Genomic DNA, 57,671 nt, shown 5'->3' with positions numbered 1-57,671 from the left:
ATCATGCTGTCATACTGCTCCGCGACGCGTTTCATCACCCAAACAGTAATCATCGCACCGATGAGCATTACCACTAAACCCGCAGTTACCGCAGAAATAAGTTTTGCCTTAACACTTTTCATTCTGAGTATCCCTAATTATGAAAAGATTGTTACATAAAGATAGAACAGGAATAGTGGTGCTACAAATCAATGCAGTATCAAGGGTGAAAAACCGTTATTGCACTTTGATTTACAATGTAAAACTTATGACATTCGTCATCATCACAGAGTCACAAATATCTGCTAGGATAGGTTCGCAAGAGAATAAAGGAATAATACCTGCGGAGCAGGTTTTTAGCGGAGTAAGTAGATGTCGGCGTTTTTTCGCTATCCGACGGCTTGGTTGGTAACAACCATTTTCACTTGGTTAGCCGTTGCAATACCAAGTTTGATTTATGCTCAGCAAAAAGCACAATGGCTGCCTTGGGTACAGCATATCGGTGTTTTGGTCCTCGTGCTTTTATGTATCAATGAATCCGAAAAGTACTATGGCTACAAGGTTAGATATTCAATGCTGTTTGTATTGGCGCTTTTGATCCAGTCAATTAACCTTACTTCCCCCGCCGCAATTCATCTCATTTACAACGTAAAACTCGTTGGGATCCTTGCTTTTTATGTTCCTTTAAGTTTTGCGCTTGGGTATATCCTAATTACCTCCTGCTTATATGTTGCGTCGCAATACTTTTTTTGGGGACATGGTTTTGAATATCTCAACGCTGTGTTATTTGCTTGTTTTCAGTTATTTGCGTACGTGGTCTGTAAAAGAATGCAAAAAGAACAAGAAGCCAAAGAAGCGCTACAACTCGCCCACAGCCAGCTATCTGCAACGCAATCTCTGTTAAGCCAAAGTATTGCTAAACAAGAGCGGCTTCAATTAGCACGAGAGTTACATGACGACGTTGGACATCAAATAACCAGTCTAATTGTAAATTTAGATGTCGCAAGACGAACTGCGGCTGCACCATTAACCGAGCTATTAGATAGCTGTTATTTGCAAGCTAAAGACACCCTAAAATGTATTCGCGATTTAGTCAGCGACAAGCGTAGCAACGAGCATATCGATCTCCATGATGCATTGCTGAGGCTCACTGAATCTATCCCTCGTCTTAACATTGAACTCGACTATGAACATCACCCGTTACTCGAGAAACTAAGTTATGCCAATTGCATCCTAAAATGCTGCCAAGAAGCCATCACCAATACCTTGAAGCACGCCAAGGCGGATAAAATGCAAGTACGAGTGTATTGTCAACAAGGACTAAAAGTACAAATAAGCGACAACGGCATTACCTTAAATAGTATTCGATTTGGAAATGGTCTGGCTGGTATGCAGGAACGGATCCAAGAACTCGGCGGCAGTCTTGATGTGTCAACTCATCAAGGCGTAACATTAACTATCCATTTTGGGACGACAAATGGCTAAAATATCAGTTTACCTAGTCGATGATCAGGCGCTTGTGCGCCAGGGTATGCAAGCACTGCTTTCGCTAAGTGGTGACATTGTTTGTTCTGGAAGTTGTGGCAGCGGCAGTGAGTTCATCCAACAGGTTCAATTAAACCAAATTACAGCTGACATTGTGCTTTTAGATATGCGAATGCCTGAGCTAGATGGTGTCGATGTACTCACCGAGCTTTTGCCTTTGGCAATCAACTTTAAAGTCATAATCCTCACTACCTTCAACGACACTGCAAAGCTAAAATTAGCCCTTGAGCTTGGTGCTAAAGGCTGTCTTCTTAAGGACGTGGACTTAGAAGAGTTAATTGATGCCGTTCGACAAGTCCATCAAGGTGAACTCATCATCCAAGATGAGCTTGCTGAGACCTTACTAAAACCTGACCCCACTTTAGATAAGCTCACCACACGAGAAAAGGATATTTTAAAACTAATCGCGAAAGGATATTCCAATAAGGAAATCGCCAATACTTTATATAAAGCGGAAGGTACCATCCGTAACTCGGTTTCTTGCTTGCTCGCAAAACTACAGGTACGAGACAGAACACAAGCAACACTAAAAGCTAAAGCGCTCGGCTTCGGGGATTGATATTGCTACACTGCCATATCGCCATTTGCGGAGCCGTTTTTGAACAACCCAAATTTACCACTAGTTTATCACGCTAATTACTCATTCAATTTTGATCCAAAGCACCGCTTCGTGATGAGTAAATTTGCACGTTTATACCAAGAAGTAGATGCATTAGGGCTCATTCACAACAATGTTTATAGCCCAGAACCCGGCAACCCATCGCCACTAGAAAGCGTGCACTGCGAGCAATATGTTTGGGACTTATGGCGTAATCAACTCGACGCTAAAATGATGCGCCATATAGGTCTACCTTGGTCAGAGCAGCTTATGGCACGTACTTTTACTGCGCCTCTTGGAACGCTAAAAACTGCAGAACTTGCGCTTAAACACGGTATTGCATGCCATTTAGCCGGTGGCACGCACCACGCACATTATGATTTTGGCTCTGGTTTTTGCATGGTAAACGATCTCGCCTTTACGGCCACACATCTGCTCGAAAATAATCAAATCACCAATGCCCTCATTTTTGACTTGGATGTTCATCAAGGCGACGGCACTGCCGCTATGCTAAAGCACAACCCGTATGTTTATACCTGCTCGATCCACTGCGAGAAAAACTTTCCGTTTCGTAAACATGCTAGCGATTTAGATATTGGCTTAGAAGTAGGGATCAGTGACACACACTACCTAGAAATAGTCGCACATACGCTTGAGTCATTATTGGTTGATCTAAATCCAGATATTGTGCTGTACGACGCTGGTGTCGATGTTTGGCAAGGTGATAACTTAGGTAAATTGGATATCTCATGGCTTGGCATTGCGAAACGAGATGCACTGGTGCTGACCTTATGCCAAAAGCATGGTGTCCCTGTCGCGACCGTAATTGGTGGCGGATACGATAAAGATCACCAAAGATTAGCAAAGCGCCACGCGATTGTAGTGCAACAAGCTGCAAAACTTTAAAAAAATGATGATCTTTTTATTTTGCTCATTCGTTTATCTTTATGAAGGGTTTGATTGGTGTAACACCTTTAGTTAATTTCCCCTTCACCATGGCACTGATTAGGCGCACCGTGTTGTGCGCTTTTCTTCTTACTCTCCAAAAACACACATTCATCAATATTTAAAAAACATTTAATTTACACGAACAGCTCCTCCTGTTAATGTACCCACTTCGCTAACTAAAACAAGGAATTAGTATGAAAACCAAACTTGCGATAATCGCTTCATTATTTGCTGCGAACTCTGCATACGCTACTGTGGAGTTGTACTCAGGTGCGAATAACTGTGCTTTAGACACGAAACTAGAAGCAGCTGCTTTCACTAAACATGCAAATGCAGTTGGTAACTTAGAGGCGTTAACACAAAAACACGGTGAACAAGCGGGCGCCACGGGAAATGGCTACTTTATTTTCAATCCTGCCTACTTAAGAACAGAGCGTTACTTCAACTGTAGCGTGCCGCTAAATGCCAATATTGGCCAATTTACGCTAACCGTTCATGGAACAACTAAAGGACTAACTGGTACTAATGCCTTCTGTTTGATTTCAAAAATTCGTAAAGTGAGCGACGGCGGTATAGATAAATGGTTCAAGTTTAGAGAGACAGGTAAAGGTTTCGATTGGACTGATATATCTGATCCAAACGTAGCAGAAGAGCAATTTGTTAGCTACACCACAATGTTAGACAATAACTACGAAAGTGGCGCTGTTTTGGACTTCAAGTGCAGAACAACATGGGATAAAGGCAGTGTGGCAGTTGGTCAAATTGAGCTTAGCTACTAATATTGATTAGTACGCTGTCACTATGGGCAACCTTTCCCTGAGGATTGCCCATTACGGTCCAACAAATTCTTGATTATGCTTTGCCAGTGCACGCCTAATTCGGTCTATGAGCATCGGATCTGTATCCTTGCTAAATGCCATACATCCACGCTGCTGACTTGCCTTAGTGACTTCTAAAAGCGGTGTAACTTCTTCATCGTTAAGCCCAGCGGCTTTAAGCTCCTCACTCATGATGTATTCCGTTGACATTACAAGGTCTATCCGCCCTTTGAAAAAGAGTTTGTAAAAGCTTTTGGAATCGGCAGCAACAACCAAATGATCTCCTTGAGTAAACCCGTGTTGAATCAAAAAATCATAATAAATATTGCCTTTTACTACTGCAGAAGTGTATTGCTTGGCATCTTCCAATGAAGCAACTTGAATATCTTTGCGCGTTTTAAGTTTGAAGAAATACACGCCCACAGGGCGGATCAAAGGACATGCCCATTCGTAGTCAGCTTCACGCTCTGCGGTACGATAAATAGAGTAAATCATTGTATTTGGGCGCTCTTTGGCAATTTTCATTGCCCGTACCCAAGGGTAAACTTTTATCTCGTAGTCAATCTCAGCAACAGCAAGCACTTCCCTTACCTTTTTTGTTGCTCTCCCAACAACCTCACCTTTGTCATTGGTGAAGTTGTACGGCTTCCACTCTTCGGTTACCACGAGTAGATCTTTTGCAAAGGCACTCAAACTCGTTAAAGAGAGTATAATCAGGCTATAAATCGCTAATTTTATTACATAAGCCAATATTTCTTCTCCGCTTTTTGCAATTCCACCTTAACTCATGCACCATATTAAGAATATAAAGTTTCAAGAACATCAATATGAAAAGCATAGTACTATTTATCCTTCTCGTCGCTTGTAGTTTTACGAGCATGGCGAATGAACAGGCAACGTCAAAAAAGCCGACAGAAAACCAACAACAACAAGCTTTATCACAATTACAAGAGCCCATGTATAGGCCCTTAATTGAGCGTTATATTCTTGATGAATTAAGAGCAGTCAGAGAAGATCAAATGCGCTTACGAGCTGATATAGAGAAAAAAATCAGCCACTCTCAGCTAGATACTGCAGATCGCGCAATTACCTACACCACAGATACCATCAATAATGTGCTCTTTTTGATCACAGCAGCTGCGTCTATCTTAGTTGTCGTTGGTTGGACTTCTTTTAGAGATATTAAGAGTAAAGTAGAAGATATCGTTAGCCTGCGCGTTGGCACGATCACCGACGAATATGAAAAGCGCCTTCAGGTTATTGAAGAGAAATTACGCGAACGTTCTGAGGAAATCCTCAATAACCAGAAGAAAATATCTATAACGAATGAAGTACACTCTCTGTGGATGCGGGCAAATCTTGAGAGTGACATGAATTCTAAAATTGAAATTTACGATGAGATCCTAAATCGCAAACCGGAAGATGTTGAGGCGATTGCCTACAAAGCCGATGCGTTATTAGAGCTTGGTCAAACCAACACTGCAATTGCTTTGTGTAATCAAGCATTAGAAATTGACAGTGACTATGGCTATGCCTATTGGCAGCGCGCGTGTGCTTACTCCATGCTATATAAGCATGCAGATGCGATGGCCGACATCCGTATGGCTTTAGAATATGCGCCTAACTTAAAGAACGAGTTACAACACGAGCCAGCGTTTGCAAGTCTTGCAGATAACCAGAGCTTTAACGAGCTGGTGAATAGTTAAGTTGTTTTAGCAGCTCGATTTGTAATTGTGTAATCACGTCGAGCTGCTTTTTAGAGATAACCAACGGATTTTCAATTTGATGGATTGTAGCCCCTTGCAAATTAAAGTGTTTTTTCAGCTCAACCATCATATTACTATCGTAGAAAAGTGCAGCCAAAGAGCCGTCTGCAAATGCTTGCGCTAAACCATATTCCAGACGTTTATGCAGTTTAATATCGTCTTTACGGACATAGAAGTACACCATTGAAGGGTAGAGTAGCAGGTTTTTCTCACCATAAGTCACTTGCTTGTTATCAAACGCCTTAAGCTCAGGCACTAACTCAATGACACCTCGTGGAAAAATTTTACCAGCGCTATTTGCAAGCACTCTGTAAACTGCCAACCCATCAACATATTTCTCTACCGTAAAACCCGCTTTTTCAAAAATCTGAACGTCAGGCCAGTCCTGCCCCAAGACGACGTTGAACTTTTGTAGCTCAGCTAATGATAAATGCACATTCAACTTGCCGCTGTCGGCCACGTTCATTGCCATTGCCCTTATACCAAAGCTGCCAAACGCGATGGGAATGGCCACCGGCTTTGCTTGAGTGTCTCTCGCGGCTGTTGAGACCGTCCAGAACACATCGACATTGTGCTTTAGCAATTCCTTAAATTGCCTTGACTGATTAATTGGTAAATCAATCGGCTCTATCCAGTACTCGCCATATTGCTCTCTTGACTTATCTAAAGCTAAACGCAAGACTGACAAAAAATATTGGTTCTGCGGTGTGCCATTTTCTTCTGCTGCGTCCACGACCCTAATGACCTTTGGCTCTGCAGAAACAGTATTCGCGGTTACCAGCAATAATAAGCATAAGAGATACATAACACGAGCCTGCATAGGATCACCAATATTGCTCAACGGTGATATGCCCAGGCTTGGCTCGCCTATGGCGTTCGTACCCCATACTCTGCAACTGAGCACTTAGCTCTTTCACCATTTCGGGGTTACCACAAAGCATAAAATGACTATTATCCGGAAACTGCTTATAGCCTAGGTAGGTTAATAATTGCTTGTTTTCTATCAGTTCAGTGACTCGGCCTTGGCAACCGCTCTCAGGTTGTTCCCGTGTAACAAGCGGTACATAAGTAAAGCCATCTCTTTGTTGTTGCAACTGCTCAAGCTCTTCACGGTAACACAAATCTACATTTAGGCGCACACCATGAATAAGGATCACCTGTTTAACCCTCTGCCACACGTCACCTTCTCTGAGCATAGACAAAAATGGGCCAACCGCCGTACCTGTACTTATCATCCAAAGCGTATCGCAAGGTGGTAGTTCATCTAGTATAAAAAAACCGTTTGCTTGGTAAGCTACATTGAGCTCATCACCGACTTGTAGCTGATGTAAAGGCACTGAAAGGTTGCCATCGGGCACTTCAACTAACAACACTTCATGAATTGGTTCTGACGGCGGGTTTACAAAAGAATATGCTCGCGCGATGCGCTTTTCCCCTTGTTGCAAACTCAATTTAGTATATTGACCAGCCTTAAACGGTGCGATATCCGCTTTAAATCTGATACTGAATAATGTGGGCGTCCAATGTGTGATTTCGACGATTTCTCCTTTTACCCATTGCGACATTATTTCTCCAAAACTCACAAGCCGTATTTATTTAACGATAACATAACCATGGCAAAAAAATTGGCTTTGTCAAAGTTTCGGGCACCAGGTTTTTCCTAATTCAACAGGAAGCGGATCTCTGACGATGATCTGTGAAGTGACTTTGGGCAGCGACAGATTAAACTTGTCGATATGCGCATTCACCATGGACGCATATCCTGCATTTGCAGCGCCGAGCGAATAGGCTTTCATTGTTGTCGACACGGTTACGGCTTGTTTGTTTTGCTCTAGCTGTTGTACCAGCTCCCGCAACCAACCAAGATAATTCTGATTATCTTCTATTAGGGAAGGTTCCGCAGCAATATTAGCAAGCGCTTTGTGATAGCTGGAGAAGTCAGAGTTGAGTACGTATATCCCAAGACTATTGATTGACACTTGTTTCACGGCTCTATAGTTGTCATCTTTTGCGTAATGGGTCGCCGCGTTAATAAAATAGCTAAGTGCTTCATCAGCCTCTCCTTTTGCAAAGGTTGCATTACCAAGTGCAGTTAACAGCCCTGCTTGCATAAAATTTGGCAACCGTTCTTGATCCACACTTTTTAAAAGGTTATATCCGACAGCTGGCTGACCAATCCGAGTATAGGCAATTGCTATATTCACTTTTAATGCAGACTTGTGCTGGGAGCTGACTGAAGCATTCATAGCACATCGATAATGCCAAATCGCTTGCTCATTTTGATTACGACGACGATAGCCTACACCTATATTAGTCAGAATTTTCGCCTTATCTTGGTCCGCAAAAATCTTGAAGGGTGGTGCTTTAAGCGTATCTAGTGCCTTAATAAAAATGGCGTTATTGAATGTGCTGGCACTTGCTCTAATTGCTTGATAATGAAGTTGATATAAATCTTGAACCGGAAGATCTTCCTGAGCAATCGCGTTTTGGTATACCTTAAGCGCTTCACCAGGCGAATTTTTGACCAACAACTCGAATTCATCTAAGTCAACTTCAGCATTCGCCATCAACGCTAAAAAGCCTATAACAAGAATCGTCATCACCCAACACCAGCACTTTACTATTAGAAAAACTCTACCACCTTTATGCAGTTTAAACTAGTCAAGGTTATTTAAGACGGGGCCAGATCAAAAAAAAAGCCGCTTCAAGCGGCTTTTTTGGGTGTGATTCGCGTTGTTTTAGGCGTGTCTCCAAAACTCTGCGATTACGTTACCAAGGAACTTTTTTAAATTGTATTAAATTGACTCTAGCGCTATTTTAACCATTTCATTGAACGTGCTTTGACGCTCTTCTGGCGGCGTTGCTTCACCAGTAATAACATGGTCACTTACTGTGAATAGTGCCATCGCTTTGGCGCCATATTCAGCCGCTACGCCATATAAACCAGCTGTTTCCATATCAACAGCCATGACGCCTAGCTTGTCTAATTCTTTATAAAATTCACCATCGGCTTGATAGAAAGTATCTGTAGTGAAAACATTACCAACTTTTGCTTCAATACCTAAACGGCGAGCAGCGTTTACGCCATTTTCTAACAAACCAAAATCAGCAATTGCAGCGAAGTCATAGCCACGTACACGAGCACGATTCACATTTGAGTCTGTGCTCGCGCCTTGCGCAAAGATCACATCGCGGATCTTGATGTCTTGACTAATACCACCACATGTACCGATGCGGATCAGGTTCTTAACACCAAAGCTAACAATAAGCTCACGAGCGTAGATTGACATAGATGGAATACCCATGCCTGAACCCATGATGCTCACTGGCTTACCATTGTAAGTACCAGTAAAACCAAACATGTTGCGAACGTCAGTTACCTGACGAGCATCTTCCAAAAAGTTTTCAGCAATGTATTTTGCTCTTAGTGGATCGCCCGGCATTAATACCGTTTCTGCAAAATCACCTGGCTTTGCGCTAATGTGTGGAGTGCTCATATTGTTTCCTTTAGTTAGGCTTTTATCTCGGCCTTAAAGCCTTCACCGTACTGCGTTGCATCTAAATCAAACCACTGGGCAAGCGTTTGACCTATGTCAGCAAAACTTTGTCTCTCTCCTAACGGAGTATTGTTCATACCCGGTGTATATGCCAATACGGGCACGTACTCTCGCGTATGATCTGTACCTTCTGCGGTTGGGTCACAACCGTGGTCGGCAGTCACTAAAAGTAAATCGCCAGCTTTTAGTTTGGCAATAATTTCCGGTAAAAATGCGTCAAATTCAGCAAGTGCTTCTGCATATCCCACTGCATTTCTGCGGTGACCAAACTTTTCGTCGAAGTCGACTAAGTTGGTGAAGATAAGGCTGTGGTCTGGCGCTGTCTCCATCACTTCGCTTGTCTTTGCTAGCAGATTCAAAAGACCAGGCGCTTTGTGCTTTTGCGTGATCCCTTGATGCGCATAAATATCTGCAATTTTACCAATACTAATTACTTCGCCACCGTCATTGGCTAGCTTATCTAGCACAGTCGGCGAAGGTGGTAATACCGAATAGTCTCGGCGATTACCTGTACGAATAAAGTCGGCACTTGAAGTGCCTATAAATGGCCGCGCAATCACTCGTCCTATATTCATTTCATCAAGCAGTGCCCGTGCGATTTCACATACTTGATAAAGCTTGTCAAGTCCGAACGATTGTTCATGAGCGGCTATTTGAAAGACGCTATCAACTGAGGTGTAACAAATCGGCTTACCGCTTTGCACGTGTTCTTCACCCAGCTGTTCTAAAATCGTTGTGCCCGATGCGTAACAGTTACCCAAAATGCCAGGGATGTCTGCACGTTTGCACAATTCATCTATAAATTCTTGTGGGAAACATGGGTTAGTATTTGGGAAGTAACCCCACTCAAACAATACTGGCACCCCTGCCATTTCCCAGTGGCCAGACGGTGTGTCTTTACCACTCGATAATTCTTTTGCATATCCCCAAGCAGCACTTGGTTCTATGGTTTGCGCCACAGCGCAAGTTTCTTTACCTGCAGCTTCACACGCTGCAATGAGGCCTAGTTTAGAAAGATTAGGTAAGTCTAACGCTTGTCCTTTTTCTTCTTTATACGCCTGCAATAAATGAGCGAGAGTATTAGCGCCTACGTCACCAAACTTTTCTGCGTCCGGTGCTGCGCCAATGCCTAGGCTATCCGCCATTAAAATGATTGCTCTTGCCATAGATACCTCTCTATACTGCTCAGGCTGTTATTTATTCTTAAATACATGGTTACCTTAAGCGTTGGTTACTTTATGTTTGGTTAAAAAAATCGTACAGGACATAAGTCCGCTGTCATAAAATAGTCACAAAATTCACGAAAAGCTGCGATCTTGCTAATTTGGCTCTGTCACCCTTAAGCGGACATAAGTCCTGTTTTGAGTCCGCCAAACCCGTTAAATTTGCTCATTAAGCGAGGCAAAAGAGATTAATCGTGTCTTTTTTGCTATTGTGATCTTCCAACATAAACAACTGCTGGGTGTGAACTTTAGTGACACGAACTATTATAGCCATAGCTGGCGCATCTGCGTCTGGTAAGTCTCTTTTTAGTCAAACGATCTACAACGAATTAGTGAATGAGCTTGCCTCAGGCACTATCGCGGTAATCGAAGAGGACGCCTATTATAAAGATCAATCGCATTTACCTATAGAGCATCGTACTCAAACGAATTATGATCATCCTGATGCGTTTGAACACGAGTTGTTACGCAAGCATTTAACTAAGCTTCGCCTAGGTGAATCCGTAGAGGTTCCTACCTACGATTACGGACAGCATACACGTAGTGATAAAACCCGAATAGTAAACCCTGCTAAGATACTAATCGTTGAGGGTATATTACTACTGAGCGATCCTGCATTAAGTGAAGAGTTTGATATCAAGGTGTTCATTGATACACCTTTGGATATTTGTTTGCTGCGTCGCATGCAAAGAGATATAGAGCACAGAGGAAGAAGTCTGTCATCTGTGGTAGAACAATATCAGGCGACGGTAAGACCGATGTTTTATCAGTTTATCGAGCCATCCAAGCATAATGCCGACTTGGTTGTGACCCGTGGCGGTATGAATCGCGTTGCGATTGATATTATTAAAAGTAAAATAAAATATTTGCTACAAGAATAACGGGAAATTGGCATGACAACAATTATGAGCTTAGTGGGCATGATGATGCTCCTAGGCGTAGCATTTGCGTGTTCAACAAATCGCAGTGCTATTAATAAGCGTACCGTAGGCGTTGCATTTTTATTGCAAGTCCTTATTGGTGGCTTTGTACTCTTTATTGAAGCGGGCAAAAATGTATTAGCTTCAATGTCTAGCGCGGTTGCCAAAGTGATTAGCTATGCTAACGACGGTATCGGTTTCTTGTTCGGGCCATTAGCCAAACAAGACTCGCTAGGGTTTATCTTTGCGATTCAGGTGTTACCAGTGATCGTGTTCTTCTCAGCACTCGTTGCTGTGTTGTATCACCTTGGTATCATGAACTGGATCATTAAAATTTTAGGTGGTGGCTTGCAAAAGCTGCTACAAACGTCACGACCAGAGTCGCTTTCAGCTACGGCAAATATTTTTGTCGGTCAAACGGAAGCCCCTTTGATCGTAAAACCGTTTATTCCAAAAATGACGCAATCAGAGTTGTTTGCAGTTATGGTTGGCGGTTTGGCGACGGTGGCAGGCTCCGTTATGGCGGGCTATGTGGCGATTGGTGTTGAGCTTAAATATCTCATTGCCGCGAGCTTTATGGCAGCCCCGGGTGGCTTCTTAATGGCAAAAATGATTGTGCCAGAAACCGAGAAGCCACACGAAAATCTATCTGATGTAGATAGTGGTGATGATAAACCAGTAAACGTAATTGATGCTGCAGCATCTGGTGCATCAAGCGGTATGCACTTAGCACTGAACGTAGGTGCGATGCTACTTGCGTTTGTGGCACTTATTGCGCTACTAAACGGTCTACTAGGCAGTATTGGTGGAATTTTTGATTACCCAACACTGACGCTACAAGAAATTTTAGGCTACGTCTTTGCCCCTGTTGCTTGGCTACTTGGGGTACCTTGGTCGGAAGCCGTGACGGCAGGTAGTTTTATCGGCCAAAAATTGGTGGTTAACGAGTTTGTTGCCTACCTAGATTATATGAATTATCGCGATACGTTGAGCACGCACACTCAAGCGATTGTCACATTTGCTTTATGTGGATTTGCTAACTTATCGTCGATTGCCATCTTACTAGGCGGACTTGGTGGTATGGCCCCAAGTCGTAGAAAGGATATCGCTCGCCTAGGGCTCAGAGCAGTGTTAGCAGGGTCTATGGCTAACCTCATGAGTGCAGCAATTGCAGGTTTCTTCCTCTCGCTAGCTTAGAAACTTATTGAGATAAGCCGCAGTTGCAAAACAATTGGTTGGTTGCTTTAAGGGGTTAAAGTGACCACACTAACTTGAACGATACTTCACCAAAGGGCCTTTTAGGCCCTTTTATCGTTTCTGAGAAACGCTTTTTTGACAGCACCATGTTAAGTGACCAGCACCTCTCACCTACAGCTCCTTCATCGCTTTTGGTGGAAATATCTTTTCTTGTAACCCAGTTACTAGGCTGACTCCAAGCAAGACTAAAATACTGCCAAGGATTGTGTTAGCACCGATTTGCTCTTGCAAAAAGAGATGCCCCCATAAAATCCCAAACACTGGAATTAAAAAGGTAACGGATAAAGCAGACGCAGCGCCAAGATCCTCGACTAATTTAAAATAGAGAATATAGGCAAAACCCGTGCATAATATGCCAAGTCCAACTACTGCACTTATCACTGTAGAGTCAGGCGTTTCTCTCATTGGCATAAACCAAATAAAAGGCAATACCAATAGGGCAGAGCCCCATAAGTTACCATGGGCATGATTAAATGCGCTCATTTTTGGTGCCGTTTTGGTGTAATGAGAGGCCACTGCATAGCTCAGAGTCGCACACAGCGTTGCAATAATAGGTAACCATGCACCTTCGTTCAATACGGTGCTATCCAACCCAACTAGCGTGATAACACCTGCAATCCCAAATCCACAACCTAGCCACACCGACTTTTGAGTCGGCACTTTTAGCCAAAACACACTGATTATCACACCCCAAAATGGCGCGGTTGAATTTAAAATTGAGAGCATAGAAGCATCAAGCGTTTGCACTGCATAAGCGAATAACATAAAAGGTAACGCTGAGTTAAACAGTCCGAGGATTAAAAAGTGCTTTTTGTACTGCCAAAAATGTAAATTACGCTTTAATACTAAAGCAACCGCGGCGAGCGTTAGCGCACCAAATAAGACTCGAAATTCAATGAGTACAGCAGGACCAAGGACACCAGCAGCCACTTTCATAAATAAAAATGAGCCACCCCAAATTGCAGCAAGTAACACTAAACCAAGAAACCCTTTCACTCCATACTCCAAGGTTAATATTAATGGAGCTTTACCTTACGCCGATATATAAATACAGCACAAGCCATTTTTGGTACTGTCATTAGGATGTGTTTAACTTTCTTTGAGAAAGAGGGAAAGGCTAAAACTTAAGGTATAGAATGAGACTCGCTTTTTACGCAATGATAGTCGCTTTGCTTATCCTCACAGGATGTAGCAAAAGGCAAACTCTAGCGCCAACAGAGCAAATACAATTGACTCAGTTGCCGGTTAGTCTCGCCCAACTTTCTAGTGACGCTGCGCTAACCTTACTACTCATTAACGATCATTTACTACAAGTATGGGATAACCAAAGCCAACAGCTGATTAGACAAATCGAAGGAAGTAAATACCAACTTACTTTTCGTGACGCTTTAATAGCGCCGAGCAAGCGCAGTATTCTGAGTATTTCGGACACCCAACTCAACATCTGGCAATTGCACTCAAACGAAGTTGTCAGTTATCCATTACCTGGGTTTGACTCGTTTATCCGCGTTACCAAAGCCCTGTGGTCCAGCGACGAGCAGTTTATCGTCCTTGGCTACAATGACGGCAGCATACTACTTTTGAGTTTAGATGAGCAAATCATCACCAGAATAAACCTTCATGAAAGCAGCATTACACATTTGATTTTTAATCGTAACTTGACCTCGCTCTACTCGGCCTCTTTAGACGGTCACGCTAAAAAGCTTGAGTTAACTAGTAAAGAAGTCACTGTAGATTATGAGCTGCCTCATCGTATTACCAGTTTGGCATTATCGCAAAATGAAAACTGGCTGTTCGTATCAGACGCCCTGCAAGACCAAAAATTCATTGATACGCGCACAGGTCAAGCAGTGTTATCTCTATCCTATCCTCAGCGCTTCAAGTTTTTTCGAAGTGCACAGTTCGTCGCTAACGACAAGTTTCTGCTAACCACCTCTTCCAAGGGATATATTTCGCTATGGGAATTAACGTTGGGAAAAGAAATTGTCAGTTGGCCAATAGCACAACTGAATCTGGGCAGCACCGTTTATGATGTACACATCTCCGATAGTAATGTGCTTACGACGATAAGTTCAGATGGGGTATTGGAAAAGTGGGCCTTAACACCTATATTGTTTGATTATTAGAGACAAAAAAAGGTAGCATTCGTCGATAAGAAAAAATAATAAATACATCTATGGAACACTCAAATTTTGACAATCAATCGCACTGTTTAAATTGCCAAACTCAACTTGTTGGCGAGTACTGCTCAGGTTGCGGACAGAAAAAAGCGTCGAGATTGACCTTTAAACACTTACGCATTTTGCTTCAAAGCGCAATGCTTGAACTCGAGTCCCCCTTTTTTAAATTGCTTTTTGGATTATTACTTCGACCTTTTAAGACCATTCTTGGATACTTAAATGGACAGAGAAGTCGCTTTGGTAATCCCTTCAAGTTTAGTTTTATTCTACTCACCGTGATCGTGCTTGCCTCGCACCTACTTGAAATCAGCTTCATATCCAGCAGTCAACTTTTGGAATCGAAAGAGCAGCTCAAATGGCAATCTGAAATCGCACTATATGAAGCAACGCACATTTATCGCGTCTTTATTCTGGCATTCTTACTCGGATTAGCCGCTAAGCTAGTGTATCGTTCTGCGCCCTACATAATGCTGGAGTACGCTATAGGACACCTACTCATTCTAACCCTAAGCATACTGATATTCTCAATTCCACTAATGCTGGGTATCTTCAGCGAGCAGCTTTACGCAATTTTTTCGCTCTTATTTTCTGGTTTGTACAGCATAATACTGAACTATAAAATGGCAGAAAATGAGCTAATAAAGTGGAAAAATTGGGGTAAGGCAATGCTTGCCTACGCGATAGGATCGATACTATTTTCTGGTATTCTCACATTTTTATTTGGGGTGTACAGTGGTTTTACTCACAAGATTTGATCTGCATGAGAGTTATTTAGCTATGCCTTAGACAAGGCTGAGCTTGTCTAAGGCATAGCAATTAATACTACTGTTTTAGCTGTGCTTTTGCAGCCTCAACCTTTTCAAAATCAAGACCTAATTCGTTAACTGCTTCTTTGATCAATGCAGGGTTTTGCATTACCAAGCCCATCAACTGTTGAAGCTTTTCGGGTGGAATTCCTAGTTGCTGAATAGTCGCCATCGCCATCATTGGGTTTTCAGTCAGCTGGGTAAATACCGCTTGGATCTGTTCATCCGAAATATTGTGCTCTTTAAGTAATGCAATGATTGGGTTCATCTTGTTTCCTAACTATTTTTTACTAATCGTGCGGCGTAAAAACCGTCAAATTCTGAATTTACTCCTGGAAGTAAACGTAGTGAGTCTTCTAACTGCCAATTGGGGTTATTTGCCAAAAAGCGTTCAACCTGCTGCTCATTTTCAGAAGGAAGAATTGAACAAGTTGCATACACCAGTTTGCCACCCACCTTACACATTTGACTGTAACGCGCTAGAATATCGGTTTGCAAAGCAATAAGTGTGTCTAAATTTTGCGAATTCAAGTGCCACTTTGCATCTGGATTCCGCTTTAATACACCAAGACCAGAGCACGGTACATCCAATAGCACGCGATCAAACTTCTCTTTTTGGCGCTTAATGGTTTTATTGTTTTGAATAACACGCGTTTCAGCAACATGCACACCAGCACGTTTCGCGCGTTGTTTCAGCGTTTCAAGCTTATGTTCATGGATGTCCATAGACAACAAGCGACCTTTATTCTCCATTAGCGCCGCTATATGCAAACTCTTACCACCAGCGCCTGCACAGGCATCAACCACTTTATGACCGGGCTGTATTTCTAAAAAAGGCACGATTTGCTGAGAACCTGCATCTTGCATTTCAAACCAACCCGCCTGAAATGCTTGAGAGCGGAACAGATGGCTATTGGACTCAACTTTTAGCGCAACATGAGAATCAAGCGCAACCTGTGAAACCTTGATCCCTTCTTTTGCCAGAGACTCTGTTACTGTCGCAATATCGCTTTTTAGGCTATTGACTCGCAAATATTGTTGGGCACTTTGATTTAGCGCGGATGCAACCGCAGGCCACTGCTCACCCAGTTGCTCATGCGCGACCTCGTTTAACCAATCAGGTAAAGATAAGCGAACAGCTTGAGGCGCCTGCTCAATTAAGCTTTGCAGCTTTTCCAGATTATAACGCTCGGTATCCACCCACTCTGGAAGCGGCTGCGCTGTAACAACTTGGCAAGTTAACCAGTAGCCAAAGCCATCTAGCGGCATTTCTTCATGCTCAAGTAGGTAAGCCAGTAACCGTTTAAAGCGGAAGATATGGTAATAATTGCTCACCACATACTGCCTTTCATCAAGGTTCCACTGAGGGTTGTTCTGTAGTAATTGAGTTAATGCTTTATCGGCATGAAGAGAAGTATCTAGCACATGTTCAATGCACTCAGACAGAGTTTGGACTAACGAGCGAGTTACAGACACGATATGGTCTCGATTATTGCTAAAACACTATTTTAGCGCGCATACCATGGGGCATCAATTGGAGTTTATGATCTTTGCCAGAGAATCTTAAAAGTTGTGGGGCAAATATAGTAAGCCCCACAGCTATTAGCTTATTTAACCTGAGGTTTGGATAAAAAACAAACTAACTCATTGTTTTTAAAATAATATTAAATTATTTCCTTGTCTAGCCAGAGAGTTTTAGGGGTAATTAGGCGAATTTACGCACCAATAGCTTGCTATTGGAAGTGAATTCAACGCAGTTAGCGCTAAAACTGGCTGCTAGAAAGGCATTAATTATCCGAAGCTCAGGTTATTTAGTTAACCGCTAACCAAGGGCCCGAGCCATCGGCAGTTGGGATATTTCCTTTGGTCCACCATTTGGCTTCGTAGATCACACCATTGTAGCTCGCTCTATCACCTTTTAAGTAAACCTTGTCGGCATCCCAAGCGGGTACACCGTCAACAGGCGGTTCAGTTGGGTTGGTTGGTAAGTCATCAACGACACGAACTTCAGGCCAGCTTGCGTGTGATTGATAAAAGTTTGTCACGCATTTCTCGTAGTCTCCCGGCACAAGTGCGGAATAAGCTGTTTGATATCCCACGAGTTTACACTCAAATGAATAACCTCCTGGGCGGTCTGCATAATAAGCCCAATCACCTTCCCAGTTGGTGTAAAGGACATCAGTCGCGCCGTCGAGGTTTAGGCTACCGTATGGTGTTTGCTGCCAACAGGTATTTTCTTCATCAGCTTCAATGGTGATGTTGTAATAATGCGAGAGCCCTTCCCAATAACGAATGCGGTTTACGGGCTGACCTTTGTCTTTATTTTGCGCGCCGCATTCAATACCACCATTGATAATATTAATCGTGGTACCAAAGCCATAACCAATCCCCGCCTCACTTTCACGCAATGATGGCGTCCAAGTTCTATCAATAACGTGTAACATTGCAGGTTTTGGCGCTTGCGGCGTTAAGAAAAACCAAATTGCAGACGCTAAATTTAGCCAAGAGTCTGCTACTAAACCAGGGTTGTTTAAAAGCACCGTTGCATCACCATTAAACATAACTTCACTAAATGCGCCATAGTTGAAGTGATATGAAAGCTGCTTAGCGCCTCGGCCAAAATATCCTTGTCCTGTCCCGCATGGCCAGCGGCGATTCTGCCAGTCATTTTGTCCACACCCCGTGGTATAGCCAGCTTGCCCTTCTGACCAACCCATTTCACGCACATGAACCAATGCTTGTTGCCACTCTTCTAACCCGAGAGGGTTATCAGAAGTATTGTCTTTGGCAATATGCCCCCCCGTTTCTTGGGCAAAATGCGCAAATGCAGTCACGATTGAGCGTTTACAGATTGCGTCGGCGTCTCTGCCATCAGTATAGTCGCCACAAAATGCGGGAAACTTACCAATAGCACGCAAAAAGCGCGTATAGGTGTATTCAGGCGCCGCCATTTGCGTCAGAAATTGCCACTGAGTTTGACCAAATACCCGCTCAGCTCTTTTTACATTATCTGGATTACTGGCAAGCCCAGGCGCAATGGCCTCTACAACGGTATTATCTCTTGTTTCCAGTGCTTTTGACCAAATCGCATACATAGGGTTATTGGTCTTCGCGCTCTGGGCATTATCCAACTCTATTCGAGAAACAATATAACCATTGGGGTTTTGTGGATCGGGTTGCGGACTCATGGCCATCACTTGACTTGCAGTTATGGCAAGCGAAACTGCGGTCGCTAATTTTAGACTGTTCATACTTTTCCTTTACATGTTGTTGTTAATAGTGGAACCCACCAATTCAACAATTATTAACAAAATGACATCGCTGTCAAATTTTGTTCACTTTTTATTCTTACAACATATGTAGTAACGTCCTCCAAAATCGATGAGTCTTAGCGTTTTTGGTACATGATCCAACGTGGTATGCTAGGGCCTGTTGACCTTTGCGGTTTGATTTTTGTTCTTCTGAGTGTGTTTTGGTCGCGACGCTCGACTTGCCGCCTAGTGATCTAGGAAAAAGTTGAGCAACAATGAACAAAGCGCACTCAGGTGAACCCAAAGGGCAGCGCTTGATTTGCATTTCTACTGTGTTCTCGCCTGACTCACATAGAATGACTATGCTACGCAGGCTCTGCCTTGTATAAATACCAATCAAACTGCTGCAAAAACAAACTTGAAAGATAAACAGGCCCTAGTCAAAATGCCTCACAGTAAATAACAACAACAGAGAGCCTATGAAAATTATTCCTTTACAACCAGAACATTTCGAGCGTGTTATCGCACTTGGCAATCTCGTTCATGGTGATAATTATCTTGATAACGCAGGCATTGAACAAATGCGCCAAAAAGGCTGTAAAGACGGTATAAATGCTTCCTTTGTTGCCTTAAGCGATGACGATGAGTTGCTCGGTTTTAGAACATCATATAGTGCTGGACAATGGCCTATAGATAAGTGGAGTTCACCGTCTTTGTGGCCTGTCGATCAAAATGACATGGCCTATTTTAAATGTATCGCGGTGTCACCGAACGCACAGGGCCAAGGTATTGGGCCTCAATTACTAAAACACGCAATAACAGCACTAAAACAACAAGGCGCAAGAGCTAGCGTTGCTCATCTTTGGAAACAGAGCCCAGGTAACGGTGCCGTTAAATACTTCACCAAAGCCGGTGGCAAACTGATCAAAGTCCATGATGATAAGTGGCTAGATGACTGTATTTATCACGGCTATGTTTGTACTATTTGTGGTACAGAATGTCACTGCCAAGCAGCAGAAATGGTATTGGAGTTTTAAGATGTCAGGGTTTGATCCTCTCACTCAGCCACATTGCCAAGGCCAAGCTTTTGCCAGTAGCTACTGGGCTGCAACCTGCCCTTTAGGTACCCCTAACCCTTCGCTAGATAAACCACTACAAGTAGATATCGCAGTGATCGGTGGCGGCTTTACGGGCTTACTTACCGCCTACCATTTAGCTACCACTCATCATCAAAGCGTTGCCCTATTTGAAGCCAATCAAGTAGGCTTTGGCGCGAGCGCGAGAAATGCGGGATTTGTGCTACCAAGTACGGGACGGCTTGGTTATGCGCAACTGGCCAAAAAATATGGTTTGGATGTCAGTAAATCCATATATCAAGAGTATAACAACGCCGTTGCTTTAGTCCGAGAACATATCAACGGCAATCACATTGATTGCAACGTGCAAGCATCTGGGTATTTGAAAGTTGCACACAATCAGCAAGCATTTTCGCTACTAAAAGCGCAGTCCGAATTTCTCACTGCAACCATGGGTAGCAAGAGCCATCAATTACTGTCTCGGCAACAACTGACCGAAACCTATATGCACAACCAGCAAGGGTTTGGCGCATTGCGATTTGACAACGCGTTTGGTGTTCACCCGTTGAAACTGTTACTAGGTTACAAGGCATTAGCTCAGCAAGCTGGTGTGCAACTTTATGAAAACAGTCTGGTCACCCGCCACCAGAACCCAAATGGCAACCACCAGCTCGAAGTGAACGGCCACAAAGTCTCAGCAAATAAGGTAGTGATCGCAGCGAATGCCTATGCTCAGCGACAGTTTTCACCGTTAACTCAAGGGCGTTACTTGCCTATTTTAAGTAGTATTATCGTGACTGAACCACTTAGCGATGAGCAACTCGCTGCCAATGGCTTAATCACAGAGCAAGTCGTCATGGATACCAGACAGCTTAAATACTACTATCGTCGCCTGCCTGACAACCGTATTTTGTTTGGTGGGCGAGGCGCGGTGTTTGGGCATGATCAGGACAATGCAAAATATCAATACAACTTGCGCTCAGCACTTAACGATTGCTTTCCTAAACTCGATGTTAAAGTTGATTACTTTTGGAGTGGTTATATTGCCGCCGCGCTTGATGATCTTCCCCATATCTACAGCGAAAACAATACCGGGTATGTACTTGGATATTGCGGCTCAGGTGTAGCGTTTAGTGCTCAGGCAAGTATTCGACTTGCTGAAAAATTAATGGGTCTTAAAGTCCCTAATTTACCAATCTATACCAAGCCACTACCTAAGTTTCCGATGCCACGATTACGGAGAGTAGGTCAACTCGCGTATTACCAATATGCTCAGTTGATGGATAAATTCGCTTAGCAAATTAAGAAGGTGCGCCTATCACGCACCTTTTTCAACGACTAAAAGCTATAGCGCAGATTAAAACCAACGTTGTTGTACACATCAGCATTTCTATAGTTTAGATTTGCAGAAATATGATCAGTAAAATGGTAGCCAATCTCAGCAAGGTATACAAAACTACTTTCTCCTTCCTCACCATTGATGCGTTCAAACCCAATACCGGTCTTCGCATCGAATGAGTCTACCGAGAGCGCATAAGCCAATTCAAGATGATAAAGATCGGCATCGTTGTTAGCTGATACGTCAATTTCATTTCTATAACGGTATTCGCCGTTGATAATATATTCCACTTCCGCAGTTGCATCCATTTGCAACTTGAGCCGAGAATAACCACCATATAAATCCAGCGATGATTGTTCTGATAGTTGAAATTCATGACCCACTAGTACAGTAAATTATTTCCAGTCTGTATCAACTTTTGTTTCGATTATTCGAGCGCCAACGCCACTAGCGATATCATTTTGCTGACTGTTTTTATCACTCGATATTATATAGGTACCCTGTAAGTAAAATTGGTCGAAGGATTTTTTTGCGCTCAGCGCCATCCCTGTTGGCTTTATTTCACTCAGCTCTTTAATTGAGATTTTCCCATAACCTATCTCAACGTAATCTTTTGATTGTGCGAAGCAACCTGAGCTTACCAAAGCTACTGAAAGGCAAGCAGCTAACTTAACTGTAGAATTCATGATCATCTCCTTATCTATCTACATAGTAAAGGTCGGAGCATAACAAGGTTTTGTTGCACGTTTAAGTGTTTCTAGAATAAAAACACTTTTAATATTAATTTATTTAACCTGAGGTTTGGATAAGGAATGAACTAACTAATTGGTATTACATGCTGGGTGCGATGCAAAAAGCTTAATTTGATAGGAAAATTCGAAGAGATGAACACGAATGTCAAAGAAATAATAGCTTGGTGTTAACAGGTATAGTAGCGAAAGTTTGGATTAGAACATGCATTTTGCTTTAGATGCAATTTCTACTAAAAGAAACCGCATCTTATCTAGGGTCTGCCGACCTTAATAACCGTGATATCAGAAACTATATCTTAGGTTTACACCAAAGTTATCGTATTCGTCTGCATTTCTGTAGCTAACATTAGCCGAGATGCTCTCGGTAAATTGGTAACTCAGCTTGGCTAAGTATACAAAGTTAGTTTCGCTTTCATCTTCTTGAATACGTTCTAGACCAAGGCCAACGCGTGCATTCAGAGCTCCGAATGAATGCTCGTAGGCAGCTTCAATATGGTAATGATCGCTCGTGTCACTCTCTTTATCAGAGAAGCTGTCTTGATAACTGTAGCCATCGTTGTAAGCAATATCTGCGATGCCTGAATAATCCAGTTCTAATTTGTATCTAGAATAACCACCATATACATCGACGAAGCCAGCATCTGTTACATCAAACTGATGACCAACTAAAAGAGTAAGATAGTTTAAATCTGTCTCAACTTTAATCGTTGTTTCTATATTTGCGTAATAATCGCTTTCGATTGAAGTACCTTTAAAGTCATCACTTAATGCAGCATAAGTACCTTGAAGATAAAAGCCGTCAAATGCCTTGTTTACCGTAACTGCGATACCCGTAGGCTTGAATTCATCAACACCATCAAGCGTAATTTTTCCATAACCTAGTTCAACGAAGTCTGTTGAGTTTGCTAGGCTAGCTGTTGATGCAAATAATGCAGATACTAATGCCACTTGCTTTAAAATTGAATTCACGATCCACTCCATCATTCTCGTATTTAATTCGTGGCGCATACTACTGAAATTACATATAAATACAACTAGAACCCAAAATAAATACAAAATGACTTTGTAACAAAGTTTGTTACCATTAATCAAACCGTTAACTTGCTCGAGTTCAACTCAGTGTCGTAAACCAAGAGGAAGAAAATTAGCTAGGCGCTTTGGAAGTGGATGTTATGCCGTTCACAACAAGATTAACGGCATGACAAGGGCATTGTAGTCAGAAGCTATACCTCAAATTCAGACTGAGGGTATTGTAGACCTCAGCATTTCTATAGCTCACGTTTGCGGAAATATTATTGGTAAAACGATATCCAACCTCTGCCAGATACACTAAATTATTCTCACTTACATCATCCTGGATCCGCTCAAAGCCAACACCTACCCTAAAATTAAGGTCTACATGTGTATAGTCATAAGCAGCTTCTAAATGATAATGATCACTTGACTCATTTTCCTCTTGGTCAAGAAATAATATAAGCTCTTTATTGGTGTAACCATCATAGTACGTCGTATTGACTAAGCCTGAATAAGCTACCTCCAATCTATGCCTAGAATAACCGCCATAAATATCAATAAGGCTATTATCATTCAAATCGAACTGCTTACCGGCCAATAAGGTATAAGTTCTAGAGTCAACATCGAAATCTAAAGTGGCTAATACGTCTTCTTCTGCACCATAAACTAATCCGGTAACCGCGACGTCATCAGCCATCAGAGCAGAAGAACCTTCTAGGTAAAGCCCACCGAACTCTATATTTGCTGTAATGACAAAGCCTTTAGGCTCAATCTCACTGACGTTATCGAACGCTAACCGACCAAATCCAAGCTCCATAAAATTTGTTGAGCTGCCGATGCTAGGTAGTGAAGCTAACATGGCGGTAAGACTTATTGCCATAGTTGAAACTGAATTCACAATCGTATCCTTGTTGATAGTTCCATGGTTAGAACCCAATATAGATACAAATTATTCGTATAGCAAATGCTTTACAATATGAGAACTTAAAAATGCCTTACTACTCCCTCTCTCTACGCTCACAAGCATTAATCTTCAATTAGCCAACGAAGATCAACTCCCCTCAGTCATACTGCGCTTTAATCTTTAGGATTTCTGGTAGGTTTTCATTGAGTAATTCAACTAATTTTGGGTCAAAGTGCTTACCACTTTCAGAATGAATGAAGGCTAATGCCTTTTCAATAGGCCAAGCCTCTTTGTATGGGCGCTTTGAAGTAAGTGCATCAAACACGTCCGCAAGCGCACAGATCCTCCCTTCAAGTGAGATTTCTTCCCCCTTTAATCCTTTTGGATAACCGCTTCCATCAAATTTTTCGTGGTGCTCCATGGCCATTAAATATGCAAGCTTGACGAGTTTTGAATCAGAGTCCGCGAGTATATTTGCACCCAGCTCAGCGTGTTGTTTCATCACCTCATACTCTTCGGCATCTAAACGTCCGGGTTTCAGCAAAATGCTGTCGGCAATACCAACCTTGCCAATATCGTGCATCGGGGCGGCGAGCATCAAATCTTCCGCATACGCTTCCGGTAAACCACAAGCTTTAGCAAGCACAAAGCAGTAGCGGCTCATTCTTGCAATATGTTGGCCTGTTTCATTGTCTTTGTATTCCGCTGCCTGACCGAGCCGCTGCATCAATTCAACGTATGCACTTTTAAGCTCAGTAGCACTAACTAAAGACAAGTGCGTCTTCACTCGCGCTCTAGTTATAGCAGGGCTGATAGGCTTTGTGATGTAATCAACACCACCTAACTCAAAGCCTCGAGCTTCGTCAAACTCTTCACTCAAGGCGGTCACAAAAATCACCGGGATCCTCGCCGTGGTAGGGTCTTCTTTTAATTTGGAGCAGACTTCAAAACCTGTCATTTCTGGCATCATAACATCGAGTAAAATTAAGTTAGGTAGTTCTTTATCTACTAGCTCCAGCGCCAACTTTCCTGACTTTGCAAACTTCATACGATATTGATTGCCCAGCGTTTGCTTTAGAATTTGCAAATTTGTCGCTTCATCGTCAACAGCTAGGATCAGAGGCTTGTGGTCATTTATCATTACACATCAGTACTCATTAATTGTGCGAGAATTTCCTCCGCACGTTCAAATTCAAAATCATCCAATGCATGTTTCAACGCCTCTACCTGGCTTCGGTAAGTAAGGGGCGCACTCTCTAACAATGCGTCAAGCACATCATCCTCGACTTGCGCCTCATCTATCATCTCTTTTACTTGTGGCAAGTTTTGCTTAAACAAAAAAACGTCGCCCTCACTCAACGCGTTGGTCACGACTTCTTCATCACTCAGACCAACCACGTCGTCTAGTTTTTCAATAATGAGCGCCATTTTGGCTCTCAAGCGCTCGTCAATTTCCTTTTTACGCTCTATTTGCTCTAGCAGAGCAAATAGCGTCTCCAAAGCCAGGTTTCCGGCAACGCCTTTGATGGTATGAATGCTCTGTAGCACATCATTCGTAAACTGACCTTCGTGCGCAAAGAGCGCTATCACTTCTTCTCTTTTACCTTCCCAAAAACGCGCCAGTTCTTTTAAAAACCGAGCCTCACTGCCCCACAGGTTTATTGCTCTAGCTCTATTTATAAGCTGTTTGTTGCTGGTTTGCCTTACTCCAATCGCCGTATGAGCGATATTGATATTGAGCGTCTCAGCAATAGTGCGAGTTAAATCTTCTATCACCACTGGTTTTGACGCAAATGCAGCCATACCAGCAGCTTTTGCAGCGGCTCTGTCCTCGCCCAACACACTCGCGGTCAGTGCAATTACCGGTGTCTCTTGTTGCCTATTTTCTCGTTCATATGCTTTGATAGCACGCGTCGCCTCAAGTCCATCACAACCCGGCATATGAATATCCATTAGAATAAGATCGTATTGTTGCGCTTTTGCTTTTTCGATGGCCTCAAGCCCATCTCCTGCGACCTCTATACTATGACCTTGCTTTTCAAGTAATAAGCTCAACAATTCGGTATTTTGTTGAATATCATCGGCAACCAATATATTTAACGGGGGAAGCTCGACATGAACATCTTGCGCTATTGTGAATGCCGCGATTTTCTTAAGAGGCACTGTAAAGTAGAAAGTAGACCCTTTTCCAAGCTCACTATGAGCCCATATTTTTCCACCCATTAACTCGACTAGCTGACGGCTAATGGTCGTCCCAAGACCTGTGCCACCAAAGCGGCGACTCATGCTCTCGTCGGCCTGCTCAAAGGGGTTGAAAATAGAATCTAGTCTATCGTTGGCAATCCCTATACCTGTGTCTGCAATTTTAAACAGTACATAATCGTCATGGGATGACTCAACACTAAGCTCTACACTGCCCTGTGCAGTAAACTTAATGGCATTACCCAATAAATTAACCAGTACCTGCCGTAAGCGGTCTGAAGCACCATGATAAGTTTGATGCAAACTGTGACTCATCGTGAGCTCTAGTTTTAAGCCCTTTTTCTTTGCTTGATACCAAAACGTCGATACCACGTTGTCGAGTAGCTCAGAAATACAGAAATCATTCTCAATCAGGTCGAGCTTGCCTTGGTCCAGCTTAGCGGAGTCTAAAATGTCATTAAGTAAATGCAGCAGCGCCTTTGCACTGGTAAGTATCGTATTTACATGCTTACTTTGATCGGGCTTCAGCTCAGACTCTCTCAGTACTTCACTAAATCCTAAAATGGCGTTCATCGGCGTGCGAATTTCATGACTCATGTTCGCCAAAAACGCTTGCTTGGAAGCCGCTGCGCTTTCAGCGATACTTTTCGCGGCACGTAGTTCGTCTTCCATGTTCTTGCGCTCGCTAATATCAAGTAATACGCCCGCAATGCCCTCAACTTTACCCGCTTGATCGTATTCAAATGAACCTTTATCCAGCACCCACTTGGTATGGCCAGACTTGTGTAATATTCGATATTCCTGCGAGTAACTCGCTTTGCCGCATTGCAGTGCTTGTTCAACCACATCGTGCGTTAAGCTTTTGTCGTCTTCAATAATCAAGCTAGCAAAATGAACTTGCCCAGAAATAAACTCCTCTGCTCGATAGCCTGTAAGCTGCTCAACAATGAGGCTTACAAACGACATTGTCCATTCGCTATCTATCCGGCAGCGAAACGCCACGCCAGGCATGTTATTTAATAGTGTCCGATAACGCGTTTCCTGCTCAATCAGCGCTTTTTCCATTTGCTTTTGGGCTGTTAGATCAGTGATAAAACCCACATAAAATGCGCTTTGGTCTTTTAGCTCAACCTCTCCTATTCCCAATCGGATAGGCACCAGATGCCCTTGCTTGTGTAGCGCCTTGATTTCACGGCCAACCCTTTTAAATTGTTCAAGGTAAGTGCTGTCGAATGATACTTTCGTTTGCGCTTCTTTAGGTAAAAACACCGCAACATTGCGACCAAGCGTTTCTCCCTCAGACCATCCTAAAATTCGTTCAACTAACGGGTTACAGCTCTTAATGATACCGTCACCATTGATGGTGATGATCCCGTCAACGGCCGTTTCTAGGATCGCCGCAAGCCTAGATTCATTAGCGGCTTTGTCTGCAGCCACCGAACGGTACTTGCTCGCGGTATGAATAAGCGCAGATAAAGCACTAATGATCATACTGACAGCTGCAATAAACAATGCAAGTGACTGTGTGTGCTGATCTTGCATTTCTTGGCTGATGATTGGTGAGTCAGATACAAATTTTGCCGCCTGCATGCCCGTGTAATGCATTCCCGACACCGACGCCCCAAGCGCCAAAGCACCTAAACACCTCACAACACTGATATTGTTGTCACTGACATAATCGCGCAGCTTACTTCTCGTTTGAATTGCGATGAAAGCGAGTGACACCGCAACGATAATTGATAAGCCAAAAAGTATAGGATCATAGCCCAGCATAGGGCCAAGCTGCATGGCTTCCATACCGCTATAGTGCATGGTACCAATACCGGCCCCCAAAATGACAGCGGCAAGCCCCTTAACTGTAAGTGTGACATTTGGTCGAGTTATCAAATCAAACGAAACCCAACAGCCTAAGAAAGCGGGGAAGATAGACGCTGCAGTAAGCCAAGGATCGTAATCCACTTCTACACAGAGTGAGAACGCCAGCATCCCAATAAAGTGCATACTCCAAATACCACCTGCCATGGCAACAGCACCGCCAAATTTTGCGAGTCGATTTATACGGCTATTTTGGTTTTGCTCAGCAAAGTCGATCTGGATAAGCGTAAAAAATGAGGCAATAACAGCCACAAGCACAGATAACGCCACAAGCATAGCATCATAAGTTCCGTTGAGTAGCAACTCTGGTGCGGGATCGGTTACAAAAAACGTATTTAACATAGCAACACAGATAGTAAGATATTCTTAGAGTCTAGCTTTCTAGGACTGAGTTTGACAGAAAAAAGCGCTGTCAAAACAAGATTTCAGGATAAATTCATCTTTATTGTGAGCTAGTACTATCTCACTAGGAAATTTAACGACAATATAGGTACAAGTTAATCGATATAGCCAATGTGGGCTATTCGTATCCGACTAGCTCAGCGTACCCTTCACCGGTATAGCCGCCGGACACTTTTACTCTTCCTTCCCAATACGGGATCGTCAGCTGGTTTCTCGCATCACGATTGATACTTTCTATCAGAATAACAGGACTGTGCTTTAGTCGTAATTGCCATTTAAATGGATAGCTTACTCCATCTAACAAAACCTGCTCCAAAACACTTAATTGAATATCCTTATGCGCTATTTCTGTCGCGCTACCCTCAGCTGTAATTTCAGTGCCTCGGCAATCTTTGTAGACTTGTTGGCTATCACGAATACAAAATACCATTAGTGCACCATTCGATCTGTCTTGACTCCGAATGCTAAACCAGTCCCAGCCGCGTTGTGATTTACTGATAAATGAGGAAGACCATTCTCTATCGAGCCACGCGTCACCGCTGACTTGATGTGTTGCACCTTGAAAAGTAAGCTCACCCGAGACGCTTAAAAAAGGATAGCTGTAGTACATGGAGGCATGGCCGTCGGACGTTTTTTCACTGTAGCCATTCTTCCCATGTAGCACCATTGGGCTTGTGTTAAGTGTTAAACTAACACGGCTGTTTTCTTCCTCAGCATGAAGCGTTAACGGAAAAAATGTTTCCGTCTCACTGCGCAAATACCAATTATCTAATTGCGTGATAAATGGGTCTGCTTGAATTTTTACTTGTCCTGCTCTGCCATAACGTTCGAAGGCTTGGTGCCTTGTATTATCTTGAATTGCAAAATGCGCAAAGTATAACTCACCATCCCACCATGAACTGACATATTGACCGCTGACAACTGAGGTTCTAAATAACGTCCATTGAACACCAAACTCTTGCCCTGAATCACTTTTTAAGTTTGCAGTAACATACCACCATTCAATGCCTTGGTCCGGATGACTGCCGTGATCAAGTGGAAAACTTAACTGATATGAGGGAGAGACCGGATCGCCTAACTCAAGATTGAAAAAATCATTTTTTGAATTAGAGACTTCTGATAATTCCGGTGTGCAGCCGACTCCCACGATTAACAGTAATAAAACGATAAGATAATTAGTCTTCATACAACAGATCCGCAGTATCGTAACGACTCAGTTTGAGTAGAGGTAGTACACTAACCAGCAAAGCTAAACCAAAAATTAGGGTGATCAAGACTACGATCTCAAGATAAGGTAATAGAAAAGGGATCGTCCAACCGAAGCCAATTGGCATCACAAATTTAAGCAAGATCCACCCGAGCATTCCCCCAAGTATTGTCGCCAGCACTAAACTCACAAGCAGAATAACGGCGCTTTGCCCTAATTTAATGGCAAATGCTTGCCAAGTTGTAACGCCTAATGTTTTTAAGATGGCCAATGGTTGAATTTGCTTGGCGCCGAGTGTCAGTAATGATACCCATAGCCCAAATAACGCGATAGCAACTATCATTAAATTTAACGCGTGTGTTGCATAAAACGTATGTTCAAACAAACGCGTAGCGTATTGTTTAAAACGCTGATTTTGAACCACTTGAGAGTCGTTTAAATGAAATCGCTGCATGACCTTTTGCTTAAATAAAACGGTATCAATATCTGGCTTCAAAACAATTGAAAAACCATATGCTTCATAGTTAAGCCCAGCGTTTTCAATTGCGTCACTAACGGCGACGAACACCGCACGCTGCTCGCCATAATCGTAATAAAAACCCGTTATCTCACAGTTAATATGCTTTTTGCCTTGCTGCAACCGAATACGCTGGCCCAACTTAACGCCATACAATAATTTACTTGGCTCATTAGCAAGACACCCACTCACGTTATTATTCGCATCATAGTAAAGCACCTCGTTATTAGGAGGCGATCCCGATAGTAGCGTAAGATTGTAGTGATGTTCACCAGAGCGACCAAAGCTTATCAAACTCGCAGGTTGGGGATCTCGTTGATGTGTGCTCAGACCATAACTTATCTCTGCACGCCAAAATACACCGACCTTGTCGATATCCTGTTGACTTAAAAGCCATTGATATTGCACATCAGAGACTTCGCTAGGCCTCACATATAGATCTGCGCTAAGGCGGCCATCTAAATGGATCTGCAAAGCTGAACTAAAACTGCTCACCATAATTTGCAACCCTACGGAAGTGCCAACCGCAAGCAATACGGCATAAACACTGATTGCAAGCACTCTGATCTGCTCGCCACTGTCTGCTTTCATCCATTTGACTAATGGATGCTGAGTTGGAATACCTTTAAACGCGGCTCGTAGTACCAGCGGTGTTATCATAAAAAAGAGCAACAGTAAGCAAACGCACAACCCAAGCGCATGAAATGGCGCTTCGCTACCAAGATAAAAATACCCAGCGGCCACAGCCAGTAGACTTCCACTCACTATTTTACTCTGCCAAGATTTATAAAAAGTAAGAGGCTTTACTTGGCAATAGGCCACACTGGCAAGTACCAAAAGGTTTAACACAAATGCTTGCAGCACGACTAACCAACTGAAATTAACCGGTAAACGTCTATCTAACGCGAATAAGCTCTCTAACGCCATTGAGATCTCACTCACCAATAAGTTCGCCCCCAAGAAAGCCACACCTGCGCCCACCAGTGCAGCAATCAAACTTAAGGCGAGCACCTCAATGACTACTGCTGCGACTACATTTGCTTGAATACATCCGAGTAGTGTGAGTTGCTGATGTAGTGTTTTTCTTGCGTGCAGACAAAGCTTTATGGCGTTAAAACTTAAAAAAGCGCCAACTACGTAGCCTAGGAATGCAAGTGCTTGCAGGTTGAAGAAAAATGCCTTCGACAACGAGTCGAATGACTGTGCTTGTGCACTTTGCAACTGAGCTTTGTCACCAATAATCTGCCTAACCTTTGTCTCATCCAATACTGCATTTGAGATCTCTATATAACTTATTCGACCCGCTGAATTCAGTAAATGGTCAACTAATGCAATATCGGCTAATGCGGCATCACCAGTCAGTTCCGATAAAACAACGAAGTGTACATCCGTATCAAGAAGCTTGATCACTTCATGCCTACTGAGCGACAACTGTTGAGCCATCGTGTCGGATACGTAAATAGTGCTAAATCCGAATCGTAATGGTGCTATTTGATTGCCTGACTTACCTCCCTGTGATTGCGCTTTTGGAAGAGCAAGCCATTGCAAAGTATTACCCCCTTTGATGCGAAGCCTATTCCCGCTCGGCAGGGTAAGCACGCCTTCCAAAACTGGCTCAGCAGATACGACTCCTGCGTTTCGAAGCGCCGTCCACACATCAGCAGTCAACATCTCGCGGCCTACGCTTGGACGGACAAAATGACTAATTTGATTGTTAATAAGTGCGCTGGTTTGCTGATAGCGATCTGTTGCTTCTTGATTTAGTCCTCGAATTGAGCCAAGCAAAGCACTACCCAAGGACAAGCCAAAAACGAATAGCAAAAACAACCAAAGATGCCTTTTGTAGAACTGGATAAAAACAGTAAGTATCAGCCTAATTTCTGATAACGCGCTCAGCCGTTCCATCACTTTAGCCATAGGCACGGTTATTTTGAATGGTGACTTTTCTATCGAGGCTGTCGGCAAGGTGTTGGCTGTGTGTAACCATAAGCAAGTTAACGCCTTGCTCTTCGCACAGCTCACGCAGAAGTGATACCACTTCTTCGCTTTTCGCAGCATCTAAGTTGCCCGTCGGTTCATCGGCCAGCAATAACTTAGGCTCGTTGATCATGGCACGTGCGATACCAACTCGCTGCTGCTCACCACCTGACAATTGCTGCGGCAAGGCTGTTAATTTATGCAAAATCCCCAAGCGCTCAGCCAGCGCATTAACATCGCTTTGCTTTGGGTTCAATTGATTAAGCTGTGCTTGAAAAACGATATTGTCGTAAACAGATAAAGGGGCAAGCAATTGATAGCGCTGAAATATCATCCCCAAACCACGACGGTAGAGCGCCAGCTCGGTATCATTAAATTGAGTAATATTTTGCCCATCAATAACAATGCTGCCGCTATCAGGCCTTAATAAACCACCAATCAGATGGATCAGGGTAGTTTTACCCGACCCGCTATCACCAACAATAGCGACCTGTTCTTTAGCGGCAATACTGAGACTAAGCTTATCTAATACAGCTCGATTCACGTCACCATCACGACGCGTGAAGACTAAATTTTGCACTTCTACCACTGTATGCACATTCCTTTACTACTATGTGGGCACTACTCAATGCATCTGTCTCGTCAAGTAGCCAGAATCTTTTATTTCTCGTGTAAGCACAGATTAGCTATCGTTTAACTACCAAGGAATAGCATCACCGCTATAGTCGTAAAAACCGCCGCTTTGTGCATCCACAAAATGAGATAACACCGAATAGATCCCATTTGCAGACTCGTCAGGGGTAATTAACGCATTAGGGCCACCCATTTCTGTTTGGACCCAGCCAGGATGAATAGCGACGGTGCGGATCCCTTCACCCAGTAAATCATTTGATAGGCTTTTTACCACTGAATTTAATGCAGCCTTCGAACTGCGATAGATATAGCCGCCGCCTTTGGTATTCATGGTGTGACTACCAACCTTAGAGGAAATGGCTGCAAAAACCTTTTCATTGCCGTTGCAAAGATGGGTGTAAAATAGCTCTGCGAGTCGCATGGTGGAAAATACATTAACCTCCATCACTTCTCGCCACGCTTCTATATCTGTTTCACCAAATGCATAGTCTTTCGGCCCATAAATACCCGCATTGTTAATAACAATATCGATGGCAACAGGGGCTAGCTTCTCGCTTAATTCTTCCATCTGGTCGAAATTGGTCACATCTAAAGCAAATACTTGGAGCTCAGGAAAAGTAGGCGCGAGAGAATTGAGTTCTGAAGCAATAAGCGGGTCTCGACACGTTGCTAACACGTGCCAACCAGCCTGCAGATAGGTTTTAGTTAACGCAAGTCCAATACCGCGGTTTGCACCAGTGATCAGTATTTTTTTCACAGTTGAAGCTCCTAAGCCGTTATGACAAAAGCCAATGGTGTAAATTCACTATACTGATGATAGGTTGAATAATCCACTTTTTGCACACGTGACTAGCGTCTCGAGTCACAACATATAAATCATGAATTTAATTCAACTTCAATCATTCTCGTTCATTAAGCCAATTCAATGCATCTCCTTTATCATCAAAATACTTCACTTTACCAGTAACAAACCAGTTACCTATTGTTGCAGCAAGTCGATGCCAGTTTTTGCCGCCATATATTGCTACTTTGGCAAATTCAGTGCTATGCCCAAAGGCGAGTCGGAAGTCATCCCACATGGCCCTTGGCTCCCAGCCCTCAAAATCAGTCGCATCAAGAAATGCATAGATCTTAGGCGTTGTTACTGCTTTAAGTGCACTCTCGATTATTGGTGTAATAATAACATAATCTTCATGAGTGAGTTTACCTGTAGGCTTAAGTGTGAGATAAATATCATCTCCAAAGCGCTCAGTGCCTATTGATATACCATGGAATGAATTCGTCATGTTCTCTTCCTTTATGTTTATCTCATAGATAAAAAGCATAATTAAGTCTCAGTTTTTTTGCCAATATCCAAACTTTTTTCATTATTGTCAGCTTCCGTTCAGATTTCTAATACTACCATGCGCGCCGTTGAGTCGATGTAGCTCAATATATGGAAATTAAAGGGATGACTATGAAAAAACTACTATCTATCGCAGCTGTTTCACTACTTGTTTCAGCAGCAGCTCAGGCTAACACTGGTAACGTACAAAAAGAGTGGTTCAACACCGCTAGTTACACAGATTATGACTATGATGGCTCTGACAACCGCGCACTGATGCTTTCTTCTCGCTATTTCTTCGCACCTCAAGAATCAGTAGGCGTATGGGATGACTTTGGCTACCTTGATACGGACAGCAATGTAGGCGTAAGTTACTTTAACGATGATTATTCAAATGCTTTCTCAGCTGGTGGTGAAGGCTTTATCACTAAAGAATGGTTTGTAACTGCTGGCATCGCAGATCTTGGCGAAGCTGACGACCATTACTTTTTCGGTTTTGGTTACCTTTACAACGACAACCTAAAGCTAAGCATTCGCCAAGAAGAGTTTGAAAACGGTGATACTACTTGGTTCAAAGCTGAGTACAACCACGAACTAAATTCTACAGATTACATCGGTTTCACAGTTGAAACTGAAGACGAATTTGATTACCTAAACCTAAGTGCACGTTACTTCATGCACGTTGGTGGTGACAGCTACTTCACAATCGATGTAGAGCACAACCGTATTGATACTGATGGTTTTGACGACAACGTAACAAACGTGCTCGCAAACTACTACTTCACTCGCAACTTTGCGCTTGGTCTAGGTTCATATGATTCAGACTTAGCGGTAGAAGCTAAATACTTCTTCAACGACACTTACTACCTTAAAGGCAGTGTAGTTGACACAGACGGCGGTGAAACAAGCAACCTAACTTTTGTTGCTCAGTTCTAAATCAACACATGATTGAGGTACATCTGTACCTCCCCCAACTACTCAACACCTCTTCGCGACCACACTCCGCGTTGGGGTGTTTTTTCACATTTTGAAACAAGCTACTCATCTAAATTGGGTGCATTTCGCTTATCAATCGTTATTATGTATCAAAATAATAACGGAAATGCCTATATTATGATGAAGATAAAAACACTCGTGCTCGCCATTGCTGCGGCAGCCGCGCCTTTTGTTTCAGCGTATCAGACCGAAGATACCCGCCTACTCCGCTTTCCAGATATTCACAAAGATAAAGTCACTTTTGTGTACGCTGGCGACATTTATATTGCCAATACCAACACAGGTAAAAGCCAACGTCTGACTGACCATATTGGTTTTGAGACTTTCCCTAAGTTTTCTCCTGATGGCAGTAAAATCGCTTTTGCCGCTGAGTATAATGGCAGCCGTCAAATCTACGTGATCAATGCTGACGGTTCAGGATTAAAGCAACTGACTTATTACAACGATGTTGGGCAAATGCCACCTCGTGGTGGGTTCGATTACCGTGTAATGGATTGGACGCCCGACGGCAAACATATCGTCTTTAGAGCAAACCGTACTCCATGGGGCAAACGTATGGGTCGCCCTTATATGGTACCGGTAGAGGGTGGACTCGAGCAGCCGCTGGCTATTCCGGAAACCGGCGGTGGCATGCTTTCTCCAGATGGTAGCAAGTATGTTTACACACCAATCGACAGAGAGTTTAGAACCTGGAAGCGCTCTCGTGGTGGTCGAGCACAGGATGTTTGGATTTATGACCTTGAAAACAATACATCTAAACAACTCACAACCGACAAATCAACCGATCAGCAACCAACTTGGGTGAATGACAGTATCTACTTTGTGTCTGATCGTGACTACACGCTCAACCTTTATAAATATCGAGATGGCAAGTCACCGGTTAAAATGACTGACCACAAAGACTTTGACGTGCTGTGGCCATCAGCCGGACCAGATGCCATTGTCTACGAAAATGGCGGTTACTTATATCGCTTTGACGAAGCGACAAAGACAACTAAAAAGCTAAAAATCGATGTTGCTGGTGTGCGTCAATATGCCATGCCATATAGTAAAAACGTTAGCGACTTTATTGATTCTATGGATATATCACACGATGGTAAGCGCGCATTGTTTACTGCCCGTGGTGAGCTATTCTCAGTCCCAGTAAAGCAGGGGCCGACTCGTAACCTCTCTTACACGCCAGAGGGCCGTGAAATTGAAGCAAGCTGGTCACCGAATGGCCGTTATATTGCCTACATGAGCGATAAAACAGGTGAATATGAAATCTATCTAAAAGATAGAGCAAATAACAACAAAACCATTCAGTTAACCGACAATGGTACCATCTGGCGCTTTACGCCAATTTGGTCGGCTGATAATAGCAAACTGCTCTTTGCAGATAAAAACCACACGCTATGGTGGGTCGATGCGAAATCTGGCGATATGCATAAAATTGACACCGCCAAATACGACGAAGATGGTCTAACCGAATATACTTGGTCACCAAACAGTGAAGATATTGTTTTTGTTAAAAACAACGAGAACCGCTACGCTTCACTTTGGCACTATAATATCAAGGATAAAAAGGTCACTCGACTGACTGACAACATGACCAGTGAGCGTAACCCGACTTTTTCACCTGACGGAAACTACATTTATTTCACTTCTGAGCGTGACTATAACCTTACCTTTAGCAGCTATGAATTTGATTATATGTTTAATAATGCCACGCGCATTTATAGCGTTGCGGTGAATAGTCAGATCAAGCCGCTTAATGCCTTTGAAAGTGATGAGTTAAGCATTCAATCAGACGAAGAAACGAAAAAGGACAGCGACAAACAAGAAAATCACATTGAGGCCAACGGCTTTATGTCACGGGTTATATCACTCTCAGCCCCAGCTGGTAACTACAGTGCACTCACAGGTGTGGAAGGGGGCGTACTGACCTTAACAGGCGGTGCGTTAAAGTTACTCGGCACCGAGCCGGATAGCAAACTAGAAACCGTCGCCGAAGGCGTAAGCAGCTATAAAGTTGCCGCTGGTGGTAAACACCTGATCGCTCGCGCTGGTAACAACTTCAGTGTAATTGCACCAAAGCCAAAACAAGATTTAAAAGCCAGTCAGCTTGATTTATCTAAGATGGCACTGAAAATCGACCCGCAAGTTGAGTGGCAACAAATGTATGTAGAAGGCTGGCGTACCTTACGCGACTGGTTCTACGACGAGCATCACCACGGTCAAGATTGGGATACTATCTTGGAGAAGTATCAACCACTTGCCAGCGCTGTCGCACACCGTAGCGACTTAGACTATGTACTTAGCGAAATTGCGGGTGAAATCAACGCAGGTCACATTTACGTACAATCTGGTGATGCCCCAACAGCCGAGCGCAAAAAGCATGGTTTACTTGGCGCAGAAATAAGCGCTCATCAGTCTGGCTACGTAAAAATTGAGCGTATCTACAAAGGTGAGAACTGGCATGAAGACTACCGTTCACCACTCGATGAAACTGGCGTGAATGCCAATGTAGGTGATTACATCATCTCGGTAAATGGCCGCTCGGTAAAAGACGTGGTTAACTTTTACGAGCTACTTGAAAACACCCAAGGCGAGCAAGTTGAGCTGGTATTGAGTAAATCACCAAACGCTGATGATAGCTGGAAAACCACGGTAAAACCTGTCGCCAGCGAGCAAGGCTTACGTTACATGGCATGGGTTCAATCACGTGCTGACTACGTGGATAAACTATCAAACGGTAAGATTGGCTACGTTCACCTGCCAAATACTCACTATGATGGTAATCGCTCGTTATTTAAAAACTTTATGCCACAAACGAGCAAAGATGCGCTGATCATCGACGACCGTTATAACGGCGGCGGCTTTATCCCTGAGCACATGATCACTTGGCTTGCTCGTAAGCCACTTAACTATTGGAAACGCCGTGGTGTTGAACCAACAAAAACACCTTCGTTTGCACACGATGGTCCAAAAGCCATGCTTATCAATGGTTATTCAAGTTCGGGCGGTGATGCTCTACCTTACTACTTCCGTCAGGCGGGCCTTGGCAAACTGATTGGTACTCGCACTTGGGGTGGTCTTATCGGGATCTCAGGCAATCCAAGTCTTGTTGACGGAGGTCAGGTTATCGCTGCAACCTTCCGAATACTAGATAACGATGGTAATTGGATCATCGAAAATGAGGGCGTAAGCCCTGATATCGAAGTGATCGATAGACCTGAACTTGTTCATGCAGGTAAAGATCCTTCTGTCGAACGTGCGGTGAAAGAGCTACTACAAGAGTTAAAAGATAGCCCGAAGAAAACACTGACAGTGCCTCCTGCACCATCTAAGTTCTAATTATTGTAGAAATATAAAAGGCTGGACTCTCAGCCCTTTATATTTTCGAACAATCTCAATATCTGTCTTTATGCGATTGTCAGGGTAAGAGCTTACTTCGTTAACGACCATTAACCAAAGATAAGTTCTGCCCTGAATTCATCGTCAAAGCTGGTCCGAACACACTTGCCCCAACCAGCGCCTCTGACAGTCTTTTGTAAGACCTAGACTTACATTTTTCTGTAGCAGATCCCATCAGTTAAGCTCTTTTTTCACCTCAGCTTCACGATGAGTGGTGTACTTTTTATCTGAATTAGAGACTGAATCTGTACCTATAGAGTTATTGAAAAATTCAATAACAGCACCTGTAGTTTCTGGAGTTGGCATTGATGCAAGAATGTAATGATTATAACCTGATAAAACTAAGTTATTCACTTTATCACCTTCAAAAAATACAAGGCTTGACGCGGGTAAAACTTTGTCGTTTTCAGCTTGAATAATTAGCATTTTATTGTGCGAATCTATACCATTTAGTGCACCATAAAAGTAATCATTAATTTTATTTTCACTCATATACTCATCAATAACATTTTCAATGATGCTATTTGGGAGAAGCTCAACATAAGAGGAGGCTTCACTTGCAGCAAGATTCAAATCTTCTCGACTCAGTAATGGAACCACACCAATTAATGAATTTACTCTATACTTATTAGCAATATCTAAAACAGGTAAAAAACCCATTGAAAATCCAACAATATTGACTTTATCATAACCATTCGCTATTTCTGAGTAATAGTCAGTCAGTTTACTTCCAAACGTAAAACTATCTTCCTTTACCCCATCAAGATCCATCACAACAACATCAGAACCCATTGACGAGAACCAAACTGCATAAGATATTAAAAAAGATTTATCTATAGCAAAGCCTGGGATCAATATTGTGAGTTGTTGACTCAAATCCAATGGACGATCCTCACTATTTCGGATAACACTGAACTCATGATCTAAATCTCCAGCCTTAAAAGATAGGCTAAAATCTCCTTTCACAGAACGATCAGCTGGATAAAAATCATATATCAAAGAGCTTGACTCGCTCTTAATTATCTTCTCTAACCGTACTACCTCCAAATAATCAAAATCATAGTTAATTACAAACTTAGCTCTATTATTCAAAGAGCTGTGCATTATACTTCTACCTATTGAAGTGCAACTAGAAACCATTGAAACAAGAAAAATACAGATAAAAATTGATCTAATAAAATCCATAAACTAACATCCTCCTTGAAGTACTAACTTTCATATTAAAAAGGATATTTTATGAATTGTAAAATTAGATGTTCATTAATTGCTACGGCTTTAATTATTTCATTATCAGGTTGTGAAACAACTATCGAGCACAGATCGGAAAACGTTGAATTAGTTTGTAAAGTCCAAACAAATATGGACTCTCATCGATATTCTCTATTGCGGTCATTCGCACCTGAACTTTTCGACTCACGAGGTAATTTCACGATAACTAATATGGATCCTGCGAAATTAGAGCTCGAGATAAATAATGCTTACAATTATAATGAAGTAGAAGATAATCGCATAAAAATCACTTTAAAGTCAGGTGATTATGCATTAGCTCATAGGTGGTTCGATGTGTATAAATTAGGTGGCAGTTACAAGCTGCGATCACCATCAGCATTTTCAAATTGGGCTAAGCCATATGAATCCCAAGCAGATGGCTTTAACATAAACTTTAATCCCTCACCAAGAACAATTACGTCACCAAGCCGTTTTTCAGTATCTGGTAAGTATCAGAGCATCTCTTTGTTTGAATCTGCTCATATCGCTTTTGAAGGATGTGAAGGATCACCAGAGTTTCCTGTACCCAACCCAGGTGACTATTGCGAAAGATAAGTGCAAGTTGAGCGGCAAACTCTTCATTTGTCGCTCATATTTGGCTTCCCCTTCTCTGTAATTTGATGTAATCGCCTTATCAACAATTTACAGCTACTTTTTATTTTACGGCCTTGGGTCTATGTACCTTTTGTCGTCAGCAAACTATATCTTACATCTTACACCATATACCGTCACAAAGGAGCAAACCATGAATGTACAGAACAAGACAGGCCCATCGGTAGAAGTAGATAAAGAAATTGATGCCAACATCCTCTTAAGCAGTACACAAAAACAACAAATTAAAGCACGCAGTAGCGAGTATAAGGCTGCTGATTTATCTTGCCTGAAAGCAATTGCACAAGCTGCAATTAACGTGGAGTTATTCACAATCCCACTTTATATGACCGGCCTCTACTCGATTCAGGGCACACACCAGATTGCAGACTCATCAAACCTCTATCCCGGCCGTTACTGGCCAGGGCTTGGTCCGACTGCAGGATACATTCCTTCAGAACGATTGTCTCCTTACGACTACGACTTAAAAGACAGGTTTATTGGTTTTAGTGACTCTGAACTTAATGTCAATGAACAGGTTTTTAACGGCGTTTATAGTGTATTTATTGAAGAGATGCTGCATCTACAACTCGCTTCTAACATGGCGAGTAAAATAGGGCTCACACCGAGCTTTACCAGTCAGGCGTTAATTGACGATAAATTTGGTTGGAAGTGCTACAACAACCAAAGCGGTATTCCACATATTTTGGACTTTGCAGACTGTACTACAGACTTATCTAAGCTAAGCCCAGAAGTTCAGGCTTATTTCGAACAAATTTTTCCTGGTAAAACATTACAAGACCTGCGCGTTAATGCGACAGAGCTAAATAAAGAACAGACTTTACTCTTTATGCTAATAGAAGAGACTGAAGAAAACGCCAAAAAAATTATTCAGCCGCAGTTTTTAGAGCCAGACGCAAAAACAAAACAGCCAAAATATTTTGAACAAGCCCCATACGACTGGTGGAAACCGGATTACACAGAAAGTGATTTGCCACTATTCGGCTCAATTGGGCATATGTACTTGAGTTATTGGGACTATATTCAAATTGAATACGATGATAACACGAGTCTACTAGACTATGCGCTCTCAAAGGCTGAAGCAAACGACGCTAGAGCACAGAGAAACTACTTTAATGAACGTCCTGGTGATGCTTCATATCAAGCCCAATTCCCTGAAATAAAGGGCTCTCTTGATACAAATAATGAACATAATTTGTTAAAAGAAGCACTCATGAATAATGTCAATGCAATCACAGATCAAGGTGAAGGCGACGGCGTTGCAAAGATGATATGTTTACGCTGGGCAGAAGAGCCTTGGGCCCAAAGTGTCTTGGGTAAATTACAAAGTACGGCTAAGCCTGCTCACCCGAGCACTGTAGATGCACGTTTTCAACCAGATGAACCTGCCTTAGAGCATGACTATCCAAGCACAGATGGCAAACCGTTATCCGGTTCCGCCTGTGCCCGAATAGCCAACAAATATAAAGACCACTTTCAAATTTTCACCGATACGATGAAGCTCATTGTTAGTTATGAAAAACCAACAATGGCTCATAAAGAACGCTACCTGACTTGGCCAACTTGGTTTGCTGAGGGTAATAGTTGGACTGAGGCATTATTGGATCCCAACGGCGGTGATGAAGCACACGGACGTCACCCACAACTTCCACCAGTGGATAGCGTAGTGCGCGCACTCAATAATCTTAGGGAAACAGATAAAAAAACGCAGGAAACAAACAAGCTATTTAGTCAATCTGCGGTAGGCACAATTAAAGGTCTAACTTCAGCACTTGATCGTTATTGGTCGGGTAAAACCAGTGAATTTCCGGGCCCCGCAATGGGTGGCTCTGGCGATAGGATCTCGATTTGCTGGGCAACCACGGGAATTGCGCCAGATTTAGTAACGGGTATCGCCCCACAAAATCCGAACACCCTTTACCACGCCTGCCAAGGGATGAGTTACACCAACATTGGGGCGGATGACTTACCACCTCCTGAGGTCTATCACAGTTGTAAGGGTAGTAACGACTGTAAAGCACAGGGCGGCTGTGGTTTTGTTCATAGTACAACGCCCGGCGGTAGCTGTGGTGGTAGCGTATCAACAGGGCCAAAAAGTGCCCCTGCTGATAATAAGTGTAATAACTTGGGTGGGTGTGCTGTGCCTATCTCAGCCTCTCAACTCTTCCCAAAACTTTCCGGTGAAGACCAAGAATACGATATGCAGCTATTTAAGTTTAACCTAAAAGATAACAGCTTCTCTGCTATTGATTACACTTATCCGAAAGGCCAACAAGCTCCAACCGATCAATCTACAGATCATGTGCTAATGCCATATAAACAAGGGGATGCCGTATACGATATTGCTTGGCAAGCATACTGCAATGCCAATGGTTTATTGAACGAAGAAGGCAAACCTAAAGAGAAGCCAAAACCTTCAGATATTCGTCTAGCTCTTCCTCCATCAACTTGATAGGAAAGATAGCATGACAAATCCAATTCGGACGCAGCAGCTTGCTGCGTCCGCTATCGAAAAACTAACCGACTTGGGGTTTGGTGTTGGCCTGAGAAGCCAGCACTATCCCTTTATTATGTCCCATTTAGAGCGCGGTACATCTCTTAGCGTCGACTGGTTTGAAATCATCAGTGAAAACTATATAGATAATCACGGCTATGGCCGGCATGTCCTCGCTCAGTTAAAGGAACAATACCCGCTAGTGATGCATGGTGTGTCAATGAATATTGGTAGCAGCGACCCGCTTAACTTTGAATACTTAAGCAAGCTTAAGGAGTTAAGTGAATTCGTTAAGCCACAGCTTATTTCCGATCATTTGTGTTGGACAGGCATTGCTGGTTTGAATAGTCACGATCTCCTACCTATGCCATTGACTGACGAAAGCCTACAACACGTTATCAACCGTGTTGACCAAGTTCAGGATTTTTTAGAACGGCCTTTAGTGCTTGAGAACCCATCAACATATCTTGAATTTCAACATTCAACTCTCACCGAAAGCGAGTTCTTTAGTGAGTTAGTCACCGCAACAGGCTGCGGTATGCTGTTGGATGTAAACAATGTTTTTGTTAGTAGCTTTAATCATGGTTTTGACGCAGAAGCGTTTATTCGTCAACTCCCCCATGAGCACATCGTTCAAATCCATCTTGCCGGTCCTAGTGACTGCGGTGATTGTTTGATAGACACTCATGACCAGCCGGTGCCCGCCAAGGTTTGGCAGCTTTACCAACTGGCGCAGCACTTAACGGGTGGCGTGTCTACCCTACTAGAATGGGATGCCAATATCCCCAACTTTCCAGAGCTCGTTGATGAGTTAAGCAAAGCAAAACTGGTCCTGACAGGGCATATTCCAAAGCAAGATACAGTTACTAACACCAACGCACTGTCAACTCCAATCGTCAAAGAGCGAGCAGAATTAACATAATGAAAACGCCAGACTTAACGCAAACTCAGCAGTGGTTTAGCACCGTTTTAATGGTACGAGGCGACCTACCACAAAAGCTCAATACCGCTGCAAATCCGCATGGTTTAACGCTGCATGACTGTGTAAAAAGTAACAAAACACTGGGAGCCATGAGAAGAGTAGACATCTATGCTGCGGGCTATGTGATGCGTTTAGTAGAATGTCTTCGGGGGGAGTTTGCTCTACTTTGCCAGTTTATGGGCGACGAAGTATTCGACACCTTCGCCAAAGCCTTTATTGTCACCTTACCCTCAGAGTCTTGGACACTACATCAACTAGGCTCACGCTTCGCTGATTTTTTAGCACATACTAAACCTACCGGTGATTTTAATGCCCACCAGCAAGCTATGTTTAGCTTGCCTTCAGAGCTGGCTAAGTTTGAAAGAGCCAAAGCCCTTGCACTGTTAAAACCAGGACCGGAAACCGAGCAATCAACAGCGCTAATAAACGAGATTGAACTCCTTTGCGGCATTGCCGAAGACTTTGTCATATCGGTGCCAGAATCCGTACAACTTATTCAAACCGATTACCCTTTGCTTTCTCTTATAACCCAGCTTGAGCAAGCAAAACCGTGCACCTTGCCAACGCCTGAGCAAACGCATATTGCAATATCGCGCCAACAATATCGCATCAAAATGAATGTATTAAATGACTGGCAAGCGAATTTATTACTGCACTTGAGAGAAAAACCGCTGCGCTATCAAGAAGCAATAACCTACTGTGTTAAGTGCATGAATATGGAGACTCAAGTATTGAGAGCGCAGTTAGCAGTTTGGCTGCCAAGCGCGATTAATAGGGGGCTGTTTATAATTCAAAATGAACCAGCACCCTGCTGATCCAATTTTCTAATAAAGGTTCGGTTGCTAAAGTTAAATAACTCTTGATGGGTTATTTTTATAGGCAATACAAGATAGACTAGCTGTATCGACTGCTGTTCCCAAATAATAATGATAACAATCAATAACCGTAAGCTAGACTTAGCCACGGGTGAACTTATCTACCTTGATGAGACAATCAAATTAGAGGCAAAGGTGCTGGCAGTATTTGAAATACTGTATCAGCATCGCGGAACGCTTGTTACGCAAGAGCATTTACTTAATTCTGTATGGCAAAATACCGTCGTCGCCCCAAATGCCCTTCAACGATGTATTGCTCAGCTTAGAAAACTACTTGGGGATAGTGATAAACGTATTATCCAGACTTTTCATAAAAAGGGCTATCGTTTACAAGTTGGGGATCAGCATACTGATTTAAGCCAAAAGCTGAGAGCCTATATTCTCTATTTCGCAGCTTTCATCACCCTCTTCGGTATGTTGTTTATCTATTCAACGATGCCAAAAGCTAATTTCCAACTTTCAGAGGTTACACCCGTAAGTTACGGATTGGAGTTGGAAAGCACTGCGACACTCACCTCAGGTAGAAGGTTGTTATATGTGGCCAGAACGCCGCAAGCAGCGGAACTAAAAGTAAAGGATTTGGATTTCCAAACAACTAAGTTAGTTACCAGTGCATTGGATTTTGTTGGCAAACCTCAGCTAAACAAAGATGGTAAAAAAGCAGTACTCATTGAAACACGCAAAACAAAATCACAAGCTAAGTGTCATCAAGCTATCGTCGTGTTACCAAGGTTTGCTGCTAGAAAAGTGATCTCTCCTTGCTTGAATAGCGAAGTACAGCAAGCCTACTGGGTTGGTCATCAAGTGTTACTTATCGCCAATAACGAGTATGCCCTTTTTACTCCGCACTCAGATTCAGTCACATTTACTTCTTTACCTATAACTGCAACAATTTTAGCGTCCTCATTTAATGAGGGTCAACTTACTTTACTCACCCAAGATCCAGATGAAGAGGCTTATCTCTCTAGTTATATGATTAGCAAAGAAAACGAGCTTTTTCTTCTTCAACAAGAAAAATTGTCTGATGTAGAATTAGACCGTTCGTTGATGTTAGTAGAAGGGCCAGATACAACACACATACTTTCAACCGCATCTGCGCTCTATATTTTTCAAAACCTCAAGCTTGTACAAACCATTCCGGCAATCGGCTCAGAATCGTTTTACATCACTGAATACATTAAAGGTAATAGCTATTTAGCGACACTAGTTCGAGAACAAAAGCAGATTAATATTCAAGACAACCACTCTACAAGCCGACTTACAATCAGCCACTACGACGAGCTTTCAGGGCAATTTCAACCAAGTGGAAATGCCATTGCATTTCTCTCTAATCGTACAGGTACCAGTGAAGTTTGGTTAAAGCAAGAACAGCAAGAGATCCCGCTCACCCATAACAAACATATTTCGTCTTTTGTTTGGACAGCCGATGGTAAACAATTGTGGGCAGCATCAAAACAAAGCTTATTGAAAATTAATTTAGTCACTGGCGTTGAAGTTTTTCCTGCTTTATTTGAAAAGCAAATTATAATGCAATCAATTGAAATAAAAGGAAGTAACTACCTTCTCATCAATGATCTTGGCAATAAACAGCTAGTACTTTTCGACCCTGTAACCAACCATAAACAGCCACTTTATCAGGGGCAGGTTCACTGGGCACAAATACAGCAAAACGGTACTGTCTATATAGCCACACCAGATGAACCAAACTTAAAAGTACTCATCAACAATTCGCTCAAACCACAGCCAATAACAAACAAAATCACATTGCATTGGCGTTTTTACCTACGTGGGAATGAGCTGATTATTCCCGACAAACAGGCGACTATCTGGCGCTATAACATCAACACGCAAGTTTTGGACATATTGGGCAAATCCGACGAGCAGACTCGCTTGATCACAGATGTTCAACTACATCCTTTTAAGGTTTTAGCTGACTCACCAAAAACACTTAGCGCAAACCAAGTTAAAGTAAAAATAGCAGAGCCAGAAAACCACTAATATAAAGGTGGCTCACGCATGTGGGCCACCTTTATATCACTCTTAATAACGCTAAAGCCGAGACAATACTTGTTCAATATACTGCTTGGCTTCTTCATTTTTTTGCTCTGTTGCTAGCAGCAAGGCACGCTCTAGCTGAAGTGTTGCTTGTGTTGTATCGCCCGCATTCAAAAGAATCTGCCCATAACGTAAATTGTAAATAACAGAGTTAGGCATAATCGCAAGTAGTTCATCAAACACGTTTTTTCCAAGTGTTCTATTGCCTTGCGCGAATAAATATTGCCCTAGAGCAAGCTGATTGGCCTTAATATCAATCGAGTACCCATAGCGCTGTTCTAGTTTTTGGTGATATTCTCGCAACCCATTTAGACCTGACTTGTCAAATTGAGCATAATCTTGAAGCTTTATTGCGCCAAGAATATGTTGTAATCCATGTCTTAGCGCTAGCTGTGCGCCTATATGATAATGATGTTGACTTAAGTCCTCCAACATCAAGTGTTGGTGTCGTTTTGAAACGGCGAGTGCAGCAAAAAACGGCCTATTTTCGTCAAAGCTGCCAAGACTGATATATAGGTTATTGGTGAGTTTGCCCTTGGCGATGTTGTCACTAATATCTTCTATTAGTTGCTTGGGAAGTTGACTCCAAACTGGCGCAGACAATATCGCGCCTTGGAAATAACCGGGCATCTTTCCTAATAAATTCAAAGCAATCTCCGCCCTGCTTGAGTACCCTTCAATGACTTTAAACGGCGAAAGATTAAATTGCCGTATCAATGTTGGTTCAACTTCACTTGCTAACACGCGAGCTAGCAAGGCAAAATACGCTTGGTCAGATAACTTGTCAGCCCCAGCAAAATTCAATTTGGGCACTCGCACAATCACAAGTTGCGGGATAGGTGAAAAACTAGTGTGACTCAACCAGTCCACTTCAGCTTTCAGTACATCAAAACGGCTCTCTCCCGCAGTTGTATAAAGCGTTGAGTATGGCTCCTTTCGGTTAACATCAAAATCAAAAGGCAGATATATTTGTACATCAACAGGCCCTCCCACTAACTTTGAACTCACAGTGATATGCTGTAACTTTGAGGCTATCTGAGCGTGACCAACTAACGCAAACAACGCGCAATTTAGCCACATCAAACTTTTTAAAAGTATTTTCATGCTTTTCTCCATTTTTGGGTAAGCTTATGAAATAAAAACTTTTAAAACTTGATGCATTGCTTATTTTTTATTGATGAATTGCTGATGTGGATCACATCTGAGTTTGTCAGAGGCTAAATATCAAGTGCTAACATGGTTGCCTAAGTCGCAACGTTTAGCACAGTGACTATGGTTGTAAAAAGTGATGGTAAGGCTTACTAATTACGCGTATACACATTAAGCAACGGAAACTTATTCTCACCGAAAGCCAATGTGAGTGAAAGCGTTTCACCGCCGTCAAAACTTTCAGAAAGCTTCATCGGCGCGATCCTTTGACCGTTCGCTGTTAGTGCTAGCAGATGTTTTTGTGTTAATGTGCGGCGGCCACTCGATTCGTTTTTAATCGTGATCATTGCCCAACGCTCACCGTTTTCGTTACTCATCAGTACCGCGTTAAGTACCTTGAAGTCACTGATATCTGGGTAAATATTGGCATCATTCGGAAAAGCCAGTTCCATATTGTTAGACACTACGCTATCAATCGTTAATGCTTCTTCAGCGGCCTGTGCATTCACAGCCAACATAAGTAACCAAAAACCGCTTATTATCCTTTTAATCATTTAATTTTCCTTCTATTTTCCTTTGACTAATTCAGTATGGCGCCAATTTTCGGGTACAACAATACTTGCGAAGCACCAGCGTAAACTACAAAACAAAAATGCCAGACAACACACTGTGTGATCTGGCATTTTCTTAACTACTCAACTAGTCAACTACTCATTGCTGATAGTAGTGACATCAATTATAGAGTTTCTTCTAACCACTTGAAGAATTCACGCTGCCATACTATCCCGTTTTGCGGTGTCAGTACCCAGTGGTTTTCTTCAGGGAAATAAAGGAAACGGCTCTTTAAGCCACGTAATTTAGCGGCTTGAAAAGCTTGCATCCCTTGGCTCAGTGGTACACGGTAGTCTTTACCACCATGGATCACGAACATCGGGGCATCCCACTTATCCACATAGCTGATTGGGTTGAACTGATTGTATGCCTTGCTGATGGCCGCATTGTTTTGCTCCCAGTACGCGCCACCCAATTCGTTGTTCACAAAGAACATTTCTTCGGTTGTGCCGTACATACTGCGCAAATCAAAAATGCCACAGTGCGCGATAAAGGTTTTGAAGCGGCCATCGTGATTGCCAGCTAAGTAGAACGCAGAGTAACCACCAAAGCTCGCCCCAACTGCCGCGATACGTTTGTTGTCAACGTATGACTCTTTCGCAACATCGTCGATTGCGTCTAGGTAATCTTGCATTACCTTACCACCCCAATCTTGGCTGATATCTTTGTTCCATTTCACGCCGTGTCCAGGCATACCGCGACGGTTTGGCGCAACCACAATGTAGCCTTGTGATGCCATCACTTGGAAGTTCCAGCGGAAGGAATAGAACTGTGATAATGGCGACTGTGGGCCTCCTTGAAGGTATAGCAGCGTGGGGTATTGCTTACGCTTATCAAAATTAGGTGGATAGATAACCCAAGTTAGCATGTCTTCGCCGTCTTTTGTCTTCACCATTCGTTTTTCAACGTTCGGTAAATCCAAACCAGCATAAAACGCCTCGTTCACATTTGTCAGCGCAACAAGCTTTTTACTATTCAGATCAAAGCGGAAAATCTCTTTTGCTTGATTCATGCTATTACGAGTAACAACTAACTGATCATCTAAGGCAGCGACAATGCTATTAACATCAAACATGCCCTTAGTTAGCTGCTGAATTTTTGGATTAGCTTTGGTTTTGGTGTTCACCGCTACTTGAAATAGCTGGATTGTTCCGTCAACTGGTGCAATAAAATAAATATGCTTACCATCGTGACTCCACTCAAAACTGCTTACCGTGCCGTCCCAATGCGCAGTTAGATTGATTTCTCTGTCACCCTGCTTAACGATGATGTCATTTTTATCCGCCTCGTTACCGGGCTCATCCATACGTAAGAAAGCCAGTTGCCCTGTGGATGAGAACTCTGGGCTTTTATCATAACCCAAGTTTTGCTCGGTTAGATTGGTGGTTTTCTTGCTCGCTAAGTTATAACGATAAATATCTGTGTTGGTGCTGCTCGCATATTCTGCACCAGTCAGCTTTTTACTGACGTAGTAGATATTTTCACCTTTTGGACCCCAAACATAGTCGCTTGAACCACCAAATGGTGACGTCGGACTATCAAAAGGCATGCCTTTCATTATGTCGACTTTTTCTTCTGTGATTAGGTCCTGATAAAACACGTGTTTAACACTGCCGTCTTTCCAAGTATCCCAATGGCGGTAGTTTAAGTCATCAAACACGTAGGCATCTGCTTGCGTAAGCGCTTTGTGTCTATCCGTGGCCAGCACAGCTTCAACATTGACGGTGTCATGAAATAGCTTTTTGCTACCATCTGGCGAAATATTGTCGTCTGACAATATCCCTTGATACGCGCTTAAAAGCTGAGATGCCCCCCCCTTTAACGGCACTTGATAAACTTTGCTATCAAAGTCATTGTTCTCAACACTAGGCGTTGTAACTCGATAAATTACATGGGTTTTGTCTTTAGATAACCCAAGCGCACTCACGCGCTTTACTTGCCAAAGCTTGTCTGGGGTCATTACCTCTTTGGCAACTAACCCAAAACTTGGTGCTAATCCTAAGCTAGCACATAAAAGAATTCGCAACATCGCGAAATGCCTCCAATAATCAAAACTAGAATAGACTACATAAAGCGAGAAGAACTTAAAAGCATTCGCGATAAGATACTTTCGTCTCTAGTGCAAGTCACGAGCAAGCAGAAGTTGCTCAAAATAAATTTACGTCGTGCTGTAAGTTGGCAATTCGGTATTTTCTCGGTGTTTGATTGAACAATTTCTTAAACGCTTGAACAAACGCAGAGTCAGAAGCGTACCCCAACTCGATAGCAATTTCCTGTATGCTCTTTTGCGACTCTAACAATTGCAAAGATAAAACTAACCTCACATTTTGTCTCCACCGTGAAAATGATTGAGAAAACTCCCTCGAGCACAATCGCGACAAAGTACGCTCAGAAGCGCCCACTTTTGTTGCCCATTCCTTTAACGTAAATGGTAAATCCGGTTGCTCTTTAAGCTGTAAGAAAATGGATAAAAGGCGTTTATCGGTAGGTATGAGCAAGGGTATTTCATAACGGTTTGCGATCTCAATTTGATCTCGCAATACAGTTAGCAAATGTGTGATATTGGACTCTGCTTGAGTGAGCGTCTCGTTTTCAAATAGAAGCAGTATTAACGCTTTAATAAATGGCGTTACCAGACAGGATTTTGGTTGGTCTCCATACTGAACATATTTGTCGGGATTAAGGTAAATCGCCAAAAACTGTGTGTCTGTAATCGCTATGGATTTATGCACTGTATTTGCGGGTATGAAGAGCATGCCATTGTGAGGTACGATCCCGCTTTTATCGCCGATACTCGATTGCAGCAGCCCCTGCAAAGGAAACACAATTTGATGCCACAAATGTGAGTGAAAGTCATCAACATAGCCAGAAGCCATATTCGTCGTTTTAGTTATGATTTGTTTATTAGGAGAACCTTTGATGAGGTCATTAGCTTGCATCTTGGCGACTTATCAACATTAAACGTCTGTTAGTATAAATTACGCCATCCAAATTTAATATACCATCTACAGCCTATCGTTAATTAAAAGGCACAAAGATGCATATTCACTTTATCGTTCATGAACATTTTGAAGCGCCCGGTGCCTATGAATCTTGGGCAAATAAACGCGGTCATATCGTTACCTATTCGCGAGTTTATCAAGGCGAATCTCTCCCAAAAAATATCGAAGGCTTAGATTTTTTGATTGTAATGGGAGGACCTCAAGATCCGTCAACAACTATTGAGCAATGCCCGCACTTCGATGCAACAGGTGAGCAAGAAGTCATCTTGAACTCGATTACCGCCGGAAAAGTTGTGCTTGGTATATGCCTTGGGTCGCAACTAATCGGTGAAGCGTTAGGTGCAGCATTTCAACCTAGCCCTGAACGTGAAATAGGAAAATACCCGATAACCTTGACGGAAGCTGGGATGACACACCCACTATTTAGTCATTTTGGAAAAGTGTTGGATGTCGGCCATTGGCATAATGATATGCCAGGGCTCACCAATGGCTCACAAGTGATTGCATATAGCGCGGGGTGCCCAAGGCAAATTGTCGCCTACAGAGACCTAGTATACGGTTTTCAGTGCCATATGGAATTTACCAAAGATATCGTCGCATTACTGATTGAAAATGACGACCTCAGTGACGCTTTACAGTATCGATTTGTAGATGATCCAGAGGTTTTACTGAGTCTTAACTATGACGAAATGAACCAAAAACTGCACGACTTTTTAGATAAGTTAGAAAGCTTTTATAAATCACAGTCCTGAGCGTTAATCATATTATTTAACCTGCCTAATTGCTCAGGCTAGCGGCCTCTGTACGTCTAAAAAATATAATTGCTTATTAAGGCAAATTTAGGTGTAATGAATAAATAATAAGCGCTGAGCAATGCAGGGAAAGCTTAATTAATAATAGATTAGCTATTCAAACTAGCTAGGAGCGCTAAAGCCTCCAAAAAGCCTATTTTTTCTAAGTAAGCCATAGTATAAACGACACCAGCTCTGACACACCAAGCAGGTGATGGCTCAGTCCAACAAGCGATTATGCAACACAAACTGCATGTCGCATAAGTACTAAACTGTTATACAACTACGGATAGCCCAGAGTATGCCCAATCCATTTATTCCTAAATCGTTCAAGCCTCCGACGTTTTTTGATAGTGAAAATTTTCACTTCAGAGTTCTTGAAGAAGAAGTTGCTGAGTTAGACTTTGAAGCAGTAATGTCCAGTCAAAAAAGGCTACAAGGAATATTTGGCCCTGAAACTGAGTGGCTTAAAGTTAATATGACCCTAGAGGAAAATATAGAAAGCTTAAAAATTCATAAACAAGAATTTGAATCAAGGGATGCTTTTGCATATTCCATATTTAACAATTCAAAGGAAAAATGCCTAGGCTCTGTTTATATAGATCCAAGCCGATCACTAAATTATGACTGCGAAGTCTACTTGTGGATTCGAGATGATAGTATTGTGTTAGAAAAAATACTTTATCAGACTGTCTTAAATTGGCTTCAATCAGTGTGGCCTTTCTCAAAAATAGCATTACCGGGCAAGTCGATTTCATGGAAAGATTGGACTCATGAGTTAAAAGTTGTATAACAACGTCATGTTTAACCGTGACACCCGTCCTTACGCGTCCTTACTCCTTAACCAAAAGTGAAGGCATAAACTCTAAAAATGTTTGGGAATGTAAGAAGAGGCTAAGACACCCATCACAATTCGCATCTATATTATGATGGGTGTCCGCTATTCGCTTATTAGCTCTGCCTACTATCCGCTTCGTTTATTTTAAAAACAACAACTTAAATGGCTTTTGATATTTAAAAATACTTTACCCATCGCGCTGATGTTTTCCGTTTATAACCTGCAAACCATTTACATAATGGGTATAAAAGCACGCTTAAAAACATTGCGAGTAGCCATATCTGCCAAACATGATAAAAGCCAAAATATGCAGTTTGACTGCTACCATAGTGCTGATTCGCACCAAATAGCCATTGTGCCAATATACTAAGCGCAAGTAGCGCGTATAGGTGCGTAATGTAGAAAAACATCGGTGCTGACCCTAATACTCGAACCGGATCTAATACTCTGAGCGCATTAGTCTCTAAAAACGCTAATACGAATGCACCAACTCCCAAGGTAAGTAAAATAAAATCGAGAGACGGCGGGTATTTAGTAAAGTTAAAAAAGTCCATTGTGGTGAGAAGTGTTGTTGCCTGTTGAGACCAATCAAGCGTTTCTCCGTACAGATTTAATCCTCTTAAAATCACTAAACCCGCTAACAGAGCTGTCCCACTTTGCAATAAAATGGTTTTACGTGCTTGCGATGACACTGAGCCTGAAAATAAAGGCGCTACCGCATAGCCGCACAAGATAACGCCAATCCAAGGTAAAACCGGATAAGACGCTTTTACGTTAACTACAGCATCTGCGACTAAATAACCTCGATCATGCAGAATCGTCCAAACGGTATAACCTATTTCATTCGGTGCAAACTCGATGGGCGACAATAAATTATGACCAGCCACAATACTTACACCCAATATTGCTATCACACTGCGGGGTAAAGCGACCATCAGTGCCAATATCACCATACTAACGCCAATCGCCCAAATAACTTGTAAGTACAGTGTTTGATACGCACCAAACCAAGAAAAATTAACCAGTGTCATTTCAAGTAAAATTAAAAATAGGCCACGCTTTAAAAGAAATGGCAGGGCCGACCGCTTCGAGCCGTTTGCAGGGTTTTCATACAACCAAGCCGATAAACCTGTCAAAAAGACAAAAATAGGCGCACAAAAATGGGCACTTAAGCGGGTAAAATACAGATCTGGACTCGTGGTATGAATGTCCATTGGATCAAGAACTGGTACATGCAAGAAAAACCGCTCTCTCACATGGTCAACCAACATAAATAACATCACGATGCCACGCAGTATATCGATAGAAGACAACCGTGTTTTACTATTTTGCAGATTATTCATTACACTCTTTCTCGTGTTAAAAACGAAAAAACAGTCCAAGTAAAATGACTCAGACTGTTACTCTCGACAAGCAGATGTCTTAGAATAGGCTAAGACTTTACGCTCGCATTAGGGATCAAAACTGATACTTCACACTTGCGCTGTATGTTGTAGGTGATCCCGGCATGGTCCATAGTTTGTGATAGGAGTTTTCAAAATAGGTCTTATCAAACAGGTTGTTGATGTCTAGTTTCACACTTACCTTGTCATTTAATTCGACCGATGCCGATAAATTAACTAGCGTATAGGATGGCAAAATGAAGTTTGCGTCTGTTGTTTCGCCCAGACGCTCACCCACATAATTCACAGTTGCTCCAAGATAAGATTCTTTTCCTAAAAAAGTGGTGTAATGCTTTAGTGAAACATGACCAATATGATCTGCAATATTGATCAAACGTGAGCCTTTGGGGATAGGCACGCCCCAGTCCGCATTAATCACATCATTTGCGGTTTTTGCGTCGGTATAAGTATAAGCAAGCGCGAGTACAGTCTCGTCTGTTAACTCAGTCGTTAATTGAAATTCAATACCTTGGCTTTCTACTTCGCCCAAGGTTGCCGATAAGCCGGTGTCAGGTTCAGCGGTAAGCATATTGGTTTTTTGCGCATCAAAAAGTGCAATGCTACCCGAGAAACGATCCGCAATACCTTGCCATTTAGCGCCGATTTCAAAGGATTTAGTTTCCTCTGGTTCAAACGCATTACGATTAGAATCTAAACCTGGATTTGGCCTAAACCCTTCTGCGTAACTTGTGTACAGATTAACTTTGTCATTCGCGTTATAAATAAAACCCAAGCGTGGCGTAAACTCGGTTTGCTCTTGGCTTTGCGCTTCATCACTACGAAGGTTTAGAATGTCTTGCTCAAATTTATCAACACGGACACCCACTAATACTTTCGATTTTTCAGTCAGTTCGATCAAGTTTTGAGCATAAATACCTAGACCTTTTTGGCTTTCTTCGGTCAACGTTTTTAATACAGGTTCTGGTTGTGTTTGCGTGTAGTCTGGGTTATTTGGGTTAATGCTATAGGTGGTATCGCCCGACCCCCATGCCGTACGCCATACTTTATAGTCAGTATCAATGTCAAAATTATAGTGATCAACGCCCACTAGAATGTTGTGCTTTACACTGCCAAATTCAATTTCACCACTGAGCTCAATACGCGCAGAAACATCCAAAGCTTGGTAGTCTCGAGCACGTCTTTGACGAGAAAGTAGGCTCGCGTCTGTGTATATCAACTGTCGACCATCTGATAATTCGGTATCTGAAGATACACCTTCAAATGAAGAGTCTCGATAAGCAAATCCAGTGAGTATGTGCCAATCATCGCTTAACCTATGGTTTAACACTAACTGATGACCTAGGGCTTCAACTTGGTGCGCACCATCACGAATATCACCGTAAAAAGCGTCCGTGTTAACGTCATCAAAGTTATTATTTAGAATATACACACCTCTATCCAACGGCTTTTTCTGATTGAGTACTTCCATTTCATAGCTCAGACTCGTGTCATCAGAAATATTCCACAGTATTGACGGCGATAAGTGCAAGCTTTTGATTGAAATATGATCCCTGTGTGTGTCTGAGTTTTCATATGCGCCATTTAGTCGATAAGCAGTTTCTTTGGTAGCTGAGTTTGTGTAATCAAATTCAAACTGTTTTTTACTGTAATTACCAAACGTTGCTTGAATATAACCTTGCTCTTCGAACTGAGGCTTTTTGGTAATGATATTGATAGTGCCACCGGGCTCCCCTTGCCCATATAACGCAGAGCCTGGACCTTTCATGACTTCAATGCTTTCGATATTGGCTGTACTTCTATTGCCGTTGTAGCCTCGAGAATTAAAACCATTGACAAGATAACCTGATGGATTATTTTCATCACCCGAGAAACCACGGATAGCAAAGCTATCAAACATGCCTCCAGAGTTATTTTGCCTAACAACACTCGGTGTGAGTTCTAACGCTTCCATAAAGCGAGTAATACTTTCGCTTTCAAGCAGTTCTGAGCTAATGGTATCGACTGCTTGAGGCGTTTGAACTAAAGGTACATTACCACGATAGGGCTGCCGAAACTGTTTAATCTCTATACGTTCGATTTCCCGGCTTGGGCTATGATTTGAAGCTGATTCTTGCGCAGTAGTGCCATTAGCCACCAAAATGAGGGAGAGTAGTAATTTTTTGTTCACTGGTATCTCTATTTTCTGGAATTCAAAATTTGATACAATATAACATACTGCATCGTATTATTGTTATTTGATAAATTGTCAATCGACGCTTTTTTTGTGTATTTGGTCGAAAGCTCTCTCTTGTTTGAGATTGTTTGCTTCTGAAGCTGAGCTGTATTTATCTGAATTAGCTCTGAGCGGTGTGATTAACGAGGGATATTAACGCTATAAGTGCCTAGCAGTTTTGCACATTCATACTCGTTCTGAGTATTTATTCTCCAGTACACATGAACTTTATACGTTAATTTAGTCGGATAGGTTAAAAAATTACAGTTTTCTCGGGCCACATTACCCTGTCAAAATAGTAAACTTTTCGACTATATCCTTATCAATCTCCTTGATCAGGGTATGTGACAAACCTAAATTTTTGGCTTGATTGCGAAACGAGCGAGTTATTTCGAAGATTTCTTCAACCATCACCATAATCGCTTTCTTTGAAGATAACCCAGACTGAGCAGCTTACTGGTCTAGCGCGCGCTTTGGCGTTCGGCCATTCCCGCCAAATGCCGTCATATGCTCTTTGTAAGGGCTGGGGCTATAAACAATGTCGTAGAAAGGTGATAGTGTCCAGTTATCGGTGTCACTGGCAAGAAAGCTAAAGTTCTTACTGTGATCATCTTGGTTAACCGTTAGGTAATTACAAATGTAGCGCTTAATAAGCTTTTGAGACTCAGTAACACTGCACATGATACGCGTAGCTTTAACTAGGCTGATTTAAGCATGTCGAAGCACATCCTCTATAGCTTTATATTCAGGCTCAGATAACTTTGTCAGCTCTTTCACTTTTTTCAAGTCACCGACAGTCTCATAAAGCATAAGAAACTGCCGCAATGAGATGTTACCAGATGACTCAAACTTTCGGATCGTAGCATAAGGCACACCAGAGAGATCGGCCATCTTCTGAACACTGAGTTTATCTTT

52 protein-coding genes and 1 pseudogene (2 of these 53 only partly in view) are annotated in these 57,671 nt (G+C 42.5%); 21 read left to right on the top strand and 32 right to left on the bottom strand.

All coding sequences use genetic code 11. The features are described 5' to 3' along the window. Positions 1-122, bottom strand: the 5' end (the start) of a protein-coding gene (locus PPIS_RS21325; protein ID WP_010369914.1) for a HAMP domain-containing protein. The gene continues 631 nt to the left of window position 1, outside the view; 122 of the gene's 753 nt are visible here — the first part of the coding sequence; it begins with the start codon at positions 120-122; the stop codon falls past the left edge of the window. Between the two features lie 229 nt (positions 123-351). Here PPIS_RS21325 and PPIS_RS21320 point away from each other — a divergent pair, with 229 nt between their 5' ends. The 4 genes from PPIS_RS21320 to PPIS_RS21305 all read left to right on the top strand — a co-directional run bounded on the left by PPIS_RS21320 (position 352) and on the right by PPIS_RS21305 (position 3,849). Continuing rightward, positions 352-1,464: a sensor histidine kinase gene (locus PPIS_RS21320; protein WP_010369919.1), complete on the top strand. Its 1,113-nt coding sequence runs from the start codon at positions 352-354 to the stop codon at positions 1,462-1,464. Next, on the top strand, positions 1,457-2,083 hold the full coding sequence (locus PPIS_RS21315) for a response regulator (RefSeq protein ID WP_010369923.1): 627 nt from the start codon (positions 1,457-1,459) through the stop codon (positions 2,081-2,083). Before PPIS_RS21320 ends, PPIS_RS21315 begins: the two co-directional genes overlap by 8 nt. A 39-nt stretch (positions 2,084-2,122) precedes the next feature. Continuing rightward, entirely contained in the window at positions 2,123-3,028 is a 906-nt protein-coding gene (locus PPIS_RS21310; RefSeq protein WP_010369926.1) for a histone deacetylase family protein, read from the top strand. 236 nt (positions 3,029-3,264) lie between these two features. Beyond that, entirely contained in the window at positions 3,265-3,849 is a 585-nt protein-coding gene (locus tag PPIS_RS21305) for a hypothetical protein (RefSeq protein ID WP_010369929.1), read from the top strand. A gap of 51 nt (positions 3,850-3,900) precedes the next feature. On the opposite strand, the gene PPIS_RS21300 is transcribed toward PPIS_RS21305, so the two are convergent. Continuing rightward, on the bottom strand, positions 3,901-4,638 hold the full coding sequence (locus tag PPIS_RS21300; protein ID WP_010369931.1) for a substrate-binding periplasmic protein: 738 nt from the start codon (positions 4,636-4,638) through the stop codon (positions 3,901-3,903). Positions 4,639-4,766: 128 nt separating this feature from the next. On the opposite strand from PPIS_RS21300, the gene PPIS_RS21295 reads away from it, so the two are divergent. Further along, positions 4,767-5,594: a TPR end-of-group domain-containing protein gene (locus tag PPIS_RS21295; RefSeq protein ID WP_021032582.1), complete on the top strand. Its 828-nt coding sequence runs from the start codon at positions 4,767-4,769 to the stop codon at positions 5,592-5,594. On the opposite strand, the gene PPIS_RS21290 is transcribed toward PPIS_RS21295, so the two are convergent. The 5 genes from PPIS_RS21290 to PPIS_RS21270 all read right to left on the bottom strand — a co-directional run bounded on the left by PPIS_RS21290 (position 5,572) and on the right by PPIS_RS21270 (position 10,377). Further along, positions 5,572-6,474: a hypothetical protein gene (locus tag PPIS_RS21290; protein WP_211219529.1), complete on the bottom strand. Its 903-nt coding sequence runs from the start codon at positions 6,472-6,474 to the stop codon at positions 5,572-5,574. The genes PPIS_RS21295 and PPIS_RS21290 overlap by 23 nt on opposite strands. Before the next feature lie 4 nt (positions 6,475-6,478). Then, complete coding sequence (locus PPIS_RS21285) at positions 6,479-7,219, bottom strand: ferredoxin--NADP reductase (RefSeq protein WP_010369938.1); 741 nt, start codon at positions 7,217-7,219, stop codon at positions 6,479-6,481. A gap of 69 nt (positions 7,220-7,288) precedes the next feature. Then, complete coding sequence (locus PPIS_RS21280) at positions 7,289-8,254, bottom strand: hypothetical protein (protein ID WP_010369940.1); 966 nt, start codon at positions 8,252-8,254, stop codon at positions 7,289-7,291. Between the two features lie 195 nt (positions 8,255-8,449). After that, a complete protein-coding gene (deoD, locus tag PPIS_RS21275; protein WP_010369942.1) occupies positions 8,450-9,151 on the bottom strand; it encodes a purine-nucleoside phosphorylase in 702 nt (233 codons plus the stop codon). 14 nt (positions 9,152-9,165) lie between these two features. Beyond that, positions 9,166-10,377: a phosphopentomutase gene (locus PPIS_RS21270; RefSeq protein WP_010369944.1), complete on the bottom strand. Its 1,212-nt coding sequence runs from the start codon at positions 10,375-10,377 to the stop codon at positions 9,166-9,168. Between the two features lie 308 nt (positions 10,378-10,685). Here PPIS_RS21270 and udk point away from each other — a divergent pair, with 308 nt between their 5' ends. Then, positions 10,686-11,315, top strand: a complete 630-nt coding sequence (gene udk / locus PPIS_RS21265) for a uridine kinase (protein WP_010369946.1) — start codon at positions 10,686-10,688, stop codon at positions 11,313-11,315. A gap of 12 nt (positions 11,316-11,327) precedes the next feature. Next, positions 11,328-12,551, top strand: coding sequence for a NupC/NupG family nucleoside CNT transporter (locus PPIS_RS21260; RefSeq protein WP_010369948.1), 1,224 nt, complete (start codon positions 11,328-11,330; stop codon positions 12,549-12,551). A gap of 171 nt (positions 12,552-12,722) precedes the next feature. On the opposite strand, the gene PPIS_RS21255 is transcribed toward PPIS_RS21260, so the two are convergent. Continuing rightward, the gene (locus tag PPIS_RS21255; RefSeq protein ID WP_010369950.1) at positions 12,723-13,607 is read right to left on the bottom strand and encodes a DMT family transporter; all 885 of its coding nucleotides are present in this window, start codon (positions 13,605-13,607) and stop codon (positions 12,723-12,725) included. A 140-nt stretch (positions 13,608-13,747) separates the two neighbouring features. Here PPIS_RS21255 and PPIS_RS21250 point away from each other — a divergent pair, with 140 nt between their 5' ends. The 3 genes and pseudogenes from PPIS_RS21250 (at position 13,748) to PPIS_RS21245 (ending at position 15,546) form a co-directional block, all read left to right on the top strand. After that, complete coding sequence (locus PPIS_RS21250; protein WP_010369952.1) at positions 13,748-14,737, top strand: WD40 repeat domain-containing protein; 990 nt, start codon at positions 13,748-13,750, stop codon at positions 14,735-14,737. 50 nt (positions 14,738-14,787) lie between these two features. Continuing rightward, positions 14,788-15,057, top strand: a pseudogene (locus PPIS_RS25860) (DUF3667 domain-containing protein); the annotation flags it as partial. A gap of 66 nt (positions 15,058-15,123) precedes the next feature. Further along, complete coding sequence (locus tag PPIS_RS21245; RefSeq protein ID WP_248694131.1) at positions 15,124-15,546, top strand: hypothetical protein; 423 nt, start codon at positions 15,124-15,126, stop codon at positions 15,544-15,546. Between the two features lie 67 nt (positions 15,547-15,613). On the opposite strand, the gene PPIS_RS21240 is transcribed toward PPIS_RS21245, so the two are convergent. The 4 genes from PPIS_RS21240 to PPIS_RS25775 form a co-directional block, all read right to left on the bottom strand. Continuing rightward, positions 15,614-15,865: a DUF2999 family protein gene (locus PPIS_RS21240; protein WP_010369956.1), complete on the bottom strand. Its 252-nt coding sequence runs from the start codon at positions 15,863-15,865 to the stop codon at positions 15,614-15,616. An 8-nt stretch (positions 15,866-15,873) separates the two neighbouring features. Next, positions 15,874-17,073 carry an RsmB/NOP family class I SAM-dependent RNA methyltransferase gene (locus PPIS_RS21235; protein ID WP_019647297.1) on the bottom strand — a complete coding sequence of 400 codons (1,200 nt, stop codon included), beginning with the start codon at positions 17,071-17,073 and terminating at the stop codon, positions 15,874-15,876. Between the two features lie 335 nt (positions 17,074-17,408). Continuing rightward, entirely contained in the window at positions 17,409-18,848 is a 1,440-nt protein-coding gene (locus PPIS_RS21230; RefSeq protein WP_019647298.1) for a chitinase, read from the bottom strand. Between the two features lie 97 nt (positions 18,849-18,945). After that, the gene (locus PPIS_RS25775; protein WP_081629141.1) at positions 18,946-19,173 is read right to left on the bottom strand and encodes a hypothetical protein; all 228 of its coding nucleotides are present in this window, start codon (positions 19,171-19,173) and stop codon (positions 18,946-18,948) included. Between the two features lie 154 nt (positions 19,174-19,327). Here PPIS_RS25775 and PPIS_RS21220 point away from each other — a divergent pair, with 154 nt between their 5' ends. Beyond that, entirely contained in the window at positions 19,328-19,885 is a 558-nt protein-coding gene (locus PPIS_RS21220) for a GNAT family N-acetyltransferase (protein ID WP_010369967.1), read from the top strand. 1 nt (position 19,886) lies between these two features. Then, a complete protein-coding gene (locus PPIS_RS21215) occupies positions 19,887-21,221 on the top strand; it encodes an NAD(P)/FAD-dependent oxidoreductase (RefSeq protein ID WP_010369970.1) in 1,335 nt (444 codons plus the stop codon). Positions 21,222-21,262: 41 nt separating this feature from the next. On the opposite strand, the gene PPIS_RS21210 is transcribed toward PPIS_RS21215, so the two are convergent. From PPIS_RS21210 to PPIS_RS21160, 11 genes are all read right to left on the bottom strand, one after another. Next, entirely contained in the window at positions 21,263-21,646 is a 384-nt protein-coding gene (locus PPIS_RS21210) for a hypothetical protein (protein WP_010369973.1), read from the bottom strand. Between the two features lie 12 nt (positions 21,647-21,658). After that, on the bottom strand, positions 21,659-21,949 hold the full coding sequence (locus PPIS_RS21205) for a hypothetical protein (protein WP_010369975.1): 291 nt from the start codon (positions 21,947-21,949) through the stop codon (positions 21,659-21,661). 348 nt (positions 21,950-22,297) lie between these two features. After that, complete coding sequence (locus tag PPIS_RS21200; RefSeq protein ID WP_010369978.1) at positions 22,298-22,984, bottom strand: porin family protein; 687 nt, start codon at positions 22,982-22,984, stop codon at positions 22,298-22,300. Between the two features lie 247 nt (positions 22,985-23,231). Then, complete coding sequence (locus PPIS_RS21195) at positions 23,232-23,927, bottom strand: autotransporter domain-containing protein (protein WP_010369981.1); 696 nt, start codon at positions 23,925-23,927, stop codon at positions 23,232-23,234. 163 nt (positions 23,928-24,090) lie between these two features. Further along, positions 24,091-25,074 (bottom strand): HD domain-containing phosphohydrolase, encoded by a 984-nt coding sequence (locus PPIS_RS21190; RefSeq protein ID WP_010369985.1) that lies wholly within the window; start codon positions 25,072-25,074, stop codon positions 24,091-24,093. Beyond that, the gene (locus PPIS_RS21185; protein ID WP_010369987.1) at positions 25,074-28,352 is read right to left on the bottom strand and encodes an MHYT domain-containing protein; all 3,279 of its coding nucleotides are present in this window, start codon (positions 28,350-28,352) and stop codon (positions 25,074-25,076) included. The genes PPIS_RS21190 and PPIS_RS21185 overlap by 1 nt, the downstream gene beginning before the upstream one ends. 178 nt (positions 28,353-28,530) lie before the next feature. Next, a complete protein-coding gene (locus PPIS_RS21180) occupies positions 28,531-29,598 on the bottom strand; it encodes a lipocalin-like domain-containing protein (RefSeq protein ID WP_010369989.1) in 1,068 nt (355 codons plus the stop codon). Beyond that, complete coding sequence (locus PPIS_RS21175; RefSeq protein WP_248694126.1) at positions 29,588-32,041, bottom strand: ABC transporter permease; 2,454 nt, start codon at positions 32,039-32,041, stop codon at positions 29,588-29,590. The genes PPIS_RS21180 and PPIS_RS21175 overlap by 11 nt, the downstream gene beginning before the upstream one ends. A 4-nt stretch (positions 32,042-32,045) precedes the next feature. After that, positions 32,046-32,702: an ABC transporter ATP-binding protein gene (locus tag PPIS_RS21170; RefSeq protein WP_010369993.1), complete on the bottom strand. Its 657-nt coding sequence runs from the start codon at positions 32,700-32,702 to the stop codon at positions 32,046-32,048. Between the two features lie 108 nt (positions 32,703-32,810). After that, positions 32,811-33,503: an SDR family oxidoreductase gene (locus PPIS_RS21165; protein WP_010369995.1), complete on the bottom strand. Its 693-nt coding sequence runs from the start codon at positions 33,501-33,503 to the stop codon at positions 32,811-32,813. A 142-nt stretch (positions 33,504-33,645) separates the two neighbouring features. Continuing rightward, positions 33,646-34,032, bottom strand: a complete 387-nt coding sequence (locus PPIS_RS21160) for a SpoIIAA family protein (protein WP_010369997.1) — start codon at positions 34,030-34,032, stop codon at positions 33,646-33,648. Between the two features lie 170 nt (positions 34,033-34,202). On the opposite strand from PPIS_RS21160, the gene PPIS_RS21155 reads away from it, so the two are divergent. Next, positions 34,203-35,006: a putative porin gene (locus PPIS_RS21155; RefSeq protein WP_010370000.1), complete on the top strand. Its 804-nt coding sequence runs from the start codon at positions 34,203-34,205 to the stop codon at positions 35,004-35,006. Between the two features lie 144 nt (positions 35,007-35,150). Then, a complete protein-coding gene (locus tag PPIS_RS21150; RefSeq protein ID WP_211290398.1) occupies positions 35,151-38,402 on the top strand; it encodes a S41 family peptidase in 3,252 nt (1,083 codons plus the stop codon). Between the two features lie 234 nt (positions 38,403-38,636). Here the strand turns inward: PPIS_RS21150 and PPIS_RS21145 are convergent, their stop codons facing one another. Further along, on the bottom strand, positions 38,637-39,647 hold the full coding sequence (locus PPIS_RS21145; protein WP_248694127.1) for an alpha/beta hydrolase: 1,011 nt from the start codon (positions 39,645-39,647) through the stop codon (positions 38,637-38,639). 51 nt (positions 39,648-39,698) lie between these two features. Here PPIS_RS21145 and PPIS_RS21140 point away from each other — a divergent pair, with 51 nt between their 5' ends. The 5 genes from PPIS_RS21140 to PPIS_RS21120 all read left to right on the top strand — a co-directional run bounded on the left by PPIS_RS21140 (position 39,699) and on the right by PPIS_RS21120 (position 46,692). After that, positions 39,699-40,286, top strand: coding sequence for a hypothetical protein (locus tag PPIS_RS21140; RefSeq protein ID WP_010370008.1), 588 nt, complete (start codon positions 39,699-39,701; stop codon positions 40,284-40,286). 190 nt (positions 40,287-40,476) lie between these two features. Continuing rightward, the gene (locus PPIS_RS21135; protein WP_010370011.1) at positions 40,477-42,795 is read left to right on the top strand and encodes a ferritin-like domain-containing protein; all 2,319 of its coding nucleotides are present in this window, start codon (positions 40,477-40,479) and stop codon (positions 42,793-42,795) included. A 13-nt stretch (positions 42,796-42,808) separates the two neighbouring features. Further along, the gene (bufB, locus tag PPIS_RS21130) at positions 42,809-43,759 is read left to right on the top strand and encodes an MNIO family bufferin maturase (RefSeq protein WP_010370012.1); all 951 of its coding nucleotides are present in this window, start codon (positions 42,809-42,811) and stop codon (positions 43,757-43,759) included. Further along, on the top strand, positions 43,759-44,634 hold the full coding sequence (locus tag PPIS_RS21125; RefSeq protein WP_010370015.1) for an HvfC/BufC N-terminal domain-containing protein: 876 nt from the start codon (positions 43,759-43,761) through the stop codon (positions 44,632-44,634). Before bufB ends, PPIS_RS21125 begins: the two co-directional genes overlap by 1 nt. 111 nt (positions 44,635-44,745) lie before the next feature. Further along, positions 44,746-46,692, top strand: a complete 1,947-nt coding sequence (locus PPIS_RS21120) for a winged helix-turn-helix domain-containing protein (RefSeq protein ID WP_010370018.1) — start codon at positions 44,746-44,748, stop codon at positions 46,690-46,692. A 51-nt stretch (positions 46,693-46,743) separates the two neighbouring features. Here the strand turns inward: PPIS_RS21120 and PPIS_RS21115 are convergent, their stop codons facing one another. The 4 genes from PPIS_RS21115 to PPIS_RS21100 form a co-directional block, all read right to left on the bottom strand. After that, positions 46,744-47,853: a tetratricopeptide repeat protein gene (locus PPIS_RS21115; RefSeq protein ID WP_010370021.1), complete on the bottom strand. Its 1,110-nt coding sequence runs from the start codon at positions 47,851-47,853 to the stop codon at positions 46,744-46,746. Between the two features lie 197 nt (positions 47,854-48,050). After that, complete coding sequence (locus PPIS_RS21110) at positions 48,051-48,452, bottom strand: hypothetical protein (protein WP_010370025.1); 402 nt, start codon at positions 48,450-48,452, stop codon at positions 48,051-48,053. A gap of 182 nt (positions 48,453-48,634) precedes the next feature. Beyond that, positions 48,635-50,539, bottom strand: a complete 1,905-nt coding sequence (locus PPIS_RS21105) for a S9 family peptidase (protein ID WP_010370029.1) — start codon at positions 50,537-50,539, stop codon at positions 48,635-48,637. Between the two features lie 118 nt (positions 50,540-50,657). Beyond that, a complete protein-coding gene (locus tag PPIS_RS21100; RefSeq protein WP_010370032.1) occupies positions 50,658-51,449 on the bottom strand; it encodes a helix-turn-helix transcriptional regulator in 792 nt (263 codons plus the stop codon). A gap of 98 nt (positions 51,450-51,547) precedes the next feature. Between PPIS_RS21100 and PPIS_RS21095 the strand changes: the two genes are divergently transcribed. Both PPIS_RS21095 and PPIS_RS21090 read left to right on the top strand, forming a co-directional pair. Continuing rightward, a complete protein-coding gene (locus tag PPIS_RS21095; protein WP_010370035.1) occupies positions 51,548-52,264 on the top strand; it encodes a type 1 glutamine amidotransferase in 717 nt (238 codons plus the stop codon). Between the two features lie 340 nt (positions 52,265-52,604). Beyond that, positions 52,605-53,096, top strand: coding sequence for a hypothetical protein (locus PPIS_RS21090; RefSeq protein ID WP_010370037.1), 492 nt, complete (start codon positions 52,605-52,607; stop codon positions 53,094-53,096). Positions 53,097-53,317: 221 nt separating this feature from the next. Here PPIS_RS21090 and PPIS_RS21085 read toward each other — a convergent pair whose 3' ends face one another. The 4 genes from PPIS_RS21085 to PPIS_RS21070 all read right to left on the bottom strand — a co-directional run. Beyond that, entirely contained in the window at positions 53,318-54,484 is a 1,167-nt protein-coding gene (locus PPIS_RS21085; protein WP_010370040.1) for an acetyltransferase domain-containing protein, read from the bottom strand. Positions 54,485-54,599: 115 nt separating this feature from the next. After that, on the bottom strand, positions 54,600-56,711 hold the full coding sequence (locus PPIS_RS21080) for a TonB-dependent siderophore receptor (protein ID WP_010370043.1): 2,112 nt from the start codon (positions 56,709-56,711) through the stop codon (positions 54,600-54,602). A 498-nt stretch (positions 56,712-57,209) separates the two neighbouring features. Further along, a complete protein-coding gene (locus PPIS_RS21075; protein ID WP_477742889.1) occupies positions 57,210-57,440 on the bottom strand; it encodes a HipA domain-containing protein in 231 nt (76 codons plus the stop codon). Positions 57,441-57,464: 24 nt separating this feature from the next. Further along, positions 57,465-57,671 carry the 3' portion of a helix-turn-helix domain-containing protein gene (locus tag PPIS_RS21070; protein ID WP_019647302.1) on the bottom strand. It continues 66 nt past the right edge of the window, so only the last 207 of its 273 coding nucleotides appear in the window; the start codon falls outside the window, past its right edge — the gene reads right to left on this strand; its stop codon occupies positions 57,465-57,467.

This window comes from Pseudoalteromonas piscicida, assembly GCF_000238315.3.
GTDB lineage: Bacteria > Pseudomonadota > Gammaproteobacteria > Enterobacterales > Alteromonadaceae > Pseudoalteromonas > Pseudoalteromonas piscicida.
Note: the sequence above shows the minus strand (reverse complement) of the source record. Positions and strands in the feature narration are given on the sequence as shown.

Bases quoted from the DNA above. Each gene is read 5' to 3' on its own strand.
- PPIS_RS21250 (WP_010369952.1), top strand. From the start codon at position 13,748: ATGAGACTCGCTTTTTACGCAATGATAGTCGCTTTGCTTATCCTCACA.
- PPIS_RS21115 (WP_010370021.1), bottom strand. From the start codon at position 47,853: ATGAAAATACTTTTAAAAAGTTTGATGTGGCTAAATTGCGCGTTGTTT.
- PPIS_RS21285 (WP_010369938.1), bottom strand. From the start codon at position 7,219: ATGTCGCAATGGGTAAAAGGAGAAATCGTCGAAATCACACATTGGACG.
- PPIS_RS25775 (WP_081629141.1), bottom strand. From the start codon at position 19,173: ATGCAAATCAAGCGCTGCCCTTTGGGTTCACCTGAGTGCGCTTTGTTC.
- PPIS_RS21110 (WP_010370025.1), bottom strand. From the start codon at position 48,452: ATGATTAAAAGGATAATAAGCGGTTTTTGGTTACTTATGTTGGCTGTG.
- PPIS_RS21215 (WP_010369970.1), top strand. From the start codon at position 19,887: ATGTCAGGGTTTGATCCTCTCACTCAGCCACATTGCCAAGGCCAAGCT.
- PPIS_RS21155 (WP_010370000.1), top strand. From the start codon at position 34,203: ATGAAAAAACTACTATCTATCGCAGCTGTTTCACTACTTGTTTCAGCA.
- bufB (WP_010370012.1), top strand. From the start codon at position 42,809: ATGACAAATCCAATTCGGACGCAGCAGCTTGCTGCGTCCGCTATCGAA.
- PPIS_RS21320 (WP_010369919.1), top strand. From the start codon at position 352: ATGTCGGCGTTTTTTCGCTATCCGACGGCTTGGTTGGTAACAACCATT.
- PPIS_RS21140 (WP_010370008.1), top strand. From the start codon at position 39,699: ATGAATTGTAAAATTAGATGTTCATTAATTGCTACGGCTTTAATTATT.
- PPIS_RS21295 (WP_021032582.1), top strand. From the start codon at position 4,767: ATGGCGAATGAACAGGCAACGTCAAAAAAGCCGACAGAAAACCAACAA.
- PPIS_RS21145 (WP_248694127.1), bottom strand. From the start codon at position 39,647: ATGGATTTTATTAGATCAATTTTTATCTGTATTTTTCTTGTTTCAATG.
- PPIS_RS21160 (WP_010369997.1), bottom strand. From the start codon at position 34,032: ATGACGAATTCATTCCATGGTATATCAATAGGCACTGAGCGCTTTGGA.
- PPIS_RS21185 (WP_010369987.1), bottom strand. From the start codon at position 28,352: ATGTTAAATACGTTTTTTGTAACCGATCCCGCACCAGAGTTGCTACTC.
- PPIS_RS21190 (WP_010369985.1), bottom strand. From the start codon at position 25,074: ATGATAAATGACCACAAGCCTCTGATCCTAGCTGTTGACGATGAAGCG.
- PPIS_RS21280 (WP_010369940.1), bottom strand. From the start codon at position 8,254: ATGACGATTCTTGTTATAGGCTTTTTAGCGTTGATGGCGAATGCTGAA.
- PPIS_RS21120 (WP_010370018.1), top strand. From the start codon at position 44,746: ATGATAACAATCAATAACCGTAAGCTAGACTTAGCCACGGGTGAACTT.
- PPIS_RS21230 (WP_019647298.1), bottom strand. From the start codon at position 18,848: ATGAACAGTCTAAAATTAGCGACCGCAGTTTCGCTTGCCATAACTGCA.
- PPIS_RS21220 (WP_010369967.1), top strand. From the start codon at position 19,328: ATGAAAATTATTCCTTTACAACCAGAACATTTCGAGCGTGTTATCGCA.
- PPIS_RS21305 (WP_010369929.1), top strand. From the start codon at position 3,265: ATGAAAACCAAACTTGCGATAATCGCTTCATTATTTGCTGCGAACTCT.
- PPIS_RS21270 (WP_010369944.1), bottom strand. From the start codon at position 10,377: ATGGCAAGAGCAATCATTTTAATGGCGGATAGCCTAGGCATTGGCGCA.
- PPIS_RS21090 (WP_010370037.1), top strand. From the start codon at position 52,605: ATGCCCAATCCATTTATTCCTAAATCGTTCAAGCCTCCGACGTTTTTT.
- PPIS_RS21260 (WP_010369948.1), top strand. From the start codon at position 11,328: ATGACAACAATTATGAGCTTAGTGGGCATGATGATGCTCCTAGGCGTA.
- PPIS_RS21125 (WP_010370015.1), top strand. From the start codon at position 43,759: ATGAAAACGCCAGACTTAACGCAAACTCAGCAGTGGTTTAGCACCGTT.
- PPIS_RS21085 (WP_010370040.1), bottom strand. From the start codon at position 54,484: ATGAATAATCTGCAAAATAGTAAAACACGGTTGTCTTCTATCGATATA.
- PPIS_RS21100 (WP_010370032.1), bottom strand. From the start codon at position 51,449: ATGCAAGCTAATGACCTCATCAAAGGTTCTCCTAATAAACAAATCATA.
- PPIS_RS21315 (WP_010369923.1), top strand. From the start codon at position 1,457: ATGGCTAAAATATCAGTTTACCTAGTCGATGATCAGGCGCTTGTGCGC.
- PPIS_RS21175 (WP_248694126.1), bottom strand. From the start codon at position 32,041: ATGGAACGGCTGAGCGCGTTATCAGAAATTAGGCTGATACTTACTGTT.
- PPIS_RS21205 (WP_010369975.1), bottom strand. From the start codon at position 21,949: ATGAATTCTACAGTTAAGTTAGCTGCTTGCCTTTCAGTAGCTTTGGTA.
- PPIS_RS21105 (WP_010370029.1), bottom strand. From the start codon at position 50,539: ATGTTGCGAATTCTTTTATGTGCTAGCTTAGGATTAGCACCAAGTTTT.
- PPIS_RS21135 (WP_010370011.1), top strand. From the start codon at position 40,477: ATGAATGTACAGAACAAGACAGGCCCATCGGTAGAAGTAGATAAAGAA.
- PPIS_RS21240 (WP_010369956.1), bottom strand. From the start codon at position 15,865: ATGAACCCAATCATTGCATTACTTAAAGAGCACAATATTTCGGATGAA.
- deoD (WP_010369942.1), bottom strand. From the start codon at position 9,151: ATGAGCACTCCACACATTAGCGCAAAGCCAGGTGATTTTGCAGAAACG.
- PPIS_RS21180 (WP_010369989.1), bottom strand. From the start codon at position 29,598: ATGAAGACTAATTATCTTATCGTTTTATTACTGTTAATCGTGGGAGTC.
- PPIS_RS21095 (WP_010370035.1), top strand. From the start codon at position 51,548: ATGCATATTCACTTTATCGTTCATGAACATTTTGAAGCGCCCGGTGCC.
- PPIS_RS21150 (WP_211290398.1), top strand. From the start codon at position 35,151: ATGTATCAAAATAATAACGGAAATGCCTATATTATGATGAAGATAAAA.
- PPIS_RS21290 (WP_211219529.1), bottom strand. From the start codon at position 6,474: ATGCAGGCTCGTGTTATGTATCTCTTATGCTTATTATTGCTGGTAACC.